This window comes from Phyllobacterium sp. NPDC097923 (assembly GCF_044760925.1).
GTDB lineage: Bacteria > Pseudomonadota > Alphaproteobacteria > Rhizobiales > Rhizobiaceae > Phyllobacterium > Phyllobacterium calauticae.
On the sequence record NZ_JBIWBL010000001.1, the window covers coordinates 111,977 to 168,704 of the forward strand.

The following is a 56,728-nucleotide window of genomic DNA, read 5'->3' on the forward strand; positions in this document are numbered from 1 at the left end:
TTTCGAGTTCGGCGAGCTCCGTTGTCGTGAACCGCATCGCATTGGCGATGGTCTGGCGATGGATGAATTTGCCCTTGGCCTCATCCGTGTCGGTCATCACGGATGCATTGTTCGCCGTGACTTCGATGAAATAGCCAAGCACATTGTTGTGCTTGATCTTGAGCGAACGTATGCCGGTCAGATCCATGTAATCGGCCTGGAGACCGGCAATGATGCGGCGGGAGTGGTCGCGCAAGGCGCGCATCTCATCGAGTTCCGCATTGTATCCGGGCCGCACGAAACCACCGTCGCGCTTCAGCAGAGGCAGTTCGTCATCGAGCGCCCGGTCAAGGTGAGCGGCATAGTCGTGGGGCAGGCTGCCAAGGCAATCCCGAACGGCGGAGAGTTCGGGGGGAAGCACTTCCCTGCCCAGGAATGAAGCGATTTGCGCCGCTGCTTCAAGGCCGCGTGCGAGGGCGCCGAGATCGCGCGGACCACCGCGCCCGACGGCAAGGCGCGACAGGGCGCGGGGCATGTCCGGCACGCCCTTCAATGCTTCGCGGGTCAGATCGGCGAGGGATTGTCCGGCGAGAAAGCAGGAAACGGAATCGAGCCGTGCCGCAATGGCTGCGGGATTTGTCAGCGGCGAGGTCAGCCGCTCGGCCAACAGCCGGGCGCCGCCGCCGGTAACCGTGCGGTCAATGGATTTGAGCAGGCTGCCGTCGCGATTGCCCGACAAGGTGCGCAGCATTTCGAGATTGGCGCGGGTGGCCGGATCGATGAAAAGCGTCGAGCCTTCCGATTCCCGCTCCGGTCGCATCAGCGGCGGGCGTTCGGAAATCTGGGTTTTTTCCACATAGGCGATAGCGCCCGATATGGCTGACAGTTCGGCGCGCGAAAAATGCCCGAAGCCGTCGAGCGTGGCCACGTCGAAATAGCGCTGTATGCGGTTTTCCGCCGTGGCGCTGTCGAAAAGGCTTGGCGGCTGCGGGCTGACCGAGCGCCCGATGACATCGAATGTCGGGCGCAGGTCCGGATCGTGAAACACCGGATCGGCAACGATCAGTTCGCGCGGGTCGACGCGCAGAATATCGGCAAGCAGCCGCGACGGATCGGTTTCGCTGACCCGGAACGTGCCGGTGGAAATATCGATCCAGGCGAGGGCAAACTGGCCCTGTGCCGCGCCTTTCACCCGTCCGAGCGTCATGAGATAGTTGGCTTCGGAGGGATCGAGCAGCTTTTCCTCTGTGAGCGTGCCGGGGGTAACCAACCGCACGACATCGCGCTTCACCACGGATTTGGATCCGCGCTTGCGCGCTTCAGCCGGGTCTTCCACCTGTTCGCACACCGCAACCCGGAAGCCGCGCATGATCAGCTTCTGCAGATAGTCGTCCGCCGCATGCACCGGTACGCCGCACATCGGGATATCCTCGCCCAGATGCTTGCCGCGCTTGGTCAGCGTAATCCCGAGCGCGCGGGACGCGGCTATGGCATCGTCGAAGAACAGCTCGTAGAAATCGCCCATCCGGTAAAACAGCAGGCTGTCCGGATTGGTCGCCTTGATCTCGATATACTGCTCCATCATCGGCGTTGGGCGCGCCGAGCTGTGAGCCTCATAGGACGGTGTTTCCGCAGTGAATGGCATGTCGGCCAAGACGTTCTCCTGATTTTGACCGATTCCGATCAGAAGACCAATCTATGCGCTATCGGGAACTTTACACACCGTGCAGGCGCATCATCGGCGGTTTTCTCCACAGATGATGTTCGTCCTGCATGAGGCGAAAGTGGAATTTCAGTCGAAACGCTTGGCGTTGGAGATGTAATGGCTGACGTAGCGGGTGGAAATGCGGCTGACCGGCAGAATGATCAGCACATCGGTCGTGCCGAAATCATGATCCACCACGGCACCGTCACCGATCATGGCACCAAGGCGCAGATAGCCCTTGATCAATGGCGGCATGGCGAACAGGGCAACCTTCGGATTGACCGCTTCGCTGGGAACGAGGTCCATCGGCTGATACAGCGATGGCAGGGCCTGGACATCCCAGTCCGGCGTTGCGCGGCAATTGTGATGCAGGAACGACAGCGGCAGGGCATGCGCCGCCGGCACCGTTCCCTGGAAGGATGCGCAGCCGAACATCACGTCGATGGAGTGATAGCGGCAATAACTCCAGATGCCCTGCCACAGCAGTTCGACCGTGCGCTTCGAGCGGTATTCCGGCAAAACACAGGAACGGCCGAGTTCAAGGAAATGCATCTGCGGCTTGGCGGCAACCAGACTATCGATCGTATATTCGCTAGCCGAGTAAAAACCGCCTGTTTTGTGGGCAACTTCCGAGCGCATCAGCCGGTAGGTGCCGACGATCTGCTTGTGCTTGGGGCCAATGATCGAGGTGTCATAAACCAGGAGGTGATCGCATACGGGATCAAAACGGTCTGCGTCGCGTTGCTCCAGGGAAGCCGAGCCCTTGGCGCCGAGTTCATCGAAAAATACCTTGAAGCGCAGCTGCTGGGCAGAGACGATTTCGGCTTCGGTTTGCGCAAGGCAAACTTCCATCGTCCCAATGCGTCCAAGCACCGCGACAAGGTGTGGCGCCGTAAACGGCGAGGGTGTTGAATCAACCTGCGACATCGTGTGCTGATCTTTAAAGATAGACGCAGGTTCAAGCAAGGCGAAGCTCATAACGATTCGCTCTCATCATGGTTGATCGGCAATCACTAGATGCTTGAATACAACAATTGGATGACGGGCGCATGACGCGGGAGACGCCGCAGATGCTGGGTTTTCCTCAGTTTCCCCCAGCTTGCCCCTTTGGTGTCTTGCGCTCACGCAGCCAGACAAAAATTTCTTCAAGCACGACGAGTGCGGCGCCGACGGAAATGTAGGCATCGGCCAGATTGAAGACGGCAAATGACCATGACGGCAGATGGAAAAGAATATAATCAACGACATAGCCAAGCAGGCTGCGGTCGATCAGATTGCCGATGGCACCGCCGATGATCAGCGCAAAGCCGATGCGCGAGATCCAGCGTGCCGGTACGGTGCTCCACCAGAGATAGCTGACAAAGGCGATGACGACAACGGTCAGGCCGATCAGGGCGAGGTCGTGCATGCCGCTGAGCATCGAAAATGCAATGCCATTATTGTGAACACGAAAAAGCGCCAGAAATGGCAGCAGATCGATCTGCTGCTGATAGTCCATGCCGGTCTCGACGAGATATTTGATGATCTGGTCGCTCGCCACAGCAAGCACCACAATCGCCAGCAGGCCGAAGAAGGATTTGCTTTTCATGGAGGTTATTTATCCTGTTTGCCGCCATCGAGTGTCAACGCCTCGCGGCGGATCTCGAACAGCATGACGCCGGTGGCAATGGCGAGATTGAGCGAATCCGCCCGGCCTTCCTGGGGAATGCGGGCCAGCTTGTCGCAGGTTGAGGCCAGCGTGTCAGGGAGACCCTGCTGCTCATTGCCCATCAGCAGAATGACCGGCTTGCCCTTGTAGGGAATCGTCCGGTAGTCGACGGCGCCTTTGAGGTGCGTGCCGACGATGAGTCCCGAAAATCCCTTTCGCCAGGAAAGGAATTCCGTTTCGCTCGTGCGTATCAGCGGGACGGCAAAGACCGAACCCATGGTGGCGCGCACGGTTTCGAGCGAAAACGGGTCCGTGGTGTCGCCAATCAGGATGATGCCCTTGGCGCCTGCCGCATCGGCTGTCCGGATGATCGTGCCGAGATTGCCTGGATCGCGCACCCGGTCGAGCGCGACGTAAACATCGTTGCCCTGCGGTCGGGTGGCCGACAGGGATTGCAGCTGCTGTTCGAACACGCCGACGACCATTTGCGGGTTGTCGCGCCGGGTGATGGCGGAAATCACCTTCTCGTTGACCTCGAGCACGTCACCGCCTTTGGCAATCGTGCGGGCTGCCACCTGCTCGACAAGGGAATTGCCCTTGCCGGCCTTGGAATAGACCAGCGTCTTGATGACCCAGCCGAGATCGAGCGCGTCGATGACGAGTTTCAGGCCTTCGGCCAGAAACACACCCTGCTGGTCGCGGAACTTCTTCAGCGCCAGGGATCGCAGATCCTTGACGATCGGGTTGGTCAGGCTGGTGACTTCCTTGACCTTGCCGGGCCGCGCGATGGTGCTGCCGTGCTGGCGGTCGTCATGTCTGGTCATTTGGCACCCCAGCGGCTGAACAGGGACGTGGAAAGGGCGCGCCCGGAAGACCGTTCGCGCAGGATCAGTTCGCCCGACTGCACTTCGCCGCCCAGACCGGTAAAGGCATCGCGCATCAGCTCGTGAATGGCAAAGAACGATGCGCGGATGGAATAGGCGGTCAGCACCACACCGAGCGGATTGGGCGTCAGGATCGACCGGCACAGATCGACCATATCGGGCAGATTGTCGAAGAGCTGCCAGACCTCGCCATTCGGGCCGCGGCCATAGGCGGGCGGATCGAGCAGGATGATGTCATAACCGCTGCCGCGCCGCTCTTCGCGGGCGACAAATTTCATCGCATCCTCGCAAATCCAGCGGATGGGCTTGCCGGAAAGTCCGGCCATTTCCTGGTTTTCGCGGGCCCAGACGATTGCCTTCTTGGATGCATCGACATGGGTCACCTCCGCGCCCGCACGGGCGGCAACGAGCGAGGCGACGCCGGTATAGCCGAAGAGGTTGAGCACCTTCACCGGGCGCTTTGCACCGCGAATGAGGCTGTCCATGTGCGACCAGTGCGTTCCCTGTTCGGGAAATACGCCCACATGCCGGAAGGAGGTGAAGCGGCCGAAGAAGGGAATGCCCTCATAGGCAAGCGGCCAGGTTTCGCCGAGCGGCACCTTGGGGAAATGCCAGCGTCCGACGCCTTCCTCATCCGTATTGCCGGTAAAGATCGCGTCAGCCTTGTCCCACTCGGGCTTGTTCCAGGCCGGGAGCCAGATGGCCTGGCCTTCCGGGCGGATGATCCGGTAGGGGCCATATTGTTCAAGCTTGAGGCCGTTGCCGCTGTCGAGCAGGGCGTAATCATCGGAGGGCAGCGTTTCGAGGATCAGACCGGTCTTTTCTGTCGGGCGCGGACCGGTATGGCGGGTCAGAACCCGCTTGGGCAGCGGTTCGGAACGGGGCGCTGCCTTGACGCGCGCATCATTGTCCGCCGGGGCAGAGGGTTTGGCAAATTGCGGGCGGGGTTTTGTCGCCTGCTGCCTGTGCGGCGCAGCTTTCGGTCCCGCGCCTTTCGGGCCGGTGCCCTTGGCCTTCCTGATTTTTCCGCCAGACGATTTCAAACCGTTATGCCCTCATATGCCCTTGGCCATCGTTCAATGGTGGTTTCCTATGCCAAGATGAGGAAAGGCGAAAGCAAAAACACTCAGGCAGAGGCTGCAATCGCCTTTTCATAGACCAGAATGCCGGCGGCAAGGTCTTCCAGCGCAGCGCCGACCGACTTGAACAGCGTGATTTCATCGGGCGACTGACGCCCCTTCACCGTTCCGCGGGTGAGATCGAACAGATCGCCGATCACATGGCTGTCGCCGATGACGCCCGCCTTGATCGGCTGGACGAGGTCACCGCCTTCCGTCAGCGCGCCTTCCCTGGTGTCGACAAACACCCGCGCGCGCTTGACGCACTCATCGTCGCTTTCCCGCATGGCGGGGGTAAAGGCACCGATAAGATCGACATGCGCGCCCTTCTTCAGATGCCTGCCGAGAATGAGCGGTTCGGTCGAGAGTGTGCCCGCGGCGATAATATCGGCGTCGGCAATGGCCGCATCCTTGTCGGTGACCGCCTTGGCGTTGAACCCGTCAGCGACGAGATCCGCCGCCACTTTGCGCGCATTGTCGATACTGCGGTTCCAGATGGAAATCTCGCGGATCGGTCTGACGGAGCTGTGCGCACGGGCAAGAAAGCCCGAGAGCGCGCCGGCGCCAAGGATGACCAGTTTGGATGCATCTTCGCGGGCGAGATAGCGGGCGGCAAGGGCGGAGGCGCCTGCGGTGCGCCATGTGGTCAAACGCTGGCCATCGATCAGGGCCTTGGGTTCCCCGGTCTTGCCATCGAGCAGCAGATAGACGCCCATGACGGCCGGTTTGGCAATGGCCCCATTGTCAGGCGATACCGTGACGATCTTGACGCCCATATAGCCCTTCGACGAATCGCCGAGCGCGTCGAAGTCCGACCAGGCCGGCATCAGCAGAAGCGTCGACGCGGCGCCATCGGGGCGATCAACCGTGTGATGGTGGCGCACGGGCTGGATAACGCCCTGACGGAACGCCGTTTCAATGGCGTTGATCATGTCCGGCCAGTTCAACAGCCCGTCGACGTCAGCCGGAGAGACCAGTTTCATTGCAAATCCTTGAAAATATGCTGCTTAGTGCAGAGAGGGAAGGTTGGGCGTGGACTGCGTGGCCGCCGATTTCCGCGCTTCCATGCGCAGGAGTTCGGTCTCCTGCTTGCGCTGGCGCGCCAGTTTGCGGTGCCGGCCCTGGTTGATCCAGGTGGCGAAACTGCCAAGGATCAGCCCGACGAAGAGAGCGAGAAACAGCCAGACGAAGAGGGGGGCGGCATAGGACAGGCCGGGATTGCCCGGATTGAACGGATCGATCGTAAAGGTCACCAGCCCGCGATTGGCCACCGACAGTGCAATCAGGATCACTGCCAACGGCACGAGAATGAGGACGACAACGACGCGATTGATCATATCTCTCTCCAGGGTAACAGCACTTCACGTATCATCAGGCTATGAAGCTGCCCCAGCTTGTTGCTGCATTCAGTCGGCGTTCAGCCGGTCGCGCAGCTCTTTGCCGGTCTTGAAGAATGGCACCCATTTTTCCTCGACCTCGACGCTGTCGCCGGTGCGGGGATTGCGGCCGCTGCGGGCGGGACGGTTTTTCACTGAGAATGCACCGAAGCCACGAAGCTCGACCCGATTCCCTTCCGCAAGAGCGTCGGTGATCTCGTCGAAAATGGCGCCGACGATATTCTCGACATCGCGTTGAAACAGGTGCGGATTGCGGTTGGCAATGATCTGGACGAGCTCTGATTTGATCACGGCATAATCCCCTTCTGGTTCAAGTTCAAATGACACGGCCATTATGACTATGTCACTGATCCTGTAAGCTTAAATATTCTATTGCGCCCCTACGGGCCTGCCGTCAACGTGCCAAACAGAAACGAGCCCGTCAAGGAAGATGCGATCTCCGGTCAAATCGCGCAGCAACCCGGTGCTTTCCTGCGGAATACCGAGATATTGTGCCAGCATTTTCAGCGCGGATTGGGATAGAAACGAGCTGAAGGTTGTCTTTTGTGCGGGTTTCCATTCGATGACGGGCAATTTCTCGTCAACGCCCTTGGTTTTCAGCCAGGCAATTGACTTGTCTTCCCCGCCAAGTTCGTCGATGAGTTTGTTGGCCAGCGCCTGTCTGCCGGTGAAGACCGATCCGTCTGCCAGCGCAAGCGTCTGTTCGCGGGTGAAATTGCGCCGTTCCTGAACGATTCCGACGAACCAGTCATAGGAATCCATGATCATGCGATGGATCATGGCCTTGGCTTCGTCGCTGGCGGGGTTGAAAAAGTTCGGTTCGGCTTTCAGCGGACTGGATTTGATTGTCTCCACCTTGACGCCGACCTTCGTCAGCAGTTCGGAAATATCGGGATACTGGAACAGAACGCCGATCGATCCGACGATGGAGGACTGGCGTGCGACAATATGGTCCGAACCGCTGGCAATCATGTAGCCCGCCGAGGCCGCCAATGTTCCGACCTGCGCAACAACGGGCTTTTTCGCGGCAATCTTGCGCACGGCCTCATAGATGGCTTCGCCGCCCGCCGTGGTGCCGCCCGGTGAATCCACCGAAAGAATGACGCCCTTCACAGCGGTGGAATCGGCGACTTCGCCCAGACGCTTGATGAGTTCGTCATTCTCGAAAATCGTGCCTTCAACACGGATTTTGGCGATATGCGCTGCGGTTTTGCCGGAAAGGCGGTCGGAACCGGAGAGAAATCCGTAAAGCCCGATCAGGGCGAGCGCGACAACCAGAAGGGAAAGCACACGCCAGAATGTCAGCTTGCGCCGGAGACGGCGCCTGTCGATGATTGCGTCAGCTGTGTTTGCCATCGTATCGTCCGTTTCCTGTGCAATTCAGTGCAAGCATTCTTCTGCGGCAACATTCCGAGGAAGTCCAGACCCCGGGGTTCAGCACATTGCCCCATATAGGCAATTGGCGCTGCACCTTGTATATGAACGGATGACGGCATATTTGTTCGATCAAATGCAACGTGTCCCATAGACCCTGGTTCATTTCATCGAAAAATAACCATATTGGCGTTCAACTAACAGGGCGCCAACACATCGCAATCGGTAGTATAGCCAATACATGTCCATTGAACTGAAACATACGCATCCAAACGGCGATGCAACAGCGGCTGCTGCGCAGCATGCGGAAGTTGCGCGGCAATTTTCTGCCACCGAGAAGGATTCGCACGTTTTTCGCGCGGCGGAACGCCATTCGCGGCGCGTGCGCTTCATGAAATTTGCCTTGCCTGCCGTCGCCGTGATCGGCGCTGCGGTTTTCTCCTGGTTCACATTTTTCTCCACGACCAACATCCCGAGCAATATCACTTTGGACAGTGCCGGCATTCAGGATGGCAAGCTGGTCATGACCAATCCCAAGCTGGATGGCTTTACCAAGGACAAGCTCCCCTACAAGATGAGTGCGGAACGGGCGCTGCAGGATGTCGGCAACAGCTCGCTGATCACGCTTGAGAATATCAGCGCGGAAATTCCGGTGGGCCAGGATCTGCGGGCGCAGGTCAACGCCAAGGGCGGCCTTTACGACAATGCCAACCGCCAGTTGAAGCTTGACAACAACATAACGCTGACAACCTCGGACGGCATGAAAGCACAGTTGAAATCCGCCGATATCAATATACAAGAAAACTCGATGTCGACCGATCAGCCTGTCAGGATCGAAAATAGCAGCGCCAGTATCGTCGCAGACAGTATGAAAATTACTCAGAGTGGCAAAGTAATGGTCTTTGAAAAGGGGGTCAGGCTTGTCATTCAGCCCGCAAAGCTGCATGAAGGTCGCAACGAAGCCAAATCACCGCAGTGATTGCCGGCCAGGTGGGGATATCCCGGATTTAGGAGATTGAGACAATGTCGCGCGGGACAAGACTGATCAGCATTTCGACTGTTGCATTGGGCATTTGGGCATCCTCCATGATTGGTCCTGTTGCAGCGCAGGATGCGAGCAAGGCCGGCGGCCTGAACAACGGCATGAAGCTTTCGAGTGATCAGCCCATTCAGATCGATTCCGATCGCCTCGACGTGCATAATGATGTGGGTACTGCCACCTTCACCGGCAATGTAACGGTCACCCAGGGAACGACGCTGATGAAGGCGGGTTCCATGATTGTTTACTACGTCAAGAAGCCGGAAAAGACCGACGCGGAAAAAGCCGCCGACAAGGCAGCCGCCAAAACGGAGACCAAGGCAGCCGCGCCTGCGGGCGCAGGCGCCCAGGACATCGACCACATCGAGGTCAATGACAAGGTCTACGTGAAGTCCGAAGATCAGGTTGCCACGGGCGACCATGGCACGTTCGACATGAAGACGCAGGTTCTGGTTCTGACCGGCAGCAAGGTCGTTCTCTCGCAGGGCGATAATGTTGGCGTCGGTTGCAAGCTGACCGTGCAGATGAAGAGCGGTCAGGCCCAGCTGGAAAGCTGCAAGAACGGACAGACAGGCCGCGTTTCTATCGTCGTTGCGCCGAAGAGCGCTCCGAAGAACTAGGCCGGCGGTATAAGTGTCCCTGTTTTCCCGTCGATCCGCCAAGACCCCTACATCGCCAGACGCGCGCATTTCCCAGGAGATGCGTGCCGCCGATCCGTCGGCAACGGACCGGATGAAGGGTACGCTTGTCGCCCGCGGCATCACCAAGAGCTATAACGGCCGTCAGGTGGTCAATGGTGTTTCCTTCGGTGTGCGCGCCGGCGAAGCGGTCGGTATTCTCGGCCCGAACGGCGCCGGGAAGACCACCTGTTTCTATATGGTCACCGGCCTGGTGCCGGTCGACAAGGGCAATATCGAAATCGATGGCTTTGATGTGACGACGATGCCGATGTATCGCCGCTCGCGCCTCGGAATCGGCTATCTGCCGCAGGAAGCCTCGATTTTCCGCGGCCTGTCCGTGGAAAACAACATCAAGGCCGTGCTCGAAGTGGTCGAGAAGGACCGCACGGCACGGGCGCAGGAACTGGATTCCCTCCTGGAAGAGTTTCATATCGCCCATCTGCGCAAGGCACCGGCGCTTTCCCTCTCCGGCGGTGAACGCCGCCGGCTGGAGATCGCCCGCGCCTTGGCCTCACGGCCCAATTTCATGCTGCTCGACGAGCCGTTTGCCGGTGTTGATCCCATTGCGGTCTCCGATATCCAGCAGCTCGTCCGCCATTTGACCAGCCGCGGCATCGGCGTCCTCATCACGGACCACAATGTGCGCGAAACGCTGAAGCTGATTGACCGCGCTTACATCATTCATGCGGGGCAGGTTCTGACCCACGGCCGCCCGGACGAGATTATTGCCAATCCTGATGTGCGGCGTCTTTATCTCGGTGATCAGTTCAAGCTCTGATTTTATCAATTTCTGGCAGGTTTTTGCCAGAAATCACCCGCCCTTGCGTGAATCCAGATGAATCTTTCCGAAAAGAGTCGTTTTTTGCCTTGCCGGAATTGACAAGCAAGGATTGGGCCATTTCTGTACATTGAGAAGAATTTCGTACAGGAGTACCCGCGTTCACCATGGCCCTGTCGCCAAAACTCGATCTGAGACAAACCCAGTCTCTGGTGATGACGCCGCTGCTCATGCAGTCGATTCGGCTGCTGCAATTGTCCCATGTCGAACTCGAGCAATTCATCGAGCAGGAGATCGAAAAGAATCCGCTGCTGGAGCGCGATGAAACGGCAAATGAACATTTTTCCTTCGAAAGCCGGGATACGTCCGATGATCGCGGGCCAGGAGAAGCCGGCGACTATTTGCGCGGTGTCAATCATGGTGACGCCGACGAAAGCCGCGATGGCGGCAGCGCAAGTGAGCAGAACGACCATTGGCTTGTCAGCGGCGAGTCGACCAGTTCAGGCTCCATGTCCGAGACATTCGACAGTTCTCTCGAGAATATTTTTCCGGATGATCCTGGAACCCACGACTTCATCGCTGGCGATCTGGCCTCGCAATGGAAATCGTCATCGGGTGACGGATATGTGTCGACGGGCGGCGAGGGGTTCAATCTCGAGCAGGTCACTGCGTCGCCGTTGACGCTGCGCGATCACGTCGGCGAGCAGATCATTTTTGCCTTTGAGGATGCGGTGGACCGCCTGATTGCAGCGGAACTCGCCGATTACCTCGACGAAATGGGCTATCTGCGCGTCGATGTCGAAGAGATTGCCGAGCGGCTGGGCACCGACGCGGCCCATATCGACAGACTGATCGCGGTGTTGCAGACATTCGAACCGGCGGGGCTGTTTGCCCGTGATCTGGCTGAATGTCTGGCTCTGCAGCTGCGTGCAAAAAACCGGCTCGATCCGGCGATGACAATGCTTCTGCAAAATCTGGAACTCCTGGCGAAACGGGATTTTCAAAGCCTGAGAAAGCTGTGCCGGGTCGCCGATGCCGATCTCCTCGATATGCTGCAGGAGATACGCCTGCTCGATCCAAAGCCGGGAACGGCCTTCTCCTCGGGTGTGGCCGACAGCATCATCCCGGATGTGCATGTCGACATGGCGCCGGACGGGACGTGGAATATCGAGCTCAATCCGGATGCTCTGCCGCGGGTCCTCGTCAACAACACCTATTATGCGACCATTGCAAAGGTAACGGCTTCCCCGGCTGAAAAGGGGTTTCTCAGCGAATGCCTGCAAAATGCCAACTGGCTGACGCGCAGTCTGGACCAGCGCGCGCAGACCATTTTGAAGGTGGCGACGGAAATCGTACGCCAGCAGGCGGAGTTCCTGCAATTCGGCGTCGCCCACCTGAAGCCGCTCAATTTGAGAAATGTGGCTGACGCCATCGGTATGCACGAGTCGACCGTGAGCCGCGTCACCGCCAACAAATACATGCTGACGAAGCGCGGCGTCTTCGAGTTGCGCTATTTTTTCAATGCGGGGATTTCGGCCACCGAAGGCGGCGAGCAGCATTCCTCCCAGTCCGTGCGGCATCAGATCAAGCTGCTGATCGACAGTGAAAAGCCGGACGATATTTTATCGGACGACACGATCGTGGATCTTTTGAAGGGCCAGGGCGTTGAGATTGCACGGCGTACGGTTGCCAAGTACCGCGAGGCGATGAACATCGCATCCTCGGTGCAAAGGCGCCGGGAGAAAAAAGCGGAGGCTTCTGTGCGCAAGGGTGACGGAAACTCTGGATTCATCCGCCGCACAGGTGTAGAATCGAGGCGAGCGGGTAAATGAACCGAGCCATAGAAGCTTGGTCAAGGGAGAGTGAAGCGCCGGTAATTTGCATCGATTGAAGCGAAAGCGCGCCTTTTGGAGATGAAGAATCAGAAAGTGAAATGTGATGGATCACTCGCATGGAATGTGCGGGATGTCTTTGCTCGTCTCTCAACAACAGTGTAGATTGGCTCGGGCAATGAAAAGTCACAATGAAGGTGAGGTATCATGAGTCTGCGTGTATCTGGGAAACATATGGACATTGGTGACGCTTTCCGCATTCGCATTGACGAACGGATCGGTGAGATGGTGACCAAATATTTCGATGGCGGATATACAGGCCACGTCACAGTGGAGAAACAGGGGTCGCGCTTCATCGCCGATTGCCTGATCCGTCTCGATACCGGCACGGTGCTGCAGGCAGCGGGCGAGGCACAGGATCCTCAGCTTGCTTTTGATGCAGCCGGAGAACGCGTGGACAAACGCCTTCGCCGTTACAAGCGGCGTCTGAAATCGCATCAGGCGCCCGGCTCGAACGGTGTTTTCGACGATATTTCCTACCGGGTTGTCGCCCCTGTACCGGATGAAGATGAGGATATTCCGGAGGATTACGCGCCAACAATCGTGGCTGAGACATCGATGGCGCTCAGGAGCATGAGTGTCGCATCCGCCGTGGTCGAGCTCGATCTGAAAGATAGTCCAGTGGTTGTCTTCCGCAACTCTGGCAGTACGCAGGTGAATATCGTATACCGCCGCGCTGACGGCAACATCGGCTGGATCGATCCATCGGCCGTGGCCGGTCAGAACGGTGCCGGGTCTTAGGCGAAATTTGAACTACCGTCCGCGCCCAAAGCGCGGACGGTAACAGGAAGGAAGAGAATAATGGATCTGGGTGACCTCATTCAGCCCGACGCTGTCCTGCCCGCATTGAAAGTCAATTCCAAAAAGCAGCTTTTGCAGATCATGTCGGAGAAGGCTGCCGCCTTGACCGGTTTGACGGAGCGGGAAGTGTTTGACACCGTCCTGCAGCGCGAGCGCCTTGGCTCGACCGGCGTTGGCAATGGCATTGCCATCCCGCATGGCAAGATCAACAGCGTCAAACGCATCACCGGGGTCTTCGCACAGCTCGAAACCCCCGTGGATTTCGAAGCGCTGGACGATCAGCCCGTCGATATTGTTTTTCTTCTGCTGGCGCCGGAGAATGCCGGCGCCGATCATCTGAAGGCCTTGTCGCGGATTGCCCGCATGCTGCGCGATCCCGAGCGGATTGCCAAATTGCGCACCGCCCATGATGCGACCCTTCTCTATGAATTGCTGACGGCGCAGCCTGCCTCCAACGCCGCCTGATCCTTTTGCAACCTTCGACGAAAGAGCCGCCTCCGGGCGGCTTTTTGTTGGGGTGGGATAAGGGGTAGGGCATGTTCTGCACTAGTCTCGTGCGTGGTTCGACAAGCTCACCATGAGGGAGCATGGGGGATTGCAAAGAAGTATATTCTGCAATACTGGCGATTGGCTTGCAGCCAACACCTTCCCTCATGGTGAGCTTGTCGAACCACGCACCATGAAGACGCAACGCTGACGGACAGCACCCGCTTCAAACTGCCATGCTCCTGCGCCACGGAATTTGCCACCCGAGCCGCACGCCAAGCGTACCGCAGGCAATCAGCAGCATGCCGGCGGCCTGCGCCATTCCCAGCGGGTGTCCGTAAATTGCCCAGTCCACGATGATGGCGACGATCGGATAGATGAAGGTCAGGACGCCGATGACCGGCGTCGACAGGCGCGGATAGGCCGAATAGATCAGGATATAGGCAATGCCCGTATGGAGGATGCCGATACTGGCCAGCCATCCCCAGGATGCCAGCGGCACGGGCTCCGCCCAATTGGCAAAGGGCGCGAGCATGACGATGCCGACGATGGTCTGGCACAGCACCGTGATTTCCGGCCGTTGCTCGCCCAGGCCCTTGGCGAGAATGGTCGCAGCGGCATAAAGCATCGCGGCACCAAGCGACATGACGATCCCAAGAATCCATAGCGTGCTGACCGGTGCCGCCGCGCCGACAAGGCCGCTGGCCAGGACGACGCCGAGAAAGGCGCCGAGCATCCAGATGATCTGATCGACGGTGATGCGTTCCTTCAAAAGGGTTGCGCCGATGAGAACAACGAAGAATGGCTGGATGTGATAGATGATCGTCGTGGTCGCAATCGACGTCATGCGGAACCCGGCAAAAAACGATACCCAGCTGAGCACCATGCAGATGCCGCCGAGCGCTGCCCGGCCCAGCCGCGGCCAGGAGAGGGTCCGGTCGGGAAGATAACCGCGCAGGAAACACCAGGCGGCGAGGAAGACCATGCCGAAAACACAGCGCCAGAAGACGATGGTGACCGGATCGAGCCGTGTTTCCGTTGCAAAGGCACCGACCGTCCCGATGATGGCCATGGCGATGGCCAGCCGTGCTGCAGGAAAACGATCGGATATCGGGTCAGTCATATGAGTCATTCCCGTGGAAAGGGATGCCCAGTTAGCGCCATTGATTGCCACCAAACAAACGAATAGATTTGGAACAAACTATTCGCTATATTGATGGCATTATGGCTGCACCCCTCGACCTCGATCTCCTGCGGACCTTTGTAACTGTCATCGAAACCGGCAGCCTGTCGGCGGCTGCCCCGCGTGTCGGCCGCAGCCAGTCGGCCGTCAGCATGCAGATGCAGCGGCTGGAACAGGCGGTGGGCAAACAGCTGCTTATTCGCAACCCCCGGTCCGTCGAACCGAATCTGGCTGGCGAGAGTTTTCTCAATTATGCGCGGCGGTTGCTGCGTTTGTCGGATGAGGCGTGGGCCAATGTCACCCGCCCCGAGGAAACCGGCAGCGTGCGGCTTGGCGTGCCCGATGACTATGCGGCATTCCTGTTGCCGCCCGTTCTGTCGCGGTTTGCCGAGGAGCATCCGCTGGTCACGGTCGAACTGGTCTGCGAGCAATCCACCTCGCTGGTCAAGGCGATCGATGAGGACCGGGTCAATCTGGCGATTGTCACCCGTGGAGCCACCCAGCCGCTGGAGGTGATCCGCCGCGAGCGCTTGATCTGGGTGGCATCGCCGACCCATGTTGCCTGGGAAAATGACCCGCTGCCCATCGCCTTGTTTGAACCCGGCTGCGCCGCGCGCATGAACGTGCTGGATGCGCTGGGGGATGCGGATCGCAGCTATCGCTGCACCTATTCCAGCGCTAGCCTGCTTGGACTGATCGCCGTGGTGCAGGCCGGGCTGGCGGTGGCTGCGCTTGCCGCCTGCAGCGTGCCGTCGACCCTGCGCGTTATCGGCGAGAATGAAGGCCTGCCGCCGCTGCGTGATCTGGAAATCGGCATCATGCGCAGCCCGGTGTCATCCAGTCCGGCCATTGAGCGGCTGAATGATTTTCTGCGCCGCGAACTGGCGCAGATTGCGTAAGGTCTGTCAGATCCACACGTCGTTCTGTGCTGTCCGCTCACCGCCCTCGTGGCCGGTATTAAGCACACCCCGGGGTTCGATCAGCATCAGACGGACTTCCCTTTCGGCATAAGGCTTGTGCTCGACCCCTTTGGGGACGACATACATTTCACCCGGCCTGATCGTCACGAACCCGTCGCGGAAATCGATGCGCAGTTCCCCATCCAGGACAATGAATGCTTCATCGGTTTCCGGATGATCGTGCCAGATGAAATCACCTTCGATGCGGACGATCTTGAATTGATAATCGTTGAGTTCCGCCACCACTTTGGGTGACCACTGTTCGGAAAACAGCTTGAACTTTTCGGAGAAATTGATGGCCTTGTAGGATTTCGATTGGACTGTTTGCATGCAGGACTCCTCTGGGCAAATGCCAGCGGACGTTATGCTTCACGCGAAAGCAAACGTCTTGGACGTTTGTGCGTGCGCTATTCCGGCCGCTTGGATTTCCGCCCGTAAAGTTCCAGCCGGTGATGGATGATGTCATAGCCGAGCGCGCGGGCGATCTCTTCCTGCAGTTTCTCGATCTTGTCCGACTGGAATTCGATCACGTCACCCGTATCGACATCGATCAGGTGGTCGTGATGCTCGCCATGGGCCTGTTCGAAGCGTGACGGGCCGCCATTGAAGGCGTGGCGATGAATGGCACCCATTTCTTCCAGGAGGTTCATGGTGCGGTACACGGTCGAAAGCGAAATGCTGTCATCGATCTCGATGGCGCGATGGAAAATCTTCATCGCATCCGGGTGGTCTTCGGTGGAGGTCAGAATATCGAGAATGATTCGGCGCGGGCGGGTGATGCGAACGCCTGCCTTGCGCAATTCCTTCTCGTAATCCGGCTTCTGATTGATAGCATGTTTCATGCACGGGATTATGCGCCAGAACGCGCTCAGTTGCAAAGATTCTCAACTGGCCTTGGCAGATGTCGGCGTTGGTGCACAGAATTTCGGCGCCTGACCTCTAGCATATTGCGGAAAACGGAATTGGATTTCTTTTTGCAAATCATTCGCATTTGCATTGACGCACCTCTCACAAGCCGTTATGGAGTAACAATGGTGACGAAAAAGCTCACCATTTTCCCGGTTTGCTGGAGGCGAGATGAGATTTTCCCGACTGTTGATTGCTGTTTTCGCTCTTTTGACAATTCTTGGCCCGGCATCCGCTGCCGACGGCAAGAAGTTCAAGGTGGTCACCACCTTTACGATCATCGCCGACATGGCCCGCAATGTTGCGGGGGACGCGGCCGACGTGGATTCGATTACGAAACCCAATGCTGAAATTCATGACTACCAGCCGACACCCGGCGATATCCTGAAGGCGCAGGATGCCAATCTCGTCTTGTGGAATGGCCTTGGTCTGGAACGCTGGTTCGAAAAATTCTTCGGCAACGTCAAGAATGTTCCGAGCGCCGTCGTCAGCGAGGGCGTCGAGCCGATGGGCATTTCGGAGGGCCCCTATGAGGGCAAGCCGAACCCGCATGCCTGGATGTCGCCCAATGCCGCGCTGGTTTATGTGGAAAATATCCGCAAGGCGCTCGGCACGTATGACCCGGCCAATGCCGCCGTCTATGACCGCAACGCCGCGGCCTATTCGGAGAAGATCCGGGCAACGGTTGCGCCTATCCGCGACAGTCTTGCTGCCGTTCCCGCCGAGCGCCGCTGGCTGGTGACGAGTGAAGGCGCCTTCAGCTATCTCGCACGCGATTTCGGCATGAAGGAGCTTTATCTCTGGCCGATCAATGCCGATCAGCAGGGCACACCCCAGCAGGTGCGCAAGGTGATCGACAAGGTTCGCGCCGAGAAAATCCCGGTGGTTTTCAGTGAAAGCACGATTTCCGCTTCGCCCGCCAAGCAGGTCGCCCGCGAGACCGGTGCCAAATATGGCGGTGTTCTCTACGTCGATTCGCTCAGCGATCCCGATGGTCCGGTGCCCACCTATCTCGACCTTCTGCGCGTCACGGCACAAACCGTTGCCAAAGGCTTTACCCAGTGAGCGCGTCCTCCCAAGCGCTCGCCGGCCCCTCCGCTGCAAAGCGGGGGGCTGGTCTTTCCGTGCATGACGTGACCGTAACCTATCGCAATGGCCACACGGCTTTGCGCAATGCCAGCTTCGATATCCCGCGCGGGTCGATCACCGCATTGGTCGGCGTCAATGGCAGCGGCAAGTCCACCTTGTTCAAGGCCATCATGGGCTTCGTGCCCCTCGCCAGGGGATCGGTCTCGATCCTGGGTGAACAGGCGGGACGGGCGCTCAAACGCAATGTGGTGGCCTATGTGCCGCAGAGCGAAGATGTCGACTGGAATTTTCCGGTTCTGGTCGAAGATGTCGTGATGATGGGACGATATGGCCATATGAATTTTCTGCGCATGCCGAAGAAGCGCGACCAGCATATGGTGACTGCCGCGCTGGAGCGGGTCGGCATGACGGAATTCCGCAAGCGCCAGATCGGCGAGCTTTCGGGCGGTCAGAAGAAGCGTGTCTTTCTCGCCCGCGCGCTGGCGCAGGAAGGCGATATCATTCTTCTGGACGAGCCCTTCACAGGCGTCGACGTGCGGACAGAAGAGGCCATCATCGGCCTTTTGCGATCCCTGCGCGATGACGGCAAGGTTATGCTGGTCTCCACCCACAATCTCGGCAGCGTGCCCGAATTCTGTGACCGGGCCGTGCTGGTCAACCGTACCGTCCTGGCCTCCGGACCGACAGTAGAGGTGTTCACGCAGGCCAATCTGGAGATGACGTTCGGCGGCGTGCTGCGCCACTTCATCCTCGGTGGCGTCGATCTGCATGCCGATGCGGATCCGCGCAGCGTGACGGTGCTCAGCGACGATGAACGCCCCTTCGTGATCTATGGTGAACCCGAGGGGAAAGGTAAGCCGCAATCATGATGCAGCTGCTTCTCGAACCCTTTTCCTACAACTATATGATCAATGCCATGTGGGTCAGTGCGCTGGTCGGCGGTGTCTGCGCATTCCTTTCCGCCTATCTGATGCTGAAGGGATGGTCGCTGATCGGCGATGCGCTCTCCCATTCCATCGTGCCGGGTGTTGCCGGGGCCTACATGCTGGGCCTGCCATTTTCCATCGGCGCGTTCTTTTCCGGCGGTCTTGCCGCAGTCGCCATGCTGTTTCTCAACCAGCGGACAAAGCTGAAGGAGGACGCCATCATCGGCCTGATCTTCACCTCCTTCTTTGGGCTCGGCCTGTTCATGATGTCGCTGTCACCCGCCTCGGTGAACATCCAGACCATCGTGCTCGGCAATATCCTGGCGATCACGCCGGAGGATACGCTGCAGCTGGTCATCATCTGCGGGGTGTCGCTGGCTGTCCTCTTGGTGAAATGGAAGGATCTGATGGTGACATTCTTCGATGAAAATCATGCCCGTTCCATCGGCCTCAATCCGCCATTGTTGAAAATCCTGTTCTTCACTCTGCTCAGTGCATCGACGGTGGCAGCCATGCAGACCGTGGGGGCGTTCCTGGTTGTAGCGATGGTTGTCACCCCCGGCGCAACCGCCTATCTCCTGCATGACCGTTTCCCGCGCCTGATCCAGACCAGTGTGCTGATCGGAGCCTTGACCAGTTTTATCGGCGCCTATCTCAGCTATTTCCTCGACGGTGCCACCGGCGGGATCATCGTCGTGCTGCAGACGCTGGTCTTTCTCACCGCTTTTGTTTTCGCACCCAAGCATGGAACGCTGGCCGCGCGCCGCCGTGCCCGGCTGGCATTGGAGGAGGGGCTATGAGCGACCTAATCCAGCTTTTGTTGCAGCCGTTCAGCTTCGGCTTCATGCAGCAGGCCTTTGTTATCACGCTTCTTGTGGCAATCCCCATGGGCCTGCTCTCTCCCTTTCTGGTTCTGAAGGGTTGGTCGCTGATGGGAGATGCGATCTCGCACGCGGTGCTGCCCGGCGTGGTGCTCGCCTATATCGCGGGTATCCCGTTGGCAATCGGGGCCTTTGCGGCAGGCATGATCTGCGCCCTTGCCACCGGCTTCCTCAAGCAGAACAGCCGGGTGAAGGAAGACACCGTTATGGGTGTCGTGTTCTCGGGGATGTTCGGCCTTGGCATCGTCCTCTACACCAAGATCCAGTCTGACGTGCATCTCGACCACATCCTCTTCGGCGATATGCTTGGCGTGGCGTGGCGTGACATTGCGGAAACCGGGGTGATAGCAGCCGTGACCCTGCTGGCCCTCGGCATCTGGCGGCGGGATTTGCTGTTGCATGCGTTTGACCCGCAGCACGCGCAGGCCATCGGTCTGCCGGTCAAATTCCTGCACTACGGGCTGCTGTGCATCCTATCGTTGACCATCGTCGGCGCGCTCAAGGCCGTTGGCATCATCCTTGCCGTCGCCATGCTGATTGCACCGGGCTCCATCGCCTTCCTCTTGACCAAACGCTTTGAACGCATGCTGCTGGTATCGGCACTTGTTGCTGTTTCAACATCACTCGCCGGTATCTATCTGAGTTTTTTCCTCGACAGCGCCCCGGCGCCGACCATCGTCCTTTTGCTGACGGCAAGCTTCATTCTGGCCTTTGTCTTCTCCAGAAAAGCAGCCGCCGCCAGCGCGCAAGCACAGGCGGCGGAATAGGGTCGTCAACTCAGTCAGCGGCCACCAGGCCGCTGACTATTTTCCCGGCACGACTTCCACGAGTACCGTGTGTTCGCCCGATATCTCCAGCGGAATGCCCGCATCGGCTTTGGCCAGCTTCTTGCCGTCCACAGTGATTTTCCTGGCGCCCTTGGCGGCCGGTTTCACCTCGACGGTATAGCGCGCCTTGCCGTTGCGCAGCACGAAGCTGAAGCCGTCGGTCCATGCCGTCGGCAGGGCCGGATCGACGAACAGCCGGTCATTCCTACGGCTGATGCCGAGAATGCCTTCCGTTGCCACGCGGTAGAGCCAGCCGGCAGAACCCGTGTACCAGGTCCAGCCGCCGCGCCCGCGCATCGGATCAACCGAATAGACGTCCGCAGCAACCACATAGGGCTCGACCCGGTAGGATTCGGCCTTGTCGGCATCCAGCGAATGGTTCACCGGATTGAGCTTGCTGAACCAGCGATAGGCCTCGTCGGCATTGCCGAGCTTGGCCATGGCCAAGACTGCCCAGGTTGCCGCATGGGTATACTGCCCGCCATTCTCACGCACACCCGGCGGATAGCCCTTGATATAACCGGGCTCATGCCGCGTTTTATTGAACGGCGGTGTGAACAGTTTGATGATATCGACCTCGTCATCGACCAGATGCGTCGCAACGGACTGCATGGCCTGCTTGGCGCGATCGGGATCACCATAGCCGGAGAGAACGCTCCAGGACTGGGCAATGGAGTCGATCCGGCACTCGTCGCTGGTCTTGGAACCCAGCGGCGAACCGTCGTCGAAATAGCCGCGGCGATACCATTCGCCGTCCCAGCCATCCTTTTCCAGAGCCGCCTTGAGGCTTTCGATATGGGCTTCCCACCGCTTGATGCGGTCGGCATCCTTGCGCTGGCGGGCAATCGGCAGGGTGTCGCGCAGGGTGCTGATCAGGAACCAACCCAGCCAAATGCTCTCGCCCTTGCCCTCTTCGCCGACCCGGTTCATGCCGTCGTTCCAGTCGCCGGTGAGCATGAGCGGCAGCCCATGCGCGCCGGTGCGGGCGATTGCCAGATCGAGCGCGCGCGCCGCGTGTTCGTAGACCGTGACTTTATCCGCCGCGATTGTCGGCTGATAGAAAGCATCATGCTCGCCGTTTTCAAGAGCCTTGCCTTCGATGAAGGCGATCTGCTCGTCGAGGATGCTCATATCGCCGGTCACCGACGTGTAGTGGGCAATGGCATAACCGAGCCACACCACGTCATCGGAAATCATCGTCCGCACACCGGCACCGGATGTCGGCAACCACCAGTGTTGAACATCGCCCTCCTTGAACTGGCGCGCGGCGACATTCAGGATCTGATGCCGGGCCAGCGACGGGTCGAGCACCAGCATGGACAACGTGTCCTGCAGCTGGTCGCGGAAGCCAAAGGCACCGCTGGCCTGATAGAAGGCCGTGCGCGCCCAGATACGGCAGGCAAGGCTCTGATAGGGCAGCCAGCGGTTGACCATCACATCGAATGCATCATCAGGCGTATCCACCTGCAGACCATCGAGGAAGCCGGTCCAGATTGCCTTGGAGGCCGCAAGCGTCTTTTCAAACGGCCGCTTCAACTGTTCTGCGAGAATACGCCGTGCCTCGTTGGCACCGGCGGTATCGCCGATATAGAACAGGATTTCCCTGGTTTCGCCGGCCGCGATCTCCACATCGACGGCAAGCGCCGCGCAGGGATCGCCCCCCGCCTCGACGACGTTGGACAGGGTTTTAGCCTGCAGGACGGCAGCCGGCTGGTCCACCGATCCCAGGGGGCCGAAGAACTCGGTCCGGTCCGATGTCACCGATTGCGGTTTCACGTTTGCGGCGAAGAATGCCACGTGATCCTTGCGGTCGGTGCCGTAGGGATTGCGGGCAAAGAGCGCGCCGCTTTCCGTATCATGCGACGGCACGATGAACGGAGCCGTCTTGGCGCGGGAATTGCCGAGCATCCATTCGACAAAGCCATAGACACGCAACTGCTTGGCTGTCCCGCCATGGTTGGTGATCTTGAGGCTGGACACGCGCACCGGCATGTCCGTATCGATGGTATGGGTCAGTTCAAGGCCGACATTGCCGTGGCGCGACAGGAATGTCGAATAGCCCTGGCCGTGGCGGGTTTCATACTGAACCGATGGATCGCGCAGCACCGAGGCGGTCGGCGAGAATGCGGTTCCCTTGTCCAGATCAACGACGTAGAGCGCTTCGCCGGACCGGTTGATCACGGGATCGTTCGACCACTGGGTCAGCTGATAGTCGCGGCTGTTGCTCGACCAGGTGAAACCTGCGCCTTCAGCCGACACGTGGAAGCCGAAGCCCGCATTGGAGATCACATTGATCCATGGCTGCGGCGTGGTGGTCCGGTCGGCAAGACGGACGACGTACTCACCGGTCTTCATGTCAAAGCCGCCAAAGCCGTTCCAGAAGGCCAGTTCATTGCCGTCTGTTTTCTGGCGGCGCTTGCCCACCAGCTGCGTCGGTGCCGGTGCGATGCTGCGCATCTCGTCAAGGCCGGTATCGCCGGTCGCCAGAGTCTTGCCGGCCGGTATGGCGGCAACCGGCTGCAGGTCGGCGGACAGTTCCTCCGTGCGCTTCAGTTGTTCAACCAGCGTGCCGTTCTGCGCGTGCATGACAATGCGGGCAGAGGCGAGCAGGGTGTTGTAGCTCGCGTCGCTCATCTGGTCCTTGCGCACGGTGAAGATGTGGACGCGCGGGCCATACTGGCCGCCGCGGTTGCGGCTGTTCTCGCAGATCGCTTCGAGTCCGCGCTGGAAGTCCTGGGCGTAGGAGAAGGAGCGTTCGTTGATGACGACAACGTCAACCACAAGCCCCTTTGCCCGCCAGTACTCCTGCGCCTTCAGGACGTTCTTCAGCGTGTCCATGTCGGCTTCGTCATCGATGCGCAGAGCAAGGATGGGGAAGTCACCCGATATGGACATCGGCCAGAGGTCGGACTGGCTGCCAAGGCCGGAAGCGATGCTTTCGGCTGGCATGCGCAGGGCCTTGTCCGGATAGATCAGGCTGGTGGCGACGCGCTGGAAATCAGCGGCTTCGTCCGGATTGATCTCGATATGGTGCAGCCGCACCTGCGAGCTTGTCCAGGACAGCGAGAATTCGCGGGCAAAGCAGTCCGGATGGCGGAAGCGTGAAACGACCTCCTCCAGCTCGTGCCGGTCCGGGCCGACAAGGGTCCAGAAAACCAGCGTGACGCGCTTGTGCGCGGGAACGCGGACGCGGCAGCGCAGTGACGCGATGGGGTCCAGCACGAAGCCCTGGCTGCCGTTGAGGGTTACACCCTCGTCGAAGGCAACCGGATTGCGCAGGTTGCGGCCCCGGCCGATGAAGGCCCGGCGGTCGGTTTCCGCCTGGATTTCACGCATGGCGCCCGATCCGTCCGTGACCACGTGCGCCACGTGAATGTCGGGTTCGTTGCTGCCGCGCTTGCGGCGGGTGGCGTAGATCGTGTCGCCGCGCGGAACGATCTCGGTTTCCACGAACATCTTGGCGAATGCCGGATGTGCCGTGTCCGTATCGTCTGCGGTGAGCACCAGTTCGGCATAGGACGTCACTTCAATGATCCGGTCTTTCGTGCCGGTATTGGTGATGATGATGCGGCGGCCTTCGCCGTCGGAATCCGAAGCGACGATGGTTTCCACCGTCGACTGGATCGTGCCGTTTTCCTTGACGAATTCGGCCTTGTAGTCGGCGAAGATGGTTGTGCTCTTTTCGCCGGCTGCCCGCACAGGATCGCCGGTTGCCGACCACCATTCACCGCTGTCGAGATCGCGCAGGAACAGGAATGTTCCATAGCCGCTTTCCAGCGGATCCGGTTGGAAGCGGGTGATCGCCAGACCATTCCAGCGGCTGTAGCCGCCGCCATTGGCGGTGACCATGACGGAATAGTGGCCGTTCGACATGATCTGCGTGGCACGCGGAGCGGAAAGCGGGTTCTTGATGAAGCGGATGGAGGCCGTTTCTTCGCCGCTTTCCACGGCCTTGCGCATCGGATTGTCGGCCTTGGCCTGCAGGACAGGGATTTCGCGCGGTGCCTTTTCCTGCAGCAGCAGTTCGGCGGCTTCGATGACGGGATCCGAGTGGAAACGGTCGCGCATGCGGCCTTCGAATACCACATTGTTGACGGCAACGATCGACATGCCGTGATGGTGCGCCATGTAGTTGCGCACAATGGCATATTCCTCGTCTTCGCGCACGCGGGAGCGGGTGAAGTCGACGGCATCATAGAAACCGTACTGACCGAGCGCACCCATCGCGCGCAGGCGTTTCAGATTGGCCACGGCTTCCGCCGGGCGATACTGGCTGGCCATGATGCTGGCATAGGGCGCAACCACATAGTTCTTGGACAGGCCGCGTTTCAGTCCCAGCGTCGGGACGCCGAAATTGGTGTACTGGTAGTTCATCTCCGGATCGCGCGCATTGTAGGCGGCTTCGGAAATGCCCCAGGGCAGGCCCTTGGAATCGCCGTATTCAATCTGGCGCTGGACGATCAGCTTGTTGGTCTGATCCAGCATCGAGCCCAGCGGTTCGATCATGACCAGAGGCGGCATGAGATATTCGAACATGGAGCCCGACCAGGAGATCAGCGCACCGCGCCAGCCAACCGGCACCAGGAGACGGCCGAGGCGGAACCAGTGATCGACCGGGATATCGCCCTTGGCGATGGCAAACAGGCTGGCGAGGCGCGCTTCAGAAGCGAGAAGATCGTAGCAGCTTGCGTCGAGTTCGTTGGTATCGACGCGGAAGCCGATCGACAGCAGGCGCCGTTCCTTGCGTTCAAGGAAGGTGAAGTCGGTGTCGAAGGCCAGTTGGCGGGCGCGGGTGGCCAGCGAAACCAGCCGCTCGCGCAGGCTGTCGGTTCCCTCGTGGGTGCCGATGGCGTCGTCCGTATGGGCCTGGCAGGTCTTGACCAGAATCAGCGCCCAGCCGTTTGCGGTGGTGCTGAGCGGGCTTTCGAGTTCGCCGTGCAGTTCTTCCGTCAGGCGCTGGATGTCACCGGCGAACAGCGAAAGGTTGATGGTGCGCAGCGATGCCGTTTCCGGCTCTTCCTTGATGGTCGTGATGGCGCGACGGAAATTGGCCACCCGCTCGTCAAGCCGGCGGCGCAGGGGCCGCAGGACGCGGCGTTCATCCGGAATGTCGTTGATCGCCTCTTCGAGAATATCGCTGACGTCGAGGATGCCGTCGAGATCGCTTTGCAGATAGACGGACGGAGCCTCCGCCCATTTTTCCAGCGCGGAAGATAGTGCCACCAGATGGCCGGCGAGATTGCCGCTGTCCACCGACGAGACGTAGAGCGGCAGGAGCGGGCGCAGCGTGGTTGTTTCGTACCAGTTGTAGAGATGGCCGCGATACTTCTCCATCTTTTCCAGCGTGGAGAGCGTGTCGTCGATACGGGTCAGCGTCTCGTTGAAGCCGATCCAGCCGAAATCCCGGGCCGCCACGGTCGACAGCAGGTACATGCCGATATTGGTCGGCGATGTGCGCGTGGCGATAACCGGATGCGGGTCCTCCTGGAAATTATCAGGCGGAATGAAATTCTGTTCCTTGGTGACGAACGTATCGTAGTAATGCCAGGTGCGGCGGGCGAAGCGGCGCAATTCGCTCTTGTCGGAAGAACGGACATTCAGATCATCGAGCGGCTTGGCCGAACGGCTGACCAGCCAGGCAATGATCGGCGAGAAGAACCAGATCACGGCAAACGGCACAGCCAGGTACCAGGCACGGCTGTGGGTGGCCAGCGGCAGCGCGATGGCGACGGCAGCCACGATGATCGCGGGCCACATCAGACGGGTGTAGTATTGCAGCGTGTCAGGGGCGCTGGCTTTCGCCTGTGCCGCCGCCCGCCATTCCAGCAGGTTCTTGCGCGATATGAAGACGCGGTAGAGCGTGCGTGCAATGGCATCGGCCATCAGGCAGGCCATGTTGGCAATGAAAGTGATGCGCAGGGCGATATCGGCGGCGCCGGAGAAAATGTCGGTGAGGATCGCCTGGAAATGGCCCTTCAGCGACAGGTTCATGTTTGTCGGAACAAGATTGGTGAACAGGATCATCGTCGGGACGATGAACATGCTGAAGATCATGAAGAACTGCCACAGGGCAGCGACGCCGGGCGGCAGCAATGTCCAGCCGGCGATGGAGGCGATGATCCAGAAGACCGGCGTCAGCGAGCGACGCAGATTGTCGGTCATCTTCCAGCGCGTGACGGCGGTCACACCCGGCTTTGTGCTGAACAGGTAGGGCAGGAGCTGCCAGTCGCCGCGCGTCCAGCGATGGTGGCGCGAGATGTCGACATTATAGCCTGTCGGATAGTCTTCAACGACCTCGACGTCACTGACGAGCGCCGCGCGGGCATAGCCGCCTTCCAGAAGATCATGGCTGAGAACGGTGTTCTCGTCGATCTTGCCGTCGAGCGCCAATTCGAAGAAATCGACGTCATAGAGGCCTTTGCCGGTGAATGTCCCTTCACCCAGTACGTCCTGATAAACGTCCGAGACGGCAAAAACGTAGGGGTCGATACCGCGGTTGACCGAGAAGACGCGCTGCAGGAACGAGGCATCGTCACCGGTGGTCAGCGAGGGAGTGACGCGCGGCTGCAGGATCGCATAGCCGCTGGTCACACGGCCGGATTTTTCCTTGTAGATCGGGCGGTTGAGCGGATGGCTCAGCTTGCCCGCCAGGCGGTTGACCGAATCCGGCGTGAGGCGCGTATCGGAGTCGAGCGTCATCACGAATTTGATGTCGCCGGGCACCTCCTCATTGCTGGGGAAATAGGTTGTGTCCTTGTCGCCGCGCAGCAGGAGGTTCAGCTCATGCAGCTTGCCGCGCTTGCGCTCCCAGCCCATCCAGCGGCTTTCCTGCGCATTGTACAGGCGCTTGCGGTGCAGGAGGAAGAAACGCGGGTTGCCGCCTTGCGTATAATGCTGGTTGAGTGCGGTTACTTTTTCACGGGCGTAGTCGAGAATATCGAGATCGTTTTCGTTCTGCTCGACCTTGCTGTCCGCCCAGTCGGTGAGCAGCGCGAAATAGATTTCGCCGCGCGGATTGGTCAGATAGTGCACCTCAAGATTGCGGATATGCTCGTCGACGGAATCGCGCGAGGTGATCAGCGTCGGCACCGCGACGAGGGTTTTCGCCTCGGGGGGCAGGCCATTCTTGTATTCAAAACCGATCAGCCTGGTCGGCGGCATGAACATGGGAATGATCCAGTTGACGAAACCATTGGCGGTTTCCATCGTCGGGAACACTGCCAGGACTGTCAGCAGCAGAACCGTATCGCTCGGCAGGCCGTAACGGCGCAGCCAGTAATGGATCAGGAACAGAATGCCGATGGAAATGACCGAAGCCGGAATCCACAGGCCGGCGAGCCCGAGTGTCTTGTAGAACCGGACCCAACGCTGCAGCACGGTTGGGGACGAGCCGCAGGTTTCTTCCAGCTCCGAGCGGCCGTCGCCGTCGAGATAATAGCCGACGTCGCGCTTGCGCTGCACGGTGACGCTCTTCTCGTCCCCCTTGGTTTCGGCGCTGTGGTGGGCGAGGTCGAGGGCCGCCTGGGTGATGTCCTGCTCGCTCTTGCCCGAGCGTCGGGCGATCTTTTCAATCGCCACGCGATAAGCATTGCGGGAATGGAAATCGAGCGCATCAAAATTGGAATGTTCGCGCAGCACCGCATCGACGCCGCTGACCGTCTCGAACCAGGTGATCCAGTCGACGTCGTCGATAGCCTTCAGGCTGCGGATGAGGTTGCCCATGGTCACGCCGCCGGTGGACTGGCGCGTATGTTCCTGGATGATGGCGTCTTCGGCGTCGCTGCCGTTCTTTTCCAGCTCTTCCTCAAGCCAGGCGACAGCCGCACCGGAGTGCATGGCGCCGCCGCGCAGGCGGTAAAGCAGATGCGTGGCGAAGGTGCTGTCACGCGCGGCAGTGGTGTACTGGGCCAGAAGCTGCGGCAGGGTATCCTTGTCGGCGTTCAGCGTGATTTCGTCGGCAACGCTGTTGGCATAGGCGCGCATGCGCCGCGCCCGTTCGACGCGCAGCGACAGCCGGCGGGCGTTTTCGATGAGAATGAAGCGCACGGCGGAGGGCAGAGCCCAGAGTTCGCCGATATGCAGGGGCGCAACCGTCTGGAATCCTTCGACCACCGCTGTCAGGCTGTTGAGCGAGAACTGGCTGTCCGTATGGGCCGCATAGAGCCAGGCCAGTGCCATGACGCGCGGGATTTCCGGCTTGCCGGCCAGCGGCGGCAGCTGGCGGAAAAACTTCTTCGGAAGATCGCGCTCCACCTGTTGGATGTTCTGGTCGACGAGGTAGTAATTGTCGAGGAGCCACTGGGCCGCCGGAGTAATCGTCTCGCCCTTGCGTGCAGCCGCGTCGGAGGAGCGATAGGAATGGAGGATCAGCCGGGCATTTTCGACCGTGCGCTGTTCGAACACCATCGGTTCGTAGTCGGGCAGGCGGATATCTTCCCCGCGCGCCACGCGCGCGCCCAGGTCCCGCAGGTCGTCGATGGATTTGTAATGGGCTCTGATTGGATTGGGTTGGACCGAAAAAATCTGACCAACGGCATTCTTCTGTGGTGTGAAAGATTTAAAAAAAGACAGTAGGGCCATTTGCCTTCGTTTCGGTTGTGAAGAAAAAATCTTCAGGGCTGCAACACAGACGATAATAACGGGTCGACCGACCCATGGAGAAGTTTACGATCTAATCGGGTACGATCAACTAAGCTACCACCACTTTCATCCTTGCCGATCAGTTTTGATGAAAATGAGTCAGATTGCCATTTGTTTATCTTAAGCAATTCGTAGCGGGCTGCACAGGGGCACAGCGCGCAAACTCCTTTGCAGCTGTTTGCCAACGGGGATGGGCTTTGTGAACAGACTGTTTCTGTTTTGGTGAACAAGCCTTGACGACCGGGCAGCAAAAAGCCGGAGCTCATGGAACTCCGGCTTCGGGGGCAGAGGCCGAAAGGGTCAGGCCTGCGGAAAGACCCGCCAATGCTTCGGCCGAAAGGCGACGCGGCTCTTTTCCCGGGCCGGATGATCGGCCGGAATTTCAATCTCGACGCGCTCCGCCGCGCCGCCGATTTCGAGCTCCACGCGCCTTGTCGCACCGACACGGCGGCTGGCAATGACGGTTCCAGCAATGCAGCCGCCGCAACCGTCGATCAGCTCAACATCGTGCGGACGGAAATAAAGCGTCGCGTTGCCGTCGGGTGCATCGCTTTTCAGGCCGAGTGTGCGGTCCGCAAGCCATACTTCGCCATTGTCGATGCGTACGGTCAGCGAACTTGATTCGCCAATGAAGCCATAGACAAACGGCGAATTGGGCGTGTCATACACCTGATCCGGCGTTCCGATCTGCTCGATCTTGCCCTGGCTCATCACCACCACGCGGTCGGCGAGCTCCAAGGCTTCGTCCTGGTCATGGGTCACGAAAACCGTGGTGTGCATGGTCTTGTCGTGAATTTCCCGCAGCCAGCGGCGTAGCTCCTTGCGCACTTTCGCATCCAGTGCGCCGAACGGTTCGTCGAGCAGCAACACGCGCGGTTCGATCGCCATGGCGCGGGCAAGGGCAACGCGCTGGCGCTGGCCGCCGGAAAGCTGGGCCGGATAGCGCTTTTCCAGGCCGCCGAGCTGGACGAAATCGAGCAGCTCCGACGAACGGCGGCGGATTTCCTCATTGCTCGGCCGGCTGGCGGAGGGGCGAACCTTGAGCCCGAAGCCGACATTGTCGATCACGGTCATATGGCGGAACAGGGCGTAGTGCTGGAACACGAAGCCGACATTGCGCTCCTGCACGGATTTGAGCGATGCATCCTCGTCGCCGAAAAACACCTTGCCTTCGGTCGGGGTTTCCAGCCCGGCGATCAGGCGCAGGAGCGTCGTCTTGCCAGAACCGGAGGGGCCGAGCAGTGCAATCAGTTCACCCGAATTGATATCGAGCGATACGTCGTGCAACGCCGGGAAGCGATCGAATTCCTTGCGCACACCACTTACGCGAACGTCCATGTTTATTCCTCTCAGTGTCCGCCATTGGCTGCCAGTTCCGCACCGTATCTCAACTCCAGCAGGGTCTTGAGAACGAGCGTCACCAGCGCCAGAAGCGCCAGAAGCGAAGCCACCGCAAAAGCAGCGACCGTATTGAATTCATTATAGAGAATTTCGACCTGCAGCGGCATCGTGTTGGTCAGGCCGCGAATATGGCCTGAAACGACGGATACCGCGCCAAACTCCCCCATGGCCCGGGCGTTGCACAAAAGCACGCCGTAGAGCAAGCCCCATTTGATGTTGGGGAGGGTGACATGCCAGAAGGTCTGCCAGCCATTGGCCCCGAGGGAAAGCGCCGCTTCCTCGTCGGTCGTGCCTTGCTCCTGCATCAGCGGGATGAGTTCGCGCGCCACGAAGGGAAATGTCACGAACACCGTTGCGAGCACGATGCCGGGAACGGCGAACAGGATCTCGATTCCCTGTGATTTGAGCCAGGGGCCGAGTGCGCTGTGCGTGCTGAACAAGAGCACGTAGACAAGACCCGATATGACAGGGGAAACCGAGAACGGCAGGTCGATCAGCGTCGTCAGGAATGCCTTTCCCTTGAACTCGAACTTGGCAATGGTCCAGGCCGCCACCACCCCGAAGACGAGATTGAGCGGAACGGCAATGGCCGCCACCAGAAGGGTCAGGCGGATCGCGGCGAGCGCATCATGGTCGGCGAAGGCTGCGAAATAGGCGGCGGGGCCCTTGCGGAAGGCTTCGAAGAAAACCGCGATCAGGGGCAGGAGCAGGAACAGGCCGAGAAAAACCAGCGCCACGCCGACGAGGATGAAGCGCGCCGTGCGACTTTCGGTGGTTGCCGGATGCCAGGAACTGGCCGCAGCTTCCGGCGGTTGCGGCAAATCATGTCGCATAACCATACCTCCTGCGGCTCCAGGCCTGGATCAGATTGATGACGAAGAGCATCGTGAACGAAATCAGAAGCATGATGGCGGCGATGGCCGTTGCGCCGGTATAATCGAACTCTTCCAGGCGGATGACGATCAGCAGCGGCGCGATTTCCGAGATATAGGGAAGGTTCCCGGCAATGAAGATCACCGAACCATATTCGCCGACCGCGCGGGCGAAGGCGAGGGCAAAGCCAGTGAGGATTGCCGGAGTAAGGCCTGGTAGCAGCACCCGTGAGATGGTCTGGAAGCGCGTCGCGCCGAGGGTGGCCGCCGCTTCCTCCACTTCCTTGCGGATTTCTTCCATGACCGGCTGCACCGTGCGCACGACAAAGGGCAATCCGATGAAGATCAGCGCGATGGTGATACCGACAGGTGTGAAGGCGACCTTGATGCCCAGCGGATCGAGCCAGCGGCCGATCCAGCCGTTCTTCGAATAGAGGGCTGTCAGGGCAATGCCTGCAACGGCGGTGGGCAGGGCGAAGGGCAGATCGACGATAGCATCGATGATCCGGCGGCCGGGAAAGCGGTAGCGCACCAGAACCCAAGCCACGATAACGCCGAACACGACGTTGATCAGGGCGGCGATAAGCGATGTGCCGAAGCTGATTTTCAAGGCGTTCAGCGTGCGCGCGTCCGTCGCGACGTGCCACATGCCGCCCCAGCCTAGCGAGGCGGAGCGCCAGACCAGTCCAGCCAGCGGGATGAGGACGATGAGGGTCAGGTAGGCAAGAGTGAAGCCGAGCGTCATTCCGAACCCTGGAATAACACTCGGCCTCTTAAACCGCCAACCTGCCTTGGCAAGGTTGGAGATCATGCTGTTACTTTTTCGGCTTGTAAATCTGGTCAAACGTTCCGCCATCTCCGAAGTGATAGGGCTGTGCTTTTGCCCACCCGCCGAAGATTGGATCATCGATTGTCACCAGTTTCAACTCCGGCAGTTTTTTCAGGAGATCCGCCGATACCAGCTTGGGCTCGGAAGGGCGATAAAAGTGCTTCGCTGCAATGGTCTGGCCTTCTGCCGAGTAGAGATACTGGAGATAGGCTTCAGCCACCTTGCGCGTGCCCTTGGCATCGACATTGCCGTCGACAACGGCAACGGGCGGCTCGGCAAGGATGGATTGCGGCGGCACGACAATGTCGAATTTGTCGGCACCGAATTCATCGGAGGCAAGATAGGCTTCGTTTTCCCAGGCAAGCAGCACGTCGCCAAGTTCACGCTGGGCAAAGGTCGTGGTCGATCCGCGTGCGCCCGAGTCGAGCACCGGGACATGCTGGAACAGATTGCCGATATAGTCCTTGATCTTGGCTTCGTCGCCGCCGTACTGGCCATTGGCCCAGGCCCAGGCCGCAAGATAATTCCAGCGCGCCCCGCCCGATGTCTTGGGGTTCGGGGTGATGACTTCGACCCCATCCTTGATGAGATCGCCCCAGTCCTTGATGCCCTTCGGATTGCCCTTGCGCACCAGGAAGACAATGGTCGACGTATACGGTGCGGAATTGTGCGGATATTTCGTGCGCCAGTCAGGATTGATCTTTTTGGTTGCCTTGGCGATGGCAGAGATGTCGCTTTCAAGCGCCAGCGTCACCACATCGGCATCGAGCCCGTCAATCACCGAACGGGCCTGCGCGCCGGACCCGCCATGCGATGTCTGGATGGTCAGCGTTTCCCCGGTATCCGCCTTCCATTTCGCCGCAAAAGCCGCGTTGTAGTCCTTGTAGAGCTCGCGGGTCGGGTCATACGAGACGTTCAGCAGCGTCGTATCCGCATGGGCGGCAGACAGCGATTGAAAGGAAACTGTTGCGGCGAATAAAGCAGCCGCAAGCGATAGGGATATACGGGAATGTTTCATGCCTGCCTCCGTGTAGTGTGACCTAAAGCGTAGCAGAGCGTCCCGCAGAGCGGGCGTTGGAAAGAATTCCTTTTATATCGATAAATTAGAAAATTCTACCTGAATACCATAGTCTACAGAAATGGTAGTCTATTCCAGATCGGTGGTGGAATTTGACCGCAGCAGGATTCTTTCATGGCGGCAAGGAAGTGGTACCGGCCTGCGGCCGGTACCGGGCTGGAGGCCCTTATTTGCGTATCAGCAGGTCAACCGGTGTGATCTCTGCGACTTCGGTGTATGTGCTGGTCACTGTCCTGGCTTCGATCGAGGCACGCACTGTGAGTGGCGTGACAAAGATCGCCAGTGTCAGCAATGCGGTGGCGGCGATTGAAAGGCGTCGTTCCATGCGTGCGTTGATGATCATTGGTTTTCCCCTTCGTCCTAGTGGTATTTTGCCCGCAGCGGGCGGGAAATGATGTCGTCAATGGCAAATTTCGGGATCGGCAAAAGCACCTGATCCAGCTCGGCCAAGGTTTCGGCAAAACCGATGGCTGCATTCTCAACCTCTTCCTGGCGGGAGGGGCATGCCATGGCATTGAGGCAGGTTCGTGCCGCAAGCATGTCGCAATTTTGAAGTCCGGCGATCAGCCCCAAAGTCAGGCATTCTTCCTTGCACACATGGTGCGAGCCGAATGGAAATGTCTTCAGCGGGCACAGGGCACAGTGGCGCAACGTGCGGATGAAGAACGAGAGTTCCGACAGGGCGCGGTTGCCTTCACGGCTGCCGAGAATGTCGCTGTACAGGCCAAACGCCATTTCCCAGGCAATCACCGAGCCGGTTTCAAAGCCGGCAGTCCACCGGCGATAGCCTTCCAGCACGAGCTTTTCCGGAGCCCGGTCGAAATAGCAGCCTGTCCCTTGCCCTGCTTCAGATGCGCGTGGATACATGCCCACTCCCATCCTGTTCATTGTTGCGGCATGGGCGGGCAACGGGCGGCGTCAGCCGGTTCAGGCCGGATGCGGGACGTGGAAGCTGCGCATGCAGCATGAAAACCACGCGCAGGCGTGGCAGAAAAAGACCTATCATAGGGTCCTCCAATCGAACGGGTTCAAGGCCCAGACATCAAAGGTATGCACTCGTGTGCTTGTGCATAAAGGCAATGACTTATTCCAAAGTCAAATGATAATTTTCGAAAAGCATGAAAAATATCAATAACTTAGAATGATTCTAGGAAATTATGAGTTTTTTAGTAGACAATTGTTCTGACAAGCTGACAAATCATCGCACCCCGATGGCGCGCGACGATCCATTTCTTGCGTCATCAAGCCGAATGTCTTCTAGAGCTGTGTGACCATGCGGTGCGAGGCGGGGTGGATCATCCGCACGAATGTGATCGGCTTCTGCGGTACGAAGGTGACGCGTTCCACAATGAACACGGCGTCCTTTTCGCTGACACCGAGAATGTCAGCCTCCTGCGCGCTCGCCACGCCGGCGTGAAAGACGATTTCGGCCTGCGAGAACGGTGAGTGGGTCACCAGCCATTCGTTCGGGCTGATGGTCTCGAATGTCTCGCCGCGAATGGAAGGCACCGCATCGAGATTGATCCAGCGATCCTCATATTGATACGGCTTACCGTCGGAGAGGTGCAGGCAGCGCACATGCAGCATGTCCTTGGCCTTGGCGAGACCCATGCGGCGGGCAACATCTCCCGGTGCTTTCTCCACCTGGTTGGAAAGCAGCCTGAACTGGTAGATGCCGCCCTTTGTCTCGATTTCCTGCCGGACGATGGGAATGACGAAGCGGGCTTCCCGCATCGGGTGCAGGGCTACCCGGGTTCCGGCCTTGCGCTTGCGCACGAGGACGCCGCCCCGCGCCAGTTCCTGCAAGGCGCGGTTGACCGTGGCGCGGGCGCAGCCGAATTCAATGGACAGCACTTCCTCTCCGGGAATCAGTGCACCGGGTGCCCAGACCCGCTCGGCGATGCGCCGGGCCATTTCCGCTTTGATGGCATGGAAGGATTTTCGCGCTGTTGCCGTCACACCCGCTCCAGAACCGACGCAAGCCGCGTCTTGTAGGTTGCAAAGATTTGTTCTCGCGCGTGGTGGCGTCCCTCATGCACCACATGACGGCCCGCCGACCACACATCGGTCACCGCGTGTCTGTCGCCTGCAAAAATCCAGCCGTCAAGCAACCGGTCACCCCGCAGGCCGAGGATCGCGGGATTATCGGCATCAAGTGCAACCAAGTCGGCCCATTGTCCAACGGCAAGACTGCCGCCCTTGCGGCCCAAGGCCTGCATTCCGCCCGCAAGCGCGGTGTCATAGAGCGTACGGCCGTTCGATTTGCCGTCGACGGAAAGCGTGACCCGTGAGACATCGCGCAAACGCTGGCTGTATTCGAGCTGCCGCAGTTCCTCCGATGGCGAAATGCGGATGTTGGAATCCGATCCCGTACCGAACCGCCCGCCCGCACCCAGGTAGCGCACGCCATCAAAAATGCCATCGCCGAGGCTGGCCTCGGTCAGCGGGCAGAGGCCGACCACCGCGCCGCTGGCAGCAACGCGCAAGGTCTCTTCCGGTGTCATGTGCGTCGAATGAATGAGGCACCAGCGCTCATTGACGGGTAGATGGTCAAGCAGCCAGCTCATGGAGCGCTGGCCATAGGCTGCCTGCACCTCTTCCAGCTCCGGCAACTGTTCGGCGATGTGGATGTGGAAGGGCATGGCGGCAAACCGGCGCTCGAGCTCCAGAAGGTCGCGTTCGCTGACGGCGCGGATCGAATGCGGTGCGATGCCAAAGCCCGCATCGGGACCTGTTTGCCGCGCGGCTTTTTCCGCGGCCTGCGCCAGTTTGGAAAAGCGCTCGACATCATTGCCGAATCGCAATTGCCCGCCCGCCAGCGCGCGTCCGTCAACGCCGCCCTGCGCATAGGCAACCGGCAGCAATGTCAGGCCGATACCGCTCGCACTGGCGGCAGCGGCGATGCGCTCCGACAATTCGCCGAGGCTCGCGTAGGGGGTGCCGCCCGGCTGGTGATGGACGTAGTGAAATTCGGCCACGCTGGAATAGCCGGATTCGAGCATTTCGACGAATGCGAAGGCAGCAATGGCTTCGATGTCGTCCGGATCGAGAATATCGAGAAAGCGATACATGATTTCGCGCCACGTCCAGAAACTGTCGCGGCCTGCCGGGCTACGCGCTTCGGAAAGGCCGGCCATGGCCCGCTGGAATGTGTGGCTGTGCAGATTGGCCTGCGCCGGGAGGAGAACAGCGGTGCGATGACTGTCGCCGGGCGCAGTGCTGTTTGCGTCCACAGACACGATCTGCCCGCTCGCGCCGATCTGCACGAGGACGTCGCGTTCCCAGCCTTTTTCCGTGAGGGCCGTGCTCGCAAAAACAGATTTTTTGGCTTCGCTCATTTCTTCTCTCATCCCCGGATTGACATAATATGTATATACATAATAACGTCATGAGCAAGCACTAATGGGGATGGTATCAAGGCCGATGAGGAAAATTCTGTCCGGATTGAGGATTGCGACGCTGGAGAACGCCGGTGCGCCCTATGGCCTGATCGACACGGGTGCGATCGGCATTGAAGGGGACCGCATTTCCTGGGTTGGCACCGCTGTTCCGGATGACTGGAAAGCTGTCGAGGTGCAGGATTTCGGTGGCCGCCTGGCGACGCCGGCACTGATCGACTGCCACACCCATCTGGTTTTCGGCGGCAACCGCGCGCGCGAGTTTGAAATGCGTCTTGAGGGCGCCAGCTATGAGGAAATCGCCCGGGCTGGCGGCGGCATTGTTTCCTCGGTGAAATCGACCAATGGTCTGTCGGAAGATGAACTGGTCGCGCAGAGCCTGCCGCGGCTTGACACCCTGCTGGCGGAGGGCATTTCCACCGTTGAAATCAAATCCGGCTACGGCCTCAACATCGAGGCGGAGCTGAAAATGCTGCGGGTGGCGCGCCGCCTCGCCACGCTGCGTCCCGTGCGCATCCGCACCAGCTATCTCGCTGCCCATGCGGTGCCGCCGGAATATCGCGGCCGCGCCGATGATTATATCAGCGAGGTTGTGCTGCCGGGTCTCGACGCCGCCCATGCGGAAGGTCTGGTCGATGCGGTCGACGGCTTTTGCGAAGGTATTGCCTTCTCGCCGGCCCAGATCGCGCGTGTGTTTGACCGGGCGAAAGCTCTCGGCATTCCGGTCAAGCTGCATGCGGAACAGCTGTCCAATCTCGGTGGTGCCAAGCTTGCCGCATCCTATGGCGCACTGTCTGCCGATCATCTTGAATATCTCGACGAAGACGGCGCCAGGGCCATGGCCGCCGCGGGCACGGTTGCGGTGCTTCTGCCCGGTGCCTTCTATGCATTGCGGGAAGAACAGGCGCCGCCGGTCAAAGCTCTGCGCGCAGCCGGTGCCCGCATCGCCATCGCCACGGACTGCAACCCCGGTACATCGCCGCTGACATCGCTGCTCCTGACCATGAATATGGCCTGCACCCTGTTCCGCCTGACCGCCGAGGAAGCGCTGGCGGGTGCAACCCGCGAGGCAGCGCATGCGCTGGGATTGCAGGATGACATTGGCACCATCGCTCCCGGCAAACGTGCCGAAATCGCCATCTGGAACGCCGCGCAGCCCGCAGAACTCTGCTACCGCATCGGCTTCAATCCCCTCCATCAGCTCATCTTGAAGGCTTGACCATGACTGTCGTTCTCCACCCCGGTTCCGTTCCTCTGGCTGAACTGGAAAAAATCTATTGGCAGGGCACGCCTGTCCGGCTCGATGCCTCGTTTCATAAGGGGATTGCCGCCGCAGCTGCGCGCATCGCCGAAATCGCAGCCGGCAGCGCGCCGGTCTATGGCATCAACACCGGCTTCGGCAAGCTTGCTTCGATCCGCATCGACGCCGCCGATGTGGGGACGCTCCAGCGCAATCTGATCCTGTCGCATTGCTGCGGTGTCGGCAATGCACTGCCGGAAAACATTGTCCGCCTGATCATGGCCCTGAAGCTGATCTCGCTCGGCCGCGGCGCTTCGGGCGTGCGCCCGGAACTGATCGGCCTTATCGAAGCGATGCTGGCCAAGGGCGTCATTCCTGTCATTCCCGAGAAAGGTTCCGTGGGCGCTTCCGGCGATCTGGCGCCGCTGGCGCATATGGCCGCGGCGATGATCGGCGAGGGCGATGTGACCTTTGGCGAGACGCGGATGCATGCCAGCGAAGGCCTCGCCAAGGCCGGCCTCACGCCGGTCGTACTCGCCGCCAAGGAAGGGCTTGCGCTCATCAACGGCACGCAGGTTTCAACGGCGCTGGCGCTCGCGGGCCTGTTCCGGGCGCACCGCTCGGCGCAGTCGGCGCTGATCACGGGTGCCCTGTCCACCGATGCGGCGATGGGTTCTTCAGCGCCGTTCCACCCCGATATTCACACGTTGCGCGGCCATCGTGGCCAGATCGATACGGGCGCCGCGCTGCGCCGCCTGCTCGAAAATTCGCCGATCCGCGAAAGCCATATCGAAGGCGACGAGCGCGTCCAGGATCCCTACTGCATCCGCTGCCAGCCGCAGGTCGACGGCGCTTGCCTCGATCTCTTGCGCATGGCGGCGCGCACGCTGGAAATCGAAGCCAATGCGGTCACCGACAATCCGCTGGTTCTCAGCGACGGCTCGGTGGTATCGGGCGGCAACTTCCATGCGGAACCCGTTGCTTTCGCCGCCGATCAGATTGCGCTTGCCATCTGCGAAATCGGCTCGATCGCCCAGCGCCGCATTGCGCTGCTCGTCGATCCGGCATTGAGCTACGGCCTGCCTGCTTTCCTTGCCCGCAAACCGGGTTTGAATTCCGGCCTGATGATCGCCGAGGTCACCTCAGCGGCGCTGATGTCGGAAAACAAGCAGATGTCGCATCCGGCGTCCGTTGATTCCACGCCGACCTCGGCCAATCAGGAAGACCACGTGTCCATGGCCTGCCACGGTGCGCGCCGCCTGTTGCAGATGACGGACAATCTGTTCTCCATCATCGGCATCGAGGCACTCACCGCCGCGCAGGGCATCGACCTGCGCAGCCCGCTGCAGACCAGCCCCGAACTCACCCGCGCCCATGCCGCGATCCGTTCCGTCGTGCCGACGCTGGATGAGGACCGCTACATGGCGCCTGACCTGAAAGCCGTGTCCGATCTCGTCGGTTCCGGCGCCCTCAATGCTGCCATTTCTCCCGACATCCTGCCAGCACTGGATACCGGCCTATGAGTGTTGTTGACGTCAAGCAGGGGGCGTCCCCGGTCATTCTTGGCCTGCCGCACACCGGCACCGAGGTTCCGGCCGATATCTGGGCGCGGCTGAACGAGAACGGACAACTGCTGGCCGATACGGACTGGCATATCCATACGCTTTATGACGGGCTTCTGCCGCAAGCGACGACCGTTCGTGCCACCTTCCACCGTTATGTGATCGACGCCAATCGCGATCCGGAAGGCGTCAGCCTCTATCCCGGACAGAACACCACCGGCCTCATCCCGGAAACGGACTTCGACGGCAGGGCCATCTGGCGTGACGGCGAAAAACCCGCCGCCGCCGATACGCAAAAACGGCTTGAACATTTCCACAAGCCCTATCACGCCGCCCTGGCGGCGGAGATCAAGCGCGTGCAGGACATTCATGGCCTCGCCATTCTCTATGATTGCCACTCCATCCGCTCGCACATCCCGTTTCTGTTTCAGGGCAAGCTGCCGGATTTCAACATCGGCACCAATCAGGGCACAAGCTGTGCGCCCGAAGTGGCTGCAGCAACCGGCCGCTTTGCCTTTGCCGCACCGGGCTATGACGGCGTGATGAACGGACGCTTCAAGGGCGGCTGGACCACGCGTCACTACGGCAAGCCGGAAAAGGGTGTGCATGCCATCCAGATGGAGCTGGCGCAGTCCACCCATCTGCAGACCGAAGCGCCGCCCTTTGCCTATGACGAGACGAAGGCCGAGCGCCTGCGCAAGCATCTCAAGGACATTCTCGAAAATCTCGAACAAACCGCCTTCAAGCTCGGGAGCTTAAAATGAACAATCCACGTCACAATATCCGCGAAATCCGCAGCCCCCGCGGTCCGGAACTCAATACCAAATCCTGGATGACAGAAGCGCCCCTGCGCATGCTGATGAACAATCTTGATCCGGATGTGGCCGAAAACCCCAATGAACTGGTGGTCTATGGCGGCATCGGCCGCGCCACCCGCACATGGGACGATTTCGACAAGATCGTCGCGACCCTGAAGACCTTGAACGAGGACGAGACCCTGCTGGTGCAGTCCGGCAAGCCGGTCGGCGTGTTCCGCACCCATGCGGATGCGCCGCGCGTCCTCATCGCCAATTCCAACCTCGTTCCCCATTGGGCGACATGGGATCATTTCAACGAACTGGATAAGAGGGGCCTGGCCATGTACGGCCAGATGACCGCCGGTTCATGGATCTATATCGGCACGCAGGGCATCGTGCAGGGCACCTACGAGACCTTCGTCGAGGCGGGCCGCCAGCATTATGGCGGCAATCTCAAGGGCAAGTGGATTCTCACCGGCGGCCTTGGCGGCATGGGCGGCGCACAGCCACTGGCCGCCGTCATGGCCGGTGCCTGCTGTCTCGCCATCGAGTGCAATCCGGATTCGATCGATTTCCGCCTGCGCACCCGTTATGTCGATGCCAAGGCGGAAACACTGGACGAAGCCCTTGCAATGATCGACCGCTGGACCAAGGCCGGTGAAGCCAAGTCCGTCGGTCTCCTCGGCAATGCAGCGGAAATCCTGCCGGAACTGGTGCGCCGCGGCGTGCGCCCCGACATTGTTACCGACCAGACCTCGGCGCATGATCCGATCAATGGCTACCTGCCCAAGGGCTGGTCGATCGCGGAATGGAAGGCCAAGCGCGAAAGCGACCCCAAGGCTGTCGAAAAGGCTGCCCGTGCCTCCATGCGCGAGCATGTGGAGGCGATGATCGCCTTCTGGAACGCCGGCGTGCCGACGCTCGATTATGGCAACAATATCCGTCAGGTCGCCAAGGACGAAGGACTGGAAAATGCCTTCGCCTTCCCCGGCTTCGTTCCCGCCTATATCCGTCCGCTGTTCTGCCGCGGTATCGGTCCGTTCCGCTGGGCGGCGCTGTCGGGCGATCCGGAAGATATCTACAAGACGGACGCCAAGGTGAAGGAACTCACCCCCGGCAATACCCATCTGCACAACTGGCTCGACATGGCGCGTGAGCGTATCGCCTTCCAGGGCCTTCCCGCCCGCATCTGCTGGGTCGGTCTGGGTGACCGTCATCGCCTTGGCCTTGCCTTCAATGAGATGGTGCGCAACGGCGAACTCAAGGCACCCATCGTTATCGGGCGCGATCATCTCGATTCCGGTTCCGTCGCCTCGCCGAACCGCGAGACCGAAGCGATGAAGGACGGTTCAGATGCGGTTTCCGACTGGCCGCTGCTCAATGCCCTGCTCAACACGGCATCAGGCGCCACATGGGTGTCGCTGCATCATGGCGGTGGTGTCGGCATGGGCTTCTCGCAGCATGCGGGCATGGTGATCTGCGCCGACGGTACGGATGATGCCAAGCGCCGCATCGAACGGGTTCTGTGGAACGATCCGGCCACCGGCGTCATGCGCCATGCGGATGCGGGCTACGAGATCGCCATCGATTGCGCCCGGGAAAAGGGCCTCAACCTGCCGGGTATTCTCGGCTGATGCGCATCCTGCGTTCGACCGGGCACCGGCGGATGCCTTGGAAAAACGGCAAGGGTGTCACCACCGAGATCGCCGTTTTTCCTGAAGGCGCATCGGTCGACAGCTTTGACTGGCGTATCAGCATGGCAAACGTTCCGGATTCCGGCCCGTTCTCGGCCTTTCCGGGCATCGACCGTGTGCTGGCCGTGCTGGAAGGCGAAATGGTGCTGGGCGTGGATGGCCGGCCGCCTGAAACGCTCGGTCCATTGTCTCCGGCGATTGCCTTTCCCGGCGATACCCCGACGAGCGCAGTGGTGCTGCGCGAGGTTACGGACCTCAACGTCATGGTCCGGCGCGGGACGTTTTCGGCGCGGGTTCGCAGGATGGTTGATGCGTCAATCAAGGCGGATGCTGCGCAAACATTTGTGGTTCTGCGCAGTGATGCGAAGCTGACTTCAGGCGAAACGCTCGGCGCAAATGATGTTCTGCAACTCGCCCAAGCCGAAACGGTGACGTTCAAAGACGTGCCCTCGAGCGCATGGCTGGTGGAGATCGACCGTCTTCCTGCCTAGGCGATCCGGCATTTGTCGCTTTGCCGCATAGATTTCCCGCGCAAGCTGCGTTATCTGGTTACCAGGAACCGCAAAACGGGGATGTGATGCGCAAATACGGATACGATTGGCAACTGGCGGTGCGCATGCTGTGCGCGCTGGCGCTTGTCTTCGTCGCCTTTGCCCATCAGCCGGTCATTGCGGCATCCAACAATCAGATCGATCTTGCTGCCTATACGCTACCCGACGGCACTGTTCCCGTGCTCTGCCTTCCCGGCAGTGGTGACCAGGATCCGCACAAGAGCGCATGGCACGGCACGGGCTGCGAAGCCTGCCGTATTTCCGCATCGTTCATTCTCCCTGTTCCGCCTCACACCGGCGGTCAGCGTGTAGAACCGGCGGTATCGCTCGCCATCAAGCGCGAAGCGGTGCTGATTGCCCGCAGCCTCTATCCTCCGGCAGCACCGCCCCAGGCTCCCCCTCTCGTCTGACACAACTTTTCGAACGCTGGTCCGCCACCGGTCGGAAAGGTTGCGCCGTTTTGGGCGCGCCCATTGGTCTTTCACAGGCCAACCATTGTTGCTGTCAGACGATTGGAACACGCATGAGCGTCTCAAGCATGGCTTCACAGAAGCCCAAGGACATCAGTCAATCCCTCTACCGCGCCATCTGGCGCTGGCATTTTTTCGCCGGCCTTCTGGTCATCCCCTTCATGCTCAATCTCGCCATCACCGGCGGGCTCTATCTCTTCAAGGATGAAATCGACAACACGGTCTTTGCCTACCGCAATGTTGTCACGCCGCGCAGCGAGGTGCTTGCGCCGTCGCTGCTGATCAGGAACGCGGAGGCTGCGGTCCCCGGCGCAACCATCCTGCGCTATCGCGACCCCTCCACGCCGACCCAGTCCGCCCGGGTTATCCTCGGTACGGATGCCGGGAAGGTCCTTGTTTTCGTCGATCCCTATACCGGCTCGGTGCTCGGCAAGGTTGCCGAGAAGCAGGAATTCAATTGGGTCGTGCGCAAGATTCACAGCCTTGTCTATTTCGGGCTGGCGCTTGACCGGGTGGTTGAGGCCGTTGGCGGCCTGGCGCTGATCCTCGTCGTCACCGGCTTTTATCTGTGGTGGCCGCGCAAGCAGAAAGGCGGTGTCCTCACGGTTCGCGGCACGCCCGACAAGCGCATCTTCTGGCGTGATCTGCATGCGGTCACCGGTGCTGTTGCCGGGGCTTTGATCTTCTTCCTTGCCATCACGGGCATGCCGTGGTCGGCCTATTGGGGCGACAAGCTCAATGCCACCCTGGCGGATAAGGGCCTCGGATACCCCACGCAGCTGTGGAACGACGTTCCGGTGTCGAAAATTCCGACAAAGGATGTGCTGACCGAGGCGGGCTGGACCATCGAAAACGCCCCGGTTCCGACCTCGACAGCCGACGGGACGACGAAAAGCGTCGGCCTCGACGGGATCTTGGCGTCCGCCCGGGCCGAAGGCATCACGCCGGGCTTCGAGGTATCGCTGCCGTCCGGACCGGAAGGGGTCTATACCGCGGCGATTTTCCCGGATGATATCGCCATGCAGCGGACGATCCATTTCGATCAGTACAGTGGCAAACCATTGGTCGATCTGAAGTTTGCTGATTATGGCGCGGGTGCCAAGGCCATCGAGTTCGGCATCGGCGTCCATATGGGGCAGTATTGGGGCCTCCTGAACCAGATCGTCATGTTGGTCACGTGCTTTGCCATCATTCTCGCCGCTGTCTCCGCCGTGGTCATGTGGTGGAAGCGTCGTCCCTCGGGGCGTCTGGGGGTGCCGCCCATGCCATCGCAAAAAAGCGTCTTTGCCGCGTTGACGCTGGTCATCCTCGGCTTCGGCGTGCTCTTCCCGCTCACAGGTTTTGCCATTCTTGCCATGCTGGTTCTTGATCAGTTGATCCAGCGTGTTCCTTCCCCGCTCAAACGCGTATTCTCATAACAACGGAACTGGAGAACCTTCATGAAATCCACTCTCACATTTGCTGCCCTCTTGCTGGCAACAACCTTCGCCGTACCTGCATTGGCCCATGATCATTCGGCCATGGCCAAGGAAGGTGCCGCCAAAATGCAGAAGCATGAAGCCACGGATGCGGTCAAAGTCGGCAATCTCGTATTCGCCGGCGCTTTCACCCGTGCCACATTGCCGGGCGCCAAGGTTGGCGGCGGCTATATCTCGATCACCAACGAGGCCAAGGAAGCGGACCGCTTGCTGGGCGGCTCAAGCCCTGTTGCGGCGCGCGTCGAAGTTCATGAAATGAAGATGGACGGCGAAGTGATGAAGATGCGCAAGCTTGCGGATGGCGTGGAAATTCCCGCGGGCGGAACCGTCGAACTCGAGCCCGGCGGCATGCACCTGATGCTGCTGGAGATCAAGCAGCCCTTGAAGAAGGGCGAAGACGTCCCGGTAACCCTCGAATTCGAGAAGGCCGGCAAGGTTGAGCTCAAACTGCATGTGGAAGCTGCCGGTGCGACCTCCATGGAGCATGGCCAGTGATGAACGTTCGCCGCGTCCGCATTGCACTGTGGTCGGTCATCGCTGTTCTGATGATCTTCCTCGCCTTCACCTATTACAGCGCCCGCAAGGGCAACGAGATAGAGCCGGTGAAGCTTGGTGTGCCGTTTTCGCTGATCGACCAGAATGGCGCGCCGATCACCGAAGCGGCATTCCAGGGACACCCGACGGTGCTGTTCTTCGGTTTCACCCATTGTCCAGAGGTTTGCCCGACAACGCTGTTCGAGATGGCGGGCTGGCTCAAGGCTTTGGGCGATGAAGGCAAGGATTTGCGTGTCTTTTTCATCTCTGTGGATCCCGAACGGGACACGCCCGAGGTGATGAAGGGCTACACGGCCGCCTTCACCGACCGGATCACCGGTATCACCGGCGATCCCAAGGAAGTGGAGAAGGTCATCAAGGGCTGGAAGATCTATGCCCGCAAGGTGCCGACGGAAAATGGCGATTACACCATGGACCACACGGCATCGGTGATGCTGCTCGACCGGGATGCCCGCCTGAAGAGCACCATTGACTACAAGGAAACCACCGATGTGGCCCTGAAGAAGCTGCGGCTTCTCATCGGCTCCTGAAGACTTTCCTCCAAAACAGAATGAGACCGGCATCTGGTCTCATTCCTTTCGGCCCTTGCCTTTCCGGAGCACCACCAGGTCAAGCGCGTTGAGGCGCGAAGGTTCGGCAACAGCTTCAATGGCAGTGATCCTGTCACCTGCAATCGTCAGGTTCAGGACCACGTGCAATCTGCCTCGAACCTTGACCACGAGACCAAGCACGCCATCGACAAGCGCCGGCACTGCACCCTGAGCGCGTCCCTTGAACGTATTGGCCACGGCTTCCGCACCGCGAATTTCCGCCATTGCGCCCAATTGCACCGCCGCTTTGTCCGCACGGAACACCACATCCGGATCGAGCACGGCCAGAAGCGCGTTGAAATCGCCACCGCGGGAAGCCGCCAGAAAGGCATTCACGATCTCGCGCTGGCGGGCAAGACTGCGGGCCGGAATGGTATCCGTTCCCTGCACCCGGCGACGCGCCCGGCTGGCCAACTGCCTTGCCGCTTCCGGCGTGCGATCGACAATCGGCGCAATCTCGTCGAACGATATGCCGAACATGTCGTGCAACACGAAAGCCAGCCGCTCTGCCGGGGCCAGCCGTTCGAGCACCACGAGCAGAGCCGCCCCCACCGAATCCGCCATTACAATGTCATGTTCGGGATCGCCGCCTGACTCGCGGCCTGCCACGGGCTCTGGTGTTTGCGGGGTCAGTTGGTCCTCGCGCCGTGATGTGCGCGAGCGCAGCATATCGAGGCATACGCGTGAGACGACAGTTGTCAGCCAACCAGCCAAGTTGCCGACGTCGTCCGTATGCGCCCGGCTGAAGCGCAGCCAGGCCTCCTGTACGGCGTCATCGGCTTCGGTCATCGAGCCGAGCATCCGGTAGGCTACCCGCCGCAGATGGGTGCGATTGGCCTCAAATTGCTCGGTCAGAAATTTTTTCTCGTTCATCTGTCACGTTTCCTCGCCCTGTTCCGTCAAAGCAATGACGAACGAAATCCGGCCGATGTGACAAGAAATCGGGTCCGGGAAACCGTCAAGAGCAAAAGCCCGGATATCTGGTTTCGGGCGTCAGTCAAACGAGAGGAAAAAATGATGCAAGCACGTATGAGCAACCCGGCAATGATCAACCCTGAAGCGATGAAAGCCCTGCAGGCACTGGCTGCGTCCACCGGTGACAGCGAGTTCCCGAAAGGCCTGCTTGAACTCGTGCATCTGCGCGCCAGCCAGATCAACGGCTGCAGTGTCTGCGTCGACATGCATCCGCGCCTTGCCCGCAAGGCGGGTGAAACCGATGAACGGCTCTTCGCCGTGTCCGTGTGGCGCGATACGCCGTACTTCTCCGAGGCCGAGCGCGCCGCCCTGGCCCTGACCGAAGCGGTGACCCGTGTTGCGGATCGGGCCGATCCGGTGCCGGATGACGTCTGGAACGAAGCCGCCAGACATTTCGATGAAAAGCGGCTCGGCAATCTGGTGCTGGCCATCGCCAACGTCAATGTCTGGAACCGACTCAACATCGCGACCCGGCAGGTGCCAGGCGTATGGAAAGTCTGATCTGCTTGCGCGGATTGCTCTGCAGACCGCCTCGCTCAGCGGGGCGGTTTGCCGCGGAAGTTGCGCTTTGCCCCATTGGCGTTTCTGTTCAACTGCACTATGTGAAGCAGCAGGGAATAAAAGGAATAGTATACAATGGCAGGCGTGACCAAGGAACAGGTTCTCGATCAGCTGAAGACGGTGACCGGGCCTGATTTCAACAGCAACATTGTCGATCTGGGCCTTGTCTCGGATATTTTCATTGCTGACAACAAGGTGTTCTTCTCCATAACCGTACCGGCCGAGCGGGCGCAGGAGCTTGATCCGTTGCGCGCCGCTGCCGAACGGGTCGTCAAGAATATGCCTGGTGTGGCTGGTGCCATCGTCGCGCTGACCGCCGAGAAAAAAGGCGGCCCCACCAGCGACGATGCTGTGCCCCGCCCCGCTCCACAGCGCCCGGTGCAGCGCCCTGCACCCGCCGGTGCCGTGCCTCCGGCCCGCGTTGCCGCACAGCCTGCTGCGCCGCACCAGCACGGTCATGCAGCACCACCGGTCAAATCGGGTGTGCCCGGCGTTGGCGCGATCATTGCCGTCGCCTCTGGCAAGGGCGGCGTCGGCAAGTCGACCACGGCAGTCAATCTGGCGCTCGGTCTGCAGGCCAACGGCCATCGTGTCGGTATTCTCGATGCCGACATTTACGGTCCGTCCATGCCGCGCCTGCTGCATCTCTCCGGCCGCCCGGAAGTCGTCTCCGGCCGTGTGCTCAAGCCCATGGAAGGTTATGGCCTGAAAGTCATGTCGATTGGCTTTCTCGTCGATGAAGAGACGCCGATGATCTGGCGTGGCCCGATGGTGATGTCCGCCCTCACGCAGATGCTGCGCGAAGTGCAGTGGGGCGATCTTGACGTGCTGGTAGTGGACATGCCGCCCGGCACCGGCGATGCGCAATTGACCATGGCGCAGCAGGTGCCGCTTGCAGGCGCCGTCATCGTCTCGACACCGCAGGATCTGGCGCTGATCGATGCGCGCAAGGGGCTCAATATGTTCAAGAAGGTCGATGTGCCCCTGCTCGGCATTGTCGAGAACATGAGCTATTTCATTGCGCCAGACACCGGCAACCGCTACGACATTTTCGGCCATGGCGGCGCGCGCAATGAAGCCGAACGACTCGGCGTTCCTTTCCTCGGCGAGGTGCCGCTGGTGATGGAAATCCGTGAAATGTCCGATGCGGGCAAGCCCGTCGTCATCAGCAATCCCGATGGGCCGCAGGCAAAGGTCTATCGCGAGATTGCGGCCAAGGTCTGGGATCAGCTGCAGGCGGCGAAAGCCAATCCCGGCCGGACGGCGCCGGCGATTGTTTTCGAATAGCAGGAGGTTTTCCCTGCAATCGGACAAAGAAAAGCCCGCCTTTCTGGCGGGCTTTCTGTTTTAATTGAAGCACTTATTATGTAATCACGCTCGGCTTGTCGCGGCCGGTGCGTGTCTTGATTTCAGTGAGGTCATCCGCCGCGCGGATGAGGTCGGCAAGCGCGCTTTGCGTTTCAAGATCGTGGCGCGCGGCATCGGCCTCGTAGCGTTCGATGTAGAGCCGCAGCGTTGCACCCGACGTGCCTGTACCGGAGAGGCGCAGGACAATGCGCGATCCGCCCTCGAAGAGAATGCGGATGCCCTGATGTTCGCTTACCGATTTGTCGACGGGGTCATGATAGGCGAAATCATCGGCCGTGGTGATTGTCAGGCCCTGCACGGTCTTGCCCGCAAGCGTCGGCAGCTTGGCCCGCAAGGCGTCGATCAGGCTGTTGGCCGCGCCTGAATCCACTTCCTCGTAATCGTGTCGGGTGTAGTAATTGCGCCCATAAGCGGCCCAATGTTCCCGCGCGATCTGCTGGACGCTCTTCTTGCGCACGGCGAGAATGTTGAGCCAGAGCAGCACAGCCCAGAGGCCATCCTTTTCGCGCACATGGTTGGAGCCGGTGCCGGAGCTTTCCTCGCCGCAGATCGTTGCCATGCCGGCATCGAGCAGGTTGCCGAAGAACTTCCAGCCCGTCGGTGTTTCATACATGCCGATCTTCAGCTTTTCGGCGACGCGGTCGGCCGCGCCGCTGGTCGGCATGGAGCGGGCAATGCCCTTCAGCCCGGCATTATAGCCCGGCGCGAGATGGGCATTGGCGGCCAGCATCGCCAGCGAGTCGGACGGCGTGACATAGATGCCCTTGCCGATGATCAGGTTGCGGTCGCCGTCGCCATCGGACGCTGCGCCGAAATCCGGACCGTCCGGCGACATCAGCAGGTCATAGAGATCCTTGGCATAGACGAGGTTGGGATCGGGGTGATGTCCGCCGAAATCCTCCAGCGGTACGAAGTTCACGCAGGTTCCATCCGGTGCTCCGAGGCGGTGTTCAAGGATTTCCTTGCCGTAGGGGCCGGTCACCGCATGCATGGAATCGAACCGCAGAGTGAAGCCGGACCTGATCAATGCGCGGATCGCATCGAAGTCGAACAGCGTTTCCATCAGTTCGGCATAGTCCGAGACGGAATCGATGATCTCGACATCCATGCCGGCAAGCTGCTGCTTGCCAACGGTGTCGATGTCGATGTCGGCGGCATCCGCGATCAGATAGCGGTCGATGACCTTGGAGCGGGCAAATACGGCCTCGGTGATTTTTTCCGGGGCGGGGCCGCCATTGCCGATATTGTACTTGATACCGAAATCTTCGGTCGGCCCGCCGGGGTTGTGGCTGGCGGACAGGATGAGTCCGCCGAACGCCTTGTACTTGCGGATGACATTGGACGCCGCCGGCGTTGAAAGAATGCCGCCCTGGCCGACGAGAACGCGGCCAAAACCGTTGGCAGCGGCCATTTTCACGGCGATCTGCACGACGTCGCGATTGTAATAGCGGCCGTCGCCGCCGATCACCAAGGTCTTGCCCCTGAAACCCTCGAGGGAATCGAAGACCGACTGGATGAAATTCTCCACGTAATTCGGCTGCTGGAATTCGGGAACCTTCTTGCGCAGACCGGACGTTCCCGGCTTCTGGTCATCGAATGGCGTGGTGGCAATGGTTTTGAACATGTGGACCTTCCCGGTTATGCGCATCGGCAGCAATCTATGAGCGCCTTGTCGATCAGGTCAACACGGCAAAAATCAGTTCGGCAAATAAATCGGATTGCGGCAGCCGGGTTAGGTTTGTCTACGTCGCCAGTTTGTAGTAACATATCTACAATTCAAAGAGGTGCGTGATGGGCATTACAACTGTTTCGAGTAGAGAATTCAATCAGCATGCCAGCGACGTCAAGAAGGCGGCAAACAACGGCCCCGTGTTCATCACGGATCGGGGCAGGCCCGCCCATGTCCTGCTGAGCATGGAAGAATATCTGAAGCTCACCGGGGGGCAGGAGAGTCTTGCCGACGTCCTGGCGCAACAGGAACCCTCGGATTTTGATTTCGAAATACCCAGTCTGAATGTCCGTTTTCGTCCGGCCGATCTGTCCTGATGTTTATTCTGGATACCAGTTTCATTTCCGAAATGCGCCGACCGGATAGAGCCGATGCGAACGTCATGGCTTGGGCATCGACCATACCTTTTTCGCATTTTTTCCTATCGGCCATTACGATTCTGGAGATTGAACAGGGGCTGCTGCTGGTGGACCGGAGGGATGCGCAACAAGGGGCGATCCTGCGCCTGTGGCGGGACAATTGGGTGTTGCCTCGGTTCGAGGGAAGAGTTCTTGCAGTGGACACGGCTGTCGCACAACGCTGCGCGCACCTGCACGTCCCGAACCCTCAATCGGAGCGCGATGCGCTTATCGCTGCAACGGCCCTGGTCCATGGCATGGTTGTGGTAACCCGCAATATAGCGGATTTTGCATCAACAGGGGTCAAGACCATCAACCCCTGGAGCGTGTGAAAAGGCCGCCCAAAGGGCAGCCTTTTCAAGCAATTCATAAGCCGGAGAATTAGAGAACGACGACCTTTGCACCCACTTCGGCGCGGTTGAAGAGGTCGATGATGTCCTGATTCATCAGGCGGATGCAGCCCGACGACATCGCCTTGCCGATGGACCACCATTCCGGCGTTCCGTGCAGGCGATAGCCGGTATCGCCGCCCTTGTTGAAGAGGTAAAGCGCACGGGCACCCAGCGGATTCTGCAGGCCCGGATCCATGCCTTCGCGGAATTCGGCCAGTTCAGGCTTGCGCTTGATCATTTCCTTCGGCGGCGTCCAGGTTGGCCATTCGCGCTTCATGGCTATGCGCGCCGAACCCTGCCATTCAAAGCCCTGCTTGCCGACGCCGATGCCGTAGCGCATAGCGCGCCCGTCGCCGAGGACGAAATAGAGGAACTTTGCCTTGGTATCGACAACGATCGTCCCTGCGGCTTCACCGCCATCGTAGCGAACTTCCTGACGCAGGAACTGCGGCGGAATCTTGGCGCGGGGAATGGCTGGAAGCACATAACCGGCATCAGTCACGGAGGAATAGGAGGCAGTGGAATAGTTGAAGCCGATCGTGGAACAGCCCGTCAGAGCAGTTGCACCCATCAGTCCAACTGCAAGGACGATTGTCTTGAGTTGCATAGTCACCCCATCAAGTATTGGCCGAATCTAAGGCGATTCAGTTGTCTTCCCTCATTACTGCCATTATTGTTAATGCTTGATTAACCGTAAAGCGTAGTTTTCTGTTAACCATACTTATCCTCAACCAAGTGGTGCATTTTTGCCGTATTCGGTTGTAGCGATCTCAGCGATACTTGCATCATGCCCCTTGTGATTCCCGGTCAGACCAGCCCGCTCATCGATGGTCGTCAGTCAGAGAACGCCATGCTGGTGCGCCGCGGCGTGCAGCGGCTGTTTCTTGAGCTGGGTCTGGCGGTGATGCCGGAGTTGCCGCTGGCTTCGGGACGGCGGGCCGACCTCGTTGCCATGTCGCGCACCGGTGAAATCTGGATCGTCGAGATCAAATCATCGATCGAGGACTGGAAGGTCGACAAGAAATGGCCGGATTACCGGGCCCATTGCGACCGGCTGTTCTTTGCCACCCATCCCGGCGTTCCCGCCGATATTTTCCCGCAGGACTGCGGATTTATCCTGTCGGATGGCTATGGCGCGGAAATCCTGCGCGAAGCGCCCGAGCACAAATTGTCCGGGGCAACGCGCAAGGCGATGACACTGCGCTTTGCGCGGGTGAGCGCGGCGCGGATGACACTGGCCGAATTGTCCGGAATTCACTTGCCCGAAACGGATATGGAATAGGTCAGCGCGGCGCGCGCTTTGCGAGGATGCGTTGCAGGGTGCGCCGGTGCATGTTGAGGCGGCGGGCCGTTTCGGAAACATTGCGGTCGCACATCTCGTAAACGCGCTGGATATGTTCCCAGCGGACGCGATCCGCCGACATCGGGTTTTCCGGCGGGGCAACCTTGGCACCGGACCGGCGGGTCAGCGCGGCAAACACCTCATCGGCATCGGCTGGCTTTGACAGGTAGTCGATGGCACCGAGCTTGACGGCGTTGACCGCTGTCGCAATGTTGCCGTAGCCGGTCAGGACAATGGCGCGGGTGTCTTCGCGGCGCGCCCGGATTGCCTCGATGATATCAAGGCCGTTGCCGTCGCCCAGCCGCATGTCGACCACGGCATAGGCCGGTGCGTGCGTCTTGACGCTGGCAAGTCCCGCCTCGACCGATTCAGCCGTTGCAACGGTGAAACCACGGGATTCCATGGCACGCGCCAGGCGCTGCAAAAAGGGCTTGTCGTCGTCGACCAGCAACAGTGTCCGATCGCCGCCTATGGCCGCAATATCGTCCTGATCCGTGTGTTCCATCAGGGTTTCCTGCTCATTTCTTATAAATATACTCCGTTAATGGTTCGCAATGAACAAAAAGTCAAAGGTTATCCGTTTTGTTCATCAAGTTGATTGCGCGGCCATGTCACGACAACTTCTGCGCCTTGCCCCGGATCATTGCGATTGCGGAAGGTGATGGCCGCACCGGAACGCTCCAGCAAGGTTTTGGCGATGAACAGCCCCAGCCCCAGCCCGCCGCCATGTTCATTGGTTTCGCGGTCGCGGCCGGTGGTATAGGGCTCGCCGATTCGGTCGAGAATATCAGCCGGGAAACCTTTGCCGTCATCGGCAACGACGATCTGCACCGTCTTGTCGGTCCAGCCCCAGCTGACCTGAATGGTCTCGCGGGCAAAATCCACGGCGTTCTCCACCAGATTGCCGAGGCCGTAAATGATTCCCGGATTGCGGCGGATGACCGGTTCGTTGCCTTCGCCACGCAGCTTCGTCACCTCGATGCTGATGCCGAAATTGCGGTTGGGTTCGATGACTTCCTCGATCAGCGAGGAAATCTTCAGCCGCGACATATGTTCCTCGCTTTCCGAGGACAGGCTGGTCAGGCGCTTGAGGATTTCCCGGCACCGGTCGGTCTGCGAGCGCAGGAGTTCGATATCCTCGGCAAAGCGATCATCCTGCGCCAATGCCCGCTGCATTTCCTTGGCAACGAGCGCGATGGTCGCAAGCGGTGTGCCGAGTTCGTGCGCTGCCGCCGCCGCGAGACCATCGAGCGCGGAAAGATGCTGCTCGCGCTGCAGGATCAGTTCGGTCGCCGTGAGCGCATCCGCCAGAAGCCGCGCTTCCTCGGCAACGCGGTAGGCATAGACGGCGGTGAAGACCAGCGCCGAAACAACGGAACACCACACCCCTGCAATCAGCACGAACGGCAGTTGCAATGCCTGGTCGGGGTACCAGGGCAGGGGCAGATGGAAATAGGCAAGGGCCGTCGCGCAGACCGTCACGAGGACACCGAGCGTCACGGTCGATGAGGCGGGCAGCGATGTTGCGGAGATGATGACGGGGACGATCATCAGCACGGCAAAGGGATTCTGCAGCCCGCCGGTCATGTAGAGCAGGCCCGCCACCTGCAGGATATCGAAGGCGAGAACCGTGATGGCCGCCCGTGGTTCGAGCCGATGGTTTATGGGGTAGCGGAACGACAGGAGGAGGTTCAGCCATGCCGAACAGGCAATCAGCGCAAAGCAGATGCTGACGGGGAAGGGAAACTTCAGGTAGAGCGCCACGAAGAGAACAGCGATGCTCTGGCCTGCGACAGCCAGCCAACGCAGGCGGATCAGCGTCGTCAGCCGCAGCCGCCGCGACAGGTATGAGGAACGTATGCTGAATTCTTGAACCATGGGCGAGCTTTAGAACAAACCCGATGCAAAGGGAATTCTCGTTTTGCATCGTTTGCGGCCCGCCTATGTGCCGCGCGGCTTGGCCCGGGCCGTGGGCAGTGCCTGCGCCGGGTCTTCCGGCCAGACATGCCGGGGATAACGCCCGCGCATGTCGCTGCGCACATCAGCCCATGAACCTTTCCAGAAACCGGGCAGGTCACGGGTGATCTGGATCGGCCGGTGCGCCGGGGAGAGCAGTTCCAAGAGCAGCGGGATTGTGCCGCCGGCAATGGCAGGATGAACCCCGAGCCCGAACAGTTCCTGCACGCGCACGGCGAGAACCGGGTCGTCCGCATCGTAGCGTATGGGAATGTTCGAGCCGGTCGGCACCGCGAAATGTGTCGGAGCCAGCGCGTCGATCCGCCGCTGCAGGTCATACGGCACCTGGGAGCGCAGCCCCTCAACAAGCACATGCGCCGGGATCTGGTTGAGATTGGCGGTTCCCGGCAGGAACGGCAGCAGCCAGTCATCCAGCACGGCAATCAGATCCGCATCGGCCATGGATGGCCATGGAGCGCCGAGGCCCTTGTGCAGCCAGGCAAGCCGGCGGCGCAGGATCATCGCCTCCTTCGACCAGGGCAGGATATCGAGACCATGGCTGCGCACCGCCTCGGCAACGCCCTGATTGGCCTGGTCGCCGCTCGGGGCGGGCAGGGTCTTTTCCGACAGGGCAATGGCTCCGATGCGGGTGGCATCGCGCGCCTGCAGGGCATTGCGGTTTGCGTCATAGCTGACCTGCCGGCCGCTGACGATGCGATCGCCCAGCGCTTCGCGGATGTCGGCTTCGGTTGTTTCCGCCGCTGCCAGTATCCGGGCCTTGCCGGCCCGGCCCGCCAGATCGGCGACGACGAGCCATGGCGCGCGCGCCAGCGAGGTCGCCGCATCCATTTCGCCGCCGCGGCCGTTGGCCAGCGTGAACTGGCCGTTGCCGCGCGCCTTGGCAATCCGGTCGGGATAGGCATCGATCAGCAGGCGTCCGACACTGTCCGGGTCCGTCCCCTGCACAACATCACGTCCGGCGAGCCGCTTTGCCAGCCCGCGCGCCCGCGTTGCCCGCTCGCCGCGTTCGCGCTGAAAACGGCTGAGCCGCACGTCGAGGTCAATATCATTGCCGCCCAACCCGCGTTCGGTCAGGAGCACGGCAAGGTCCGCTGCGCGCCCGCCCTGTCCGCGTTCCCGCGCGGTCAGCACCATATGCGCAAGCCGCGCCGGCAAAGCGAGTGCGCGCATGGCATGGCCCATCGGGGTGATGCGGTCACCGTCGAGCGCGCCGAGGTTTTCCAGCAGGACTTTGGCTTCTTTGATGGCCGGAGCGGGCGGTGCATCGAGAAACGCCAGGCTGCGCGGATCGGCAACGCCCCAGGCGGTACAATCAAGCACAAGTCCGGTCAAATCAGCCTCGAGAATTTCCGGCGGCGCAAAGGCTTCGAGCGCCGCCGTCTGTTCGGCGCGCCACAGGCGCAGGGCAATGCCGGGTTCCGTGCGTCCGGCACGGCCGGCGCGCTGGTCAACCGCGGCCCGTGCCGCCCGCACCGTCTCCAGCCGGGTCAGGCCGGTGGCCGGTTCGAATTTCGGCAGCCGCGCCAGACCGCTGTCGATGACAACGCGCACGCCATCGATGGTGATGGATGTTTCGGCAATGGATGTCGCCAGCACCACCTTGCGCTTACCCTGCGGCGCCGGCCTGATCGCCGCATCCTGATCGCGGCCCTCAAGCGCGCCATAGAGCGGCACGATCATCGTATCCGCGCCCACGCGCCCTTCGAGCGCTTCGGCGGTACGCTCGATTTCACGCTGTCCGGGAAGAAACGCCAGAATGCTGCCGGTCTCGGTGGCCAGCGTGTCGCGGATCGCCCGCGCCATGGCATCTTCGATCCTCTCGTCCGGCTTGCGCTCGCGATAGCGCGTTTCGATGGGAAAGGAGCGGCCCTTGCTTTCCAGCACCGGCGCATCGCCAAGAAGCTGCGCCACGCGCGCGCCATCGAGCGTTGCCGACATGACAAGGAGCTTCAGGTCCGGCCGCAGCGCCGCCTGCACGTCGAGCGCCAGCGCCAGGCCGAAATCGGCATCGAGGCTGCGCTCGTGGAATTCGTCGAACAGCACGGCGGCGACACCGGCAAGATCGGGATCGTCGAGGATCATGCGGGCGAACACGCCCTCGGTCGCCACCAGGACGCGCGTTCTGGCCGACACCTTGTTTTCCAGCCGCATGCGGTAACCGACGGTGGCACCCACCTCCTCGCCCAGCAGGCTGGCCATGCGGCTGGCGGCGGCGCGCGCCGCAAGACGGCGCGGTTCCAGGAGGATGATGGTCCTGTCCCCGCGCCATGGCGCGCCGA

At 60.2% G+C, this 56,728-nt stretch carries 51 protein-coding genes and 2 pseudogenes (2 of these 53 cut by a window edge); 25 read left to right on the forward strand and 28 right to left on the reverse strand.

Annotated features, from left to right (window positions below):
* From mutS to sppA, 9 genes and pseudogenes are all read right to left on the reverse strand, one after another.
* Positions 1-1,576: pseudogene (gene mutS, locus ACIQWS_RS00570) on the reverse strand (DNA mismatch repair protein MutS) (its annotated part extends 1,097 nt beyond the left edge of the window); the annotation flags it as partial.
* A 195-nt stretch (positions 1,577-1,771) separates the two neighbouring features.
* Complete coding sequence (locus ACIQWS_RS00575) at positions 1,772-2,611, reverse strand: GNAT family N-acetyltransferase (RefSeq protein WP_223612260.1); 840 nt, start codon at positions 2,609-2,611, stop codon at positions 1,772-1,774.
* A 157-nt stretch (positions 2,612-2,768) separates the two neighbouring features.
* The gene (gene lspA / locus ACIQWS_RS00580) at positions 2,769-3,272 is read right to left on the reverse strand and encodes a signal peptidase II (RefSeq protein WP_223612259.1); all 504 of its coding nucleotides are present in this window, start codon (positions 3,270-3,272) and stop codon (positions 2,769-2,771) included.
* A 5-nt stretch (positions 3,273-3,277) separates the two neighbouring features.
* Complete coding sequence (locus ACIQWS_RS00585; protein WP_403169223.1) at positions 3,278-4,156, reverse strand: TrmH family RNA methyltransferase; 879 nt, start codon at positions 4,154-4,156, stop codon at positions 3,278-3,280.
* Positions 4,153-5,259, reverse strand: a complete 1,107-nt coding sequence (locus ACIQWS_RS00590) for a class I SAM-dependent methyltransferase (protein WP_403169225.1) — start codon at positions 5,257-5,259, stop codon at positions 4,153-4,155. Before ACIQWS_RS00590 ends, ACIQWS_RS00585 begins: the two co-directional genes overlap by 4 nt.
* Before the next feature lie 83 nt (positions 5,260-5,342).
* A complete protein-coding gene (locus ACIQWS_RS00595; RefSeq protein WP_403169228.1) occupies positions 5,343-6,317 on the reverse strand; it encodes an ornithine cyclodeaminase family protein in 975 nt (324 codons plus the stop codon).
* Between the two features lie 24 nt (positions 6,318-6,341).
* Positions 6,342-6,671, reverse strand: a complete 330-nt coding sequence (locus tag ACIQWS_RS00600) for a LapA family protein (protein ID WP_105738045.1) — start codon at positions 6,669-6,671, stop codon at positions 6,342-6,344.
* A 69-nt stretch (positions 6,672-6,740) separates the two neighbouring features.
* The gene (locus tag ACIQWS_RS00605; protein WP_091878879.1) at positions 6,741-7,022 is read right to left on the reverse strand and encodes an integration host factor subunit beta; all 282 of its coding nucleotides are present in this window, start codon (positions 7,020-7,022) and stop codon (positions 6,741-6,743) included.
* A 78-nt stretch (positions 7,023-7,100) separates the two neighbouring features.
* Entirely contained in the window at positions 7,101-8,087 is a 987-nt protein-coding gene (gene sppA, locus ACIQWS_RS00610) for a signal peptide peptidase SppA (RefSeq protein ID WP_223612256.1), read from the reverse strand.
* Positions 8,088-8,346: 259 nt separating this feature from the next.
* Between sppA and lptC the strand changes: the two genes are divergently transcribed.
* The 6 genes and pseudogenes from lptC to ptsN all read left to right on the forward strand — a co-directional run bounded on the left by lptC (position 8,347) and on the right by ptsN (position 13,760).
* Complete coding sequence (lptC, locus tag ACIQWS_RS00615; RefSeq protein WP_403169232.1) at positions 8,347-9,084, forward strand: LPS export ABC transporter periplasmic protein LptC; 738 nt, start codon at positions 8,347-8,349, stop codon at positions 9,082-9,084.
* Positions 9,085-9,128: 44 nt separating this feature from the next.
* Positions 9,129-9,764, forward strand: a complete 636-nt coding sequence (locus tag ACIQWS_RS00620; protein WP_288192577.1) for an LptA/OstA family protein — start codon at positions 9,129-9,131, stop codon at positions 9,762-9,764.
* A gap of 109 nt (positions 9,765-9,873) precedes the next feature.
* Positions 9,874-10,602, forward strand: a pseudogene (lptB, locus tag ACIQWS_RS00625) (LPS export ABC transporter ATP-binding protein); the annotation flags it as partial.
* A 167-nt stretch (positions 10,603-10,769) separates the two neighbouring features.
* The gene (gene rpoN, locus ACIQWS_RS00630) at positions 10,770-12,434 is read left to right on the forward strand and encodes an RNA polymerase factor sigma-54 (protein WP_346305984.1); all 1,665 of its coding nucleotides are present in this window, start codon (positions 10,770-10,772) and stop codon (positions 12,432-12,434) included.
* A gap of 207 nt (positions 12,435-12,641) precedes the next feature.
* Entirely contained in the window at positions 12,642-13,235 is a 594-nt protein-coding gene (gene hpf, locus ACIQWS_RS00635) for a ribosome hibernation-promoting factor, HPF/YfiA family (protein WP_091878871.1), read from the forward strand.
* Between the two features lie 60 nt (positions 13,236-13,295).
* On the forward strand, positions 13,296-13,760 hold the full coding sequence (gene ptsN, locus ACIQWS_RS00640) for a PTS IIA-like nitrogen regulatory protein PtsN (protein WP_403169237.1): 465 nt from the start codon (positions 13,296-13,298) through the stop codon (positions 13,758-13,760).
* A 247-nt stretch (positions 13,761-14,007) separates the two neighbouring features.
* Here ptsN and ACIQWS_RS00645 read toward each other — a convergent pair whose 3' ends face one another.
* Positions 14,008-14,904, reverse strand: a complete 897-nt coding sequence (locus tag ACIQWS_RS00645; protein ID WP_403169239.1) for a DMT family transporter — start codon at positions 14,902-14,904, stop codon at positions 14,008-14,010.
* A 101-nt stretch (positions 14,905-15,005) separates the two neighbouring features.
* Between ACIQWS_RS00645 and ACIQWS_RS00650 the strand changes: the two genes are divergently transcribed.
* Positions 15,006-15,863, forward strand: a complete 858-nt coding sequence (locus ACIQWS_RS00650; RefSeq protein WP_403169241.1) for a LysR substrate-binding domain-containing protein — start codon at positions 15,006-15,008, stop codon at positions 15,861-15,863.
* Positions 15,864-15,869: 6 nt separating this feature from the next.
* Here the strand turns inward: ACIQWS_RS00650 and ACIQWS_RS00655 are convergent, their stop codons facing one another.
* Positions 15,870-16,253 carry a cupin domain-containing protein gene (locus ACIQWS_RS00655; protein ID WP_346307830.1) on the reverse strand — a complete coding sequence of 128 codons (384 nt, stop codon included), beginning with the start codon at positions 16,251-16,253 and terminating at the stop codon, positions 15,870-15,872.
* Positions 16,254-16,330: 77 nt separating this feature from the next.
* Positions 16,331-16,765: a Fur family transcriptional regulator gene (locus ACIQWS_RS00660; RefSeq protein WP_223612249.1), complete on the reverse strand. Its 435-nt coding sequence runs from the start codon at positions 16,763-16,765 to the stop codon at positions 16,331-16,333.
* A gap of 235 nt (positions 16,766-17,000) precedes the next feature.
* Here ACIQWS_RS00660 and ACIQWS_RS00665 point away from each other — a divergent pair, with 235 nt between their 5' ends.
* Genes ACIQWS_RS00665 through ACIQWS_RS00680 form a run of 4 tightly spaced genes read left to right on the forward strand, consistent with a single transcriptional unit; the run spans position 17,001 to position 20,492 of the window.
* Positions 17,001-17,894, forward strand: a complete 894-nt coding sequence (locus ACIQWS_RS00665) for a metal ABC transporter substrate-binding protein (RefSeq protein WP_403169245.1) — start codon at positions 17,001-17,003, stop codon at positions 17,892-17,894.
* Entirely contained in the window at positions 17,891-18,787 is an 897-nt protein-coding gene (locus tag ACIQWS_RS00670) for a manganese/iron ABC transporter ATP-binding protein (RefSeq protein WP_346307832.1), read from the forward strand. The genes ACIQWS_RS00665 and ACIQWS_RS00670 overlap by 4 nt, the downstream gene beginning before the upstream one ends.
* Positions 18,784-19,644, forward strand: a complete 861-nt coding sequence (locus ACIQWS_RS00675; RefSeq protein ID WP_288192570.1) for a metal ABC transporter permease — start codon at positions 18,784-18,786, stop codon at positions 19,642-19,644. Before ACIQWS_RS00670 ends, ACIQWS_RS00675 begins: the two co-directional genes overlap by 4 nt.
* Positions 19,641-20,492: a metal ABC transporter permease gene (locus tag ACIQWS_RS00680; RefSeq protein WP_346307834.1), complete on the forward strand. Its 852-nt coding sequence runs from the start codon at positions 19,641-19,643 to the stop codon at positions 20,490-20,492. The genes ACIQWS_RS00675 and ACIQWS_RS00680 overlap by 4 nt, the downstream gene beginning before the upstream one ends.
* Before the next feature lie 36 nt (positions 20,493-20,528).
* Here the strand turns inward: ACIQWS_RS00680 and ACIQWS_RS00685 are convergent, their stop codons facing one another.
* From ACIQWS_RS00685 to ACIQWS_RS00730, 10 genes are all read right to left on the reverse strand, one after another.
* Positions 20,529-29,132, reverse strand: coding sequence for a GH36-type glycosyl hydrolase domain-containing protein (locus ACIQWS_RS00685; RefSeq protein WP_403169249.1), 8,604 nt, complete (start codon positions 29,130-29,132; stop codon positions 20,529-20,531).
* A 360-nt stretch (positions 29,133-29,492) separates the two neighbouring features.
* A complete protein-coding gene (locus ACIQWS_RS00690; RefSeq protein ID WP_346307836.1) occupies positions 29,493-30,530 on the reverse strand; it encodes a sulfate/molybdate ABC transporter ATP-binding protein in 1,038 nt (345 codons plus the stop codon).
* A gap of 11 nt (positions 30,531-30,541) precedes the next feature.
* Entirely contained in the window at positions 30,542-31,426 is an 885-nt protein-coding gene (gene cysW, locus ACIQWS_RS00695; RefSeq protein ID WP_403169252.1) for a sulfate ABC transporter permease subunit CysW, read from the reverse strand.
* Complete coding sequence (gene cysT / locus ACIQWS_RS00700; RefSeq protein ID WP_403169255.1) at positions 31,416-32,276, reverse strand: sulfate ABC transporter permease subunit CysT; 861 nt, start codon at positions 32,274-32,276, stop codon at positions 31,416-31,418. The genes cysW and cysT overlap by 11 nt, the downstream gene beginning before the upstream one ends.
* 4 nt (positions 32,277-32,280) lie before the next feature.
* Complete coding sequence (locus tag ACIQWS_RS00705) at positions 32,281-33,312, reverse strand: sulfate ABC transporter substrate-binding protein (RefSeq protein WP_223612242.1); 1,032 nt, start codon at positions 33,310-33,312, stop codon at positions 32,281-32,283.
* Positions 33,313-33,538: 226 nt separating this feature from the next.
* A complete protein-coding gene (locus ACIQWS_RS00710) occupies positions 33,539-33,715 on the reverse strand; it encodes a hypothetical protein (RefSeq protein ID WP_346307838.1) in 177 nt (58 codons plus the stop codon).
* A 17-nt stretch (positions 33,716-33,732) separates the two neighbouring features.
* Positions 33,733-34,239: a hypothetical protein gene (locus ACIQWS_RS00715; protein WP_346307839.1), complete on the reverse strand. Its 507-nt coding sequence runs from the start codon at positions 34,237-34,239 to the stop codon at positions 33,733-33,735.
* Entirely contained in the window at positions 34,220-34,378 is a 159-nt protein-coding gene (locus ACIQWS_RS00720) for a hypothetical protein (RefSeq protein ID WP_403169259.1), read from the reverse strand. The genes ACIQWS_RS00715 and ACIQWS_RS00720 overlap by 20 nt, the downstream gene beginning before the upstream one ends.
* 251 nt (positions 34,379-34,629) lie before the next feature.
* Positions 34,630-35,331 carry a GntR family transcriptional regulator gene (locus ACIQWS_RS00725; protein WP_403169261.1) on the reverse strand — a complete coding sequence of 234 codons (702 nt, stop codon included), beginning with the start codon at positions 35,329-35,331 and terminating at the stop codon, positions 34,630-34,632.
* On the reverse strand, positions 35,328-36,710 hold the full coding sequence (locus ACIQWS_RS00730) for a formimidoylglutamate deiminase (protein ID WP_403169264.1): 1,383 nt from the start codon (positions 36,708-36,710) through the stop codon (positions 35,328-35,330). Before ACIQWS_RS00730 ends, ACIQWS_RS00725 begins: the two co-directional genes overlap by 4 nt.
* An 85-nt stretch (positions 36,711-36,795) precedes the next feature.
* Between ACIQWS_RS00730 and hutI the strand changes: the two genes are divergently transcribed.
* From hutI to ACIQWS_RS00775, 9 genes are all read left to right on the forward strand, one after another.
* Positions 36,796-37,989: an imidazolonepropionase gene (gene hutI / locus ACIQWS_RS00735; RefSeq protein ID WP_403169267.1), complete on the forward strand. Its 1,194-nt coding sequence runs from the start codon at positions 36,796-36,798 to the stop codon at positions 37,987-37,989.
* A gap of 2 nt (positions 37,990-37,991) precedes the next feature.
* Positions 37,992-39,533 (forward strand): histidine ammonia-lyase, encoded by a 1,542-nt coding sequence (gene hutH / locus ACIQWS_RS00740; RefSeq protein WP_403169270.1) that lies wholly within the window; start codon positions 37,992-37,994, stop codon positions 39,531-39,533.
* Positions 39,530-40,336: an N-formylglutamate deformylase gene (hutG, locus tag ACIQWS_RS00745; protein WP_403169273.1), complete on the forward strand. Its 807-nt coding sequence runs from the start codon at positions 39,530-39,532 to the stop codon at positions 40,334-40,336. The genes hutH and hutG overlap by 4 nt, the downstream gene beginning before the upstream one ends.
* The gene (gene hutU / locus ACIQWS_RS00750; protein WP_403169276.1) at positions 40,333-42,003 is read left to right on the forward strand and encodes a urocanate hydratase; all 1,671 of its coding nucleotides are present in this window, start codon (positions 40,333-40,335) and stop codon (positions 42,001-42,003) included. The genes hutG and hutU overlap by 4 nt, the downstream gene beginning before the upstream one ends.
* Positions 42,003-42,554, forward strand: coding sequence for a HutD family protein (locus ACIQWS_RS00755; RefSeq protein WP_403169279.1), 552 nt, complete (start codon positions 42,003-42,005; stop codon positions 42,552-42,554). The genes hutU and ACIQWS_RS00755 overlap by 1 nt, the downstream gene beginning before the upstream one ends.
* 86 nt (positions 42,555-42,640) lie before the next feature.
* Positions 42,641-43,024, forward strand: a complete 384-nt coding sequence (locus ACIQWS_RS00760) for a hypothetical protein (protein WP_403169282.1) — start codon at positions 42,641-42,643, stop codon at positions 43,022-43,024.
* Between the two features lie 128 nt (positions 43,025-43,152).
* Positions 43,153-44,502, forward strand: coding sequence for a PepSY-associated TM helix domain-containing protein (locus ACIQWS_RS00765; RefSeq protein ID WP_403169285.1), 1,350 nt, complete (start codon positions 43,153-43,155; stop codon positions 44,500-44,502).
* 21 nt (positions 44,503-44,523) lie between these two features.
* A complete protein-coding gene (locus tag ACIQWS_RS00770; protein WP_403169287.1) occupies positions 44,524-45,057 on the forward strand; it encodes a copper chaperone PCu(A)C in 534 nt (177 codons plus the stop codon).
* Positions 45,057-45,647: an SCO family protein gene (locus tag ACIQWS_RS00775; protein ID WP_223612228.1), complete on the forward strand. Its 591-nt coding sequence runs from the start codon at positions 45,057-45,059 to the stop codon at positions 45,645-45,647. Before ACIQWS_RS00770 ends, ACIQWS_RS00775 begins: the two co-directional genes overlap by 1 nt.
* A 39-nt stretch (positions 45,648-45,686) precedes the next feature.
* On the opposite strand, the gene ACIQWS_RS00780 is transcribed toward ACIQWS_RS00775, so the two are convergent.
* Entirely contained in the window at positions 45,687-46,580 is an 894-nt protein-coding gene (locus ACIQWS_RS00780) for a sigma-70 family RNA polymerase sigma factor (protein ID WP_403169290.1), read from the reverse strand.
* A gap of 144 nt (positions 46,581-46,724) precedes the next feature.
* On the opposite strand from ACIQWS_RS00780, the gene ACIQWS_RS00785 reads away from it, so the two are divergent.
* Both ACIQWS_RS00785 and ACIQWS_RS00790 read left to right on the forward strand, forming a co-directional pair.
* Complete coding sequence (locus tag ACIQWS_RS00785; RefSeq protein ID WP_223612419.1) at positions 46,725-47,183, forward strand: carboxymuconolactone decarboxylase family protein; 459 nt, start codon at positions 46,725-46,727, stop codon at positions 47,181-47,183.
* Positions 47,184-47,318: 135 nt separating this feature from the next.
* Positions 47,319-48,530, forward strand: a complete 1,212-nt coding sequence (locus ACIQWS_RS00790; protein WP_403169293.1) for an Mrp/NBP35 family ATP-binding protein — start codon at positions 47,319-47,321, stop codon at positions 48,528-48,530.
* A 76-nt stretch (positions 48,531-48,606) separates the two neighbouring features.
* Here the strand turns inward: ACIQWS_RS00790 and ACIQWS_RS00795 are convergent, their stop codons facing one another.
* Positions 48,607-50,235, reverse strand: coding sequence for an alpha-D-glucose phosphate-specific phosphoglucomutase (locus ACIQWS_RS00795; RefSeq protein ID WP_403169296.1), 1,629 nt, complete (start codon positions 50,233-50,235; stop codon positions 48,607-48,609).
* A gap of 167 nt (positions 50,236-50,402) precedes the next feature.
* On the opposite strand from ACIQWS_RS00795, the gene ACIQWS_RS00800 reads away from it, so the two are divergent.
* A complete protein-coding gene (locus ACIQWS_RS00800; protein ID WP_223612223.1) occupies positions 50,403-50,657 on the forward strand; it encodes a type II toxin-antitoxin system Phd/YefM family antitoxin in 255 nt (84 codons plus the stop codon).
* A complete protein-coding gene (locus ACIQWS_RS00805; protein WP_403169298.1) occupies positions 50,657-51,070 on the forward strand; it encodes a type II toxin-antitoxin system VapC family toxin in 414 nt (137 codons plus the stop codon). Before ACIQWS_RS00800 ends, ACIQWS_RS00805 begins: the two co-directional genes overlap by 1 nt.
* A 49-nt stretch (positions 51,071-51,119) precedes the next feature.
* Here the strand turns inward: ACIQWS_RS00805 and ACIQWS_RS00810 are convergent, their stop codons facing one another.
* Positions 51,120-51,737, reverse strand: coding sequence for a L,D-transpeptidase (locus tag ACIQWS_RS00810; protein ID WP_223612221.1), 618 nt, complete (start codon positions 51,735-51,737; stop codon positions 51,120-51,122).
* A gap of 180 nt (positions 51,738-51,917) precedes the next feature.
* Here ACIQWS_RS00810 and ACIQWS_RS00815 point away from each other — a divergent pair, with 180 nt between their 5' ends.
* Complete coding sequence (locus ACIQWS_RS00815; RefSeq protein WP_223612220.1) at positions 51,918-52,412, forward strand: MmcB family DNA repair protein; 495 nt, start codon at positions 51,918-51,920, stop codon at positions 52,410-52,412.
* A 1-nt stretch (position 52,413) separates the two neighbouring features.
* On the opposite strand, the gene ACIQWS_RS00820 is transcribed toward ACIQWS_RS00815, so the two are convergent.
* From ACIQWS_RS00820 to hrpB, 3 genes are all read right to left on the reverse strand, one after another.
* Positions 52,414-52,977: an ActR/PrrA/RegA family redox response regulator transcription factor gene (locus ACIQWS_RS00820; RefSeq protein WP_105737977.1), complete on the reverse strand. Its 564-nt coding sequence runs from the start codon at positions 52,975-52,977 to the stop codon at positions 52,414-52,416.
* Positions 52,978-53,045: 68 nt separating this feature from the next.
* Positions 53,046-54,350: an ActS/PrrB/RegB family redox-sensitive histidine kinase gene (locus tag ACIQWS_RS00825; protein ID WP_223612219.1), complete on the reverse strand. Its 1,305-nt coding sequence runs from the start codon at positions 54,348-54,350 to the stop codon at positions 53,046-53,048.
* Between the two features lie 63 nt (positions 54,351-54,413).
* Positions 54,414-56,728: the 3' portion of an ATP-dependent helicase HrpB gene (gene hrpB / locus ACIQWS_RS00830; RefSeq protein WP_403169303.1), read on the reverse strand. Its footprint extends 133 nt past the window's final position; the window shows 2,315 of its 2,448 coding nt (coding positions 134-2,448); its start codon lies off the right edge, out of view; the stop codon is at positions 54,414-54,416.

Excerpts from the sequence above, each read along its gene's own strand:
- ACIQWS_RS00765 (WP_403169285.1), top strand. The coding sequence starts at position 43,153 with ATGGCTTCACAGAAGCCCAAGGACATCAGTCAATCCCTCTACCGCGCC.
- ACIQWS_RS00790 (WP_403169293.1), top strand. The coding sequence starts at position 47,319 with ATGGCAGGCGTGACCAAGGAACAGGTTCTCGATCAGCTGAAGACGGTG.
- lspA (WP_223612259.1), bottom strand. The coding sequence starts at position 3,272 with ATGAAAAGCAAATCCTTCTTCGGCCTGCTGGCGATTGTGGTGCTTGCT.
- ACIQWS_RS00820 (WP_105737977.1), bottom strand. The coding sequence starts at position 52,977 with ATGGAACACACGGATCAGGACGATATTGCGGCCATAGGCGGCGATCGG.
- cysT (WP_403169255.1), bottom strand. The coding sequence starts at position 32,276 with ATGATCTCCAACCTTGCCAAGGCAGGTTGGCGGTTTAAGAGGCCGAGT.
- ACIQWS_RS00710 (WP_346307838.1), bottom strand. The coding sequence starts at position 33,715 with ATGATCATCAACGCACGCATGGAACGACGCCTTTCAATCGCCGCCACC.
- ACIQWS_RS00655 (WP_346307830.1), bottom strand. The coding sequence starts at position 16,253 with ATGCAAACAGTCCAATCGAAATCCTACAAGGCCATCAATTTCTCCGAA.
- hutI (WP_403169267.1), top strand. The coding sequence starts at position 36,796 with ATGAGGAAAATTCTGTCCGGATTGAGGATTGCGACGCTGGAGAACGCC.
- ACIQWS_RS00825 (WP_223612219.1), bottom strand. The coding sequence starts at position 54,350 with ATGGTTCAAGAATTCAGCATACGTTCCTCATACCTGTCGCGGCGGCTG.
- ACIQWS_RS00755 (WP_403169279.1), top strand. The coding sequence starts at position 42,003 with ATGCGCATCCTGCGTTCGACCGGGCACCGGCGGATGCCTTGGAAAAAC.
- hpf (WP_091878871.1), top strand. The coding sequence starts at position 12,642 with ATGAGTCTGCGTGTATCTGGGAAACATATGGACATTGGTGACGCTTTC.
- ACIQWS_RS00815 (WP_223612220.1), top strand. The coding sequence starts at position 51,918 with ATGCCCCTTGTGATTCCCGGTCAGACCAGCCCGCTCATCGATGGTCGT.
- ACIQWS_RS00665 (WP_403169245.1), top strand. The coding sequence starts at position 17,001 with ATGAGATTTTCCCGACTGTTGATTGCTGTTTTCGCTCTTTTGACAATT.
- rpoN (WP_346305984.1), top strand. The coding sequence starts at position 10,770 with ATGGCCCTGTCGCCAAAACTCGATCTGAGACAAACCCAGTCTCTGGTG.
- ACIQWS_RS00685 (WP_403169249.1), bottom strand. The coding sequence starts at position 29,132 with ATGGCCCTACTGTCTTTTTTTAAATCTTTCACACCACAGAAGAATGCC.
- ptsN (WP_403169237.1), top strand. The coding sequence starts at position 13,296 with ATGGATCTGGGTGACCTCATTCAGCCCGACGCTGTCCTGCCCGCATTG.
- ACIQWS_RS00780 (WP_403169290.1), bottom strand. The coding sequence starts at position 46,580 with ATGAACGAGAAAAAATTTCTGACCGAGCAATTTGAGGCCAATCGCACC.
- lptC (WP_403169232.1), top strand. The coding sequence starts at position 8,347 with ATGTCCATTGAACTGAAACATACGCATCCAAACGGCGATGCAACAGCG.
- ACIQWS_RS00715 (WP_346307839.1), bottom strand. The coding sequence starts at position 34,239 with ATGTATCCACGCGCATCTGAAGCAGGGCAAGGGACAGGCTGCTATTTC.
- cysW (WP_403169252.1), bottom strand. The coding sequence starts at position 31,426 with ATGCGACATGATTTGCCGCAACCGCCGGAAGCTGCGGCCAGTTCCTGG.
- ACIQWS_RS00810 (WP_223612221.1), bottom strand. The coding sequence starts at position 51,737 with ATGCAACTCAAGACAATCGTCCTTGCAGTTGGACTGATGGGTGCAACT.
- sppA (WP_223612256.1), bottom strand. The coding sequence starts at position 8,087 with ATGGCAAACACAGCTGACGCAATCATCGACAGGCGCCGTCTCCGGCGC.
- ACIQWS_RS00760 (WP_403169282.1), top strand. The coding sequence starts at position 42,641 with ATGCGCAAATACGGATACGATTGGCAACTGGCGGTGCGCATGCTGTGC.
- ACIQWS_RS00660 (WP_223612249.1), bottom strand. The coding sequence starts at position 16,765 with ATGAAACATGCTATCAATCAGAAGCCGGATTACGAGAAGGAATTGCGC.
- ACIQWS_RS00650 (WP_403169241.1), top strand. The coding sequence starts at position 15,006 with ATGGCTGCACCCCTCGACCTCGATCTCCTGCGGACCTTTGTAACTGTC.
- ACIQWS_RS00775 (WP_223612228.1), top strand. The coding sequence starts at position 45,057 with ATGAACGTTCGCCGCGTCCGCATTGCACTGTGGTCGGTCATCGCTGTT.
- hutG (WP_403169273.1), top strand. The coding sequence starts at position 39,530 with ATGAGTGTTGTTGACGTCAAGCAGGGGGCGTCCCCGGTCATTCTTGGC.
- ACIQWS_RS00675 (WP_288192570.1), top strand. The coding sequence starts at position 18,784 with ATGATGCAGCTGCTTCTCGAACCCTTTTCCTACAACTATATGATCAAT.
- ACIQWS_RS00720 (WP_403169259.1), bottom strand. The coding sequence starts at position 34,378 with ATGATAGGTCTTTTTCTGCCACGCCTGCGCGTGGTTTTCATGCTGCAT.
- ACIQWS_RS00800 (WP_223612223.1), top strand. The coding sequence starts at position 50,403 with ATGGGCATTACAACTGTTTCGAGTAGAGAATTCAATCAGCATGCCAGC.
- ACIQWS_RS00575 (WP_223612260.1), bottom strand. The coding sequence starts at position 2,611 with ATGTCGCAGGTTGATTCAACACCCTCGCCGTTTACGGCGCCACACCTT.
- ACIQWS_RS00680 (WP_346307834.1), top strand. The coding sequence starts at position 19,641 with ATGAGCGACCTAATCCAGCTTTTGTTGCAGCCGTTCAGCTTCGGCTTC.
- ACIQWS_RS00600 (WP_105738045.1), bottom strand. The coding sequence starts at position 6,671 with ATGATCAATCGCGTCGTTGTCGTCCTCATTCTCGTGCCGTTGGCAGTG.
- hutH (WP_403169270.1), top strand. The coding sequence starts at position 37,992 with ATGACTGTCGTTCTCCACCCCGGTTCCGTTCCTCTGGCTGAACTGGAA.
- ACIQWS_RS00620 (WP_288192577.1), top strand. The coding sequence starts at position 9,129 with ATGTCGCGCGGGACAAGACTGATCAGCATTTCGACTGTTGCATTGGGC.
- hutU (WP_403169276.1), top strand. The coding sequence starts at position 40,333 with ATGAACAATCCACGTCACAATATCCGCGAAATCCGCAGCCCCCGCGGT.
- ACIQWS_RS00705 (WP_223612242.1), bottom strand. The coding sequence starts at position 33,312 with ATGAAACATTCCCGTATATCCCTATCGCTTGCGGCTGCTTTATTCGCC.
- ACIQWS_RS00795 (WP_403169296.1), bottom strand. The coding sequence starts at position 50,235 with ATGTTCAAAACCATTGCCACCACGCCATTCGATGACCAGAAGCCGGGA.
- ACIQWS_RS00805 (WP_403169298.1), top strand. The coding sequence starts at position 50,657 with ATGTTTATTCTGGATACCAGTTTCATTTCCGAAATGCGCCGACCGGAT.
- ACIQWS_RS00770 (WP_403169287.1), top strand. The coding sequence starts at position 44,524 with ATGAAATCCACTCTCACATTTGCTGCCCTCTTGCTGGCAACAACCTTC.
- ACIQWS_RS00595 (WP_403169228.1), bottom strand. The coding sequence starts at position 6,317 with ATGAAACTGGTCTCTCCGGCTGACGTCGACGGGCTGTTGAACTGGCCG.
- ACIQWS_RS00645 (WP_403169239.1), bottom strand. The coding sequence starts at position 14,904 with ATGACTGACCCGATATCCGATCGTTTTCCTGCAGCACGGCTGGCCATC.
- ACIQWS_RS00585 (WP_403169223.1), bottom strand. The coding sequence starts at position 4,156 with ATGACCAGACATGACGACCGCCAGCACGGCAGCACCATCGCGCGGCCC.
- ACIQWS_RS00690 (WP_346307836.1), bottom strand. The coding sequence starts at position 30,530 with ATGGACGTTCGCGTAAGTGGTGTGCGCAAGGAATTCGATCGCTTCCCG.
- ACIQWS_RS00785 (WP_223612419.1), top strand. The coding sequence starts at position 46,725 with ATGCAAGCACGTATGAGCAACCCGGCAATGATCAACCCTGAAGCGATG.
- ACIQWS_RS00730 (WP_403169264.1), bottom strand. The coding sequence starts at position 36,710 with ATGAGCGAAGCCAAAAAATCTGTTTTTGCGAGCACGGCCCTCACGGAA.